The sequence below is a fragment of the Hymenobacter tenuis genome (assembly GCF_054780495.1).
In genome coordinates, this window is sequence record NZ_BAAGWF010000001.1 from 223,209 (window position 1) to 280,259 (window position 57,051).

Consider the following 57,051-nt stretch of genomic DNA (forward strand, 5'->3'; position numbering starts at 1 on the left):
AAGCTAGTACCGCACTTGCCCGCTCAGGAGCAGCAGTTCATTCAGGGGTTCAGCCGCTTTGTAACGCCCCGCAACGCCGAGCCGATGGCCCAGGAAATCAATGAGGCGCACTACCACGTGGAGCGCAATGCCAATCCGCGGATGGTATTTGTGGATATGTCGTTGCGGCTGGCTGAGCTGCTGCGGGCTGCCTGATGGCAGAAAAAATGCATCAGGAGCCTAAAAAGAGGTAAAAATGGCTTTGCTAAATTGCTATAGCTAGTGCTAAAGTAGCTATAGCAGGTTGCCGGAAAGCCAGGCGCGTATCTTTGCTGAATGTTGCTGCGTCCGGGAAGCGGCTGCTTCCGGCGGCTTATTCACTAGGTCTGCGTTGGCCGTAAACTGTCAGCGAAGGCAAAGAAAGGAATTGGCTCTCACATCATCACTAGTTGATTTCGACTTGAAAACGTCCATTCGTATAGGTACCCGCGGGAGCAAGCTGGCCTTGTGGCAAGCCCATCATGTAGCCGATAAGCTCAGCGCGGCTGGCCTCACGCCGGAAATCGTCATCATCACCACCAAAGGCGACGTCGTGCTGGACCGCTCCCTGGATAAAATCGGGGCCAAAGGCGTGTTCACGGAAGAGCTGGAAGAAGGCCTGCGCACCGGCCACGTAGATATTGCGGTGCACAGCGCCAAAGACGTGCAAAGCAGCATCCCGGCTGATCTGGAGCTGCTGGCGTTCATGGAGCGCGAACAGGTGAATGATGTCATCGTGAGTTTCGATCCGAACCTGGATTTGCAGCGCCCCGACCTGGTGCTGGGCACCAGCAGCACCCGGCGCAAGGCCATGCTGAAGCGCTTTTTGCCCCACGCTACTACTGCCGAAGCCCGCGGCAACCTCCAAACCCGCTTGCGCAAGCTGGAAGAAGGACAATACCACGGGTTGGTGCTGGCGTATGCTGGGGTACACCGCATGGAATACGACAACCTGATTCGGTTTGTGCTGCCCGAAACGCAGTATGTGCCTGCTACAGGCCAAGGCAGCGTGGCCATTGAGTGCGCCCGCAACTTGGAGCCCGAACTGAAAGCAGAGTTGCGCCGCATCCTCGACCACCCGGCCACGCACGTGTGCCTGGCGGCGGAGCGGGCGTTTCTGCGCACCATGGAAGGTGGCTGCAGCATTCCATCCTTTGCCTTAGCTACACTGGCCTCCGATGGGGAAACGGTGCAGCTGCACGGCGGCCTCATCAGCCTCGATGGGCAGCAGTTCCTTGAAGAAATACAGGTGGCACCTACTACAGCCGCCGATTCACTAGGTATTCAGGTAGCCGAAACCGTACTGGCCCGAGGCGGTAGCCGCATCCTGGCCGACATCCGTCGGGTACGGGATGAGGCCTAGCGCCCTATTACCACAAAAGTAAAAAAGGCCGTCCCGTTATCGGGACGGCCTTTTGTCTTACAATAACTGGCTACGCGAACTGTTTTTGCCTCGGCCAAACAAGGCATACAGCGCCAGCGCAAATAGTGCCCCGCTGGTATCGGCCAGCATGTCTTTTTGTGCATCCCAGATGTCGCCTTGGCTACCCAGGAACGCGGCGCCGGCGCTGCCGCCCGCTACTTCGGCGTACACCCACTCAATCAGCTCATAGCTCATGGCTACTGTGCCGATAACGCAGAGCGGAAACAGGTAGCTAATGAAGCGGCTGCGAATCAGGTCGCGCTGATCGGTGTATTCGATGAGGGCATACGCGTAAAAGCCCACCGAAAAATGCGCCACCCGGTCGTACATGTTGCGCTTAAAGCCGAACAAGTTGTTAAACCAATCGAACGGCACTTTCTCGAAGGTGTAATGGCCGCCCACCGTGTGCATGAAAATGAGCACGCTCATGAGGGCGTAGGCTAGGTTTGAAAACCGCATGCCGCGCACGTATAGCACCGTCAGGAAGCCCACAATCAGCAGAATTGGGATGTTTTCGGCCCACCAGGTGCCTCGTTCGGCCGGGCTGATTCCGAGGACAACAAACTCGATGAGGTAGATGACTAAAAGGAGCTTCGGAAACCAATGCGAGGGGAGGGGAGTAGCGGTGTTGTTCATGGAGAGTAAAAAAGTAAAGACGAGCTTGGCTGCCCATACGGCCCGCTGAGGTTTTGGCTGTGTTTCAGGTCATATTTTTGCTTCGGGGTTCATCCGCGGTTGCGTGTATAAGCGGGGCTAGGGGTTGCCTTCTTGTTTTCTGCCTTTACCTAGTCAGGAACCCACGCAGAAACCCTGTATTTTTACCTTTGTAACTTTCCGTTCCCTTCTCTTTTGCTATGAAATCTGTACTGCGCTACACTCTTTTAGTTGGTTTACTGCTGAGCATCGGCGTCCCGGTGGTGCAGGCGGCCAAAGGCCCGCGGAAAACCAAAAAGGACGAAGTAGTGACTATCAGCACCCCGCAGGGCGATATTCGCCTTATTCTGTTTGACCAAACGCCGCTGCACAAAGCCAACTTTCTGAAGTTAGCGCAAAGCGGTTTCTACACGGGTACCACGTTTCACCGCGTTATTCCGGGGTTTATGGTGCAGGGCGGCGACCCTAATTCCAAAGACTCAGACCCCGATAATGATGGGGCCGGCGCGCCGGATGAAAAGCTGATTCCGGCCGAGATTCGGCCGGAGTTCACGCACAAGCGTGGCGCCGTGGCTGCGGCTCGCTCCGGTGATTTCGTGAACCCGCAGCGCCAGAGCAGCGCCTCGCAGTTTTACATTGTGCAGAATCCGCAGGGTACGCCCCACCTCGATGGCCAGTACACCGTGTTCGGGCAGGTTATCAGCGGACAGGATGTAGTAGATAAAATTGCGCAGCAGCCCACCGCTGAGCGTAACCGCCCCGTAACCGACATCAAGATGACGGTGAAAGTAGAGAAGCTGAAAAAAAAGAAAATCACGGAGCTCTACGGCTACCAGTACTAGCCCATTTGCCTAAGCAATGCGAGGTTGCAGCCATTGGCAAGGGTAGTAACCGGAGAAAAGCACGATATGAAGCGCATGAAAATTCTGGTTACGGGCTCGAACGGACTGCTGGGGCAAAAATTGGTGGAACTACTACAGCAGCAGCCCCATGTGGAGTTGGTTGCTACCTCCCGGGGAGCAAATAAGCTGGCCGCAACGTTTCCGCAGGTGCGTTTTGTGCCGCTGGATGTCACGGATCAGGCGCAGGTGCGGCGGGTGCTAGCGCAGGAAAAGCCCACCTATCTGCTCCATACCGCCGCCATGACGAACGTCGACGAGTGTGAGCTGAACCAGGAAGCGTGCTGGCTCCAGAACGTAACGGCCGTAGAGTACCTAGTAAGCGCCTGCGAGCAGCAGCGCATCCATCTGCTCCACGTCAGTACCGATTTTATTTTCAGCGGCGAAGAAGGTCCCCTAACGGAGGAAGCCGTGCCGGGGCCCATCAATTTTTATGGGCAAAGCAAGCTGGCGGCTGAGCGCGTAGTGCAGGCTAGCAGCACGCCCTGGGCTATTCTGCGGACTGTACTTGTGTATGGCACCGCGCACGAGTACGGGCGCACCAATATCGTAGTGTGGGTGCGCGACTCCTTGCGGGCCGGCAAGCACATTAAGGTAGTCGACGACCAGTTCCGGACCCCAACGCTGGCCGAAGACTTGGCCCTAGGGTGCTGGCTGGCGGCCATGCACAATGCCACCGGTATTTACCATATCAGTGGCCGTGAGCAGCTCACGCCCTACCAAATGGCCCAGCAAGTAGCGGCGTATTTTCAGCTGGATGCTACCTTACTTGAGCGGGTAGATGCCAGCACGTTCTCTCAACCCGCCAAGCGCCCTGCCCGCACCGGATTCATTATCAGCAAAGCCGAGCAGAACCTGGGATACCGGCCCCGCAGCTTTCAGGACGGTATTGCGCTGCTCGCGCGCCAAACGGAGGCTATGTCGTAGCAGTTAGCTGCCGCCACCGGCTCAGGTAGCGCCAGCGTGTGAGGTGAGTTTGCACTAGGCCCAGAGGAGCAGCAAACCGACCAAAGGCCCTAAAACGCAAAAAACCCACAGACAATGTCTGCGGGGTTTTCACACACCTATTGCAACAACTTATAGTAGCGAAACTTATGGCGAGCAGTCGCCTCCATTTCGTACTTAATTCAAATACGTACACACTTTCTACAAACTTGTGACGCTACCTCTGTTCGGTAGTCGTGACCTCGGATGATGAGAGCCCGCGCAGAGAAGTACCTCTGTTTCGGTTCCTAAAATCGCTAGGTAAAAGTCTGCAAAGCAGGTGGCGCTACCGTTGTAGCCGTTCCACATAACAATATTAAGGCGTAGGAATAGCCCTGTAAAGGACACTTCTTCCGAAATCGTGACTTGTAGATTACCTATCTAAAATAGTTCTTAACGAATGAAGGCATGAACCGACTAGGGATATAAACAAGCTGCACTAGCTGATCGGTAAAGGCTTAGCAGCCGTGGATTGCTCCTTATTCGATTGTAAAGGTGGTATAAAAAGCCTCGTTTTGTGACATAGTGCAGTGCTTATGTACGGCTACTTTTTGACCCTCCCAAGCTATGTAGGCTCAGAATGGTCAGGGCCAGTGCGCTGCCGGGCCAGGCCACCAGCCACCACGCCGCCGGATCAAGCCGGATGGCAGCCAGCAGCCGGCCCCAGCTTGGCATATCCGTAGGCAGCCCAACGCCCAGAAACGAGAGGGTAGTTTCGAGGCCGATAAGAAAGGCCATGGTAAGCGGAAACCGAACAAGCTGCACGTGCCAGGTAGCTGGCCAGATATGGCGCCGCAGTAGCTGAAAATCGGTGAGACCAATGGCCCGAGCGGCCTCCACGTACACTTGCTCCCGGGCTTGGAGCGTAGCCGCCCGCATAATTCGGGCGGGAGTAGTCCAGCAGGTGAGGGCCATCAGTAGCACCAAGCCGCCCGCCGAAGGCCGTTGCACAGAAGCCACCACCAGCACCAGAATCAGTAACGGAATGGAGTCCAGCAACGCAAGCAGGCCGGAAACCAGCGCATCGATAGGCAAGGCCCACCGCTGCTGCCCCCAGCGGGTGCGCCGGAGCACCCATCCGACGGCCGCACTGCCCAGCAGCAGTAGGCTAAGAATAACGGCCGGCGACCGGAGCAGCTGCGCCGCAAAAACCAGGCAGCCACCACCGAGCACAGCCGCTGCTACCCCCCCGCTCGCTGCAAACCGATAGCGCGAATTATCCCAGAAACCCGCGGCGCTGCCCAGCACAGAGCCAAGCAGCAAGGTGAGAACAGTGGCCGGAAAACTGACCAGAAAGATAGTGCGAGCGCCCTGCAGCAAGGCGCGCCCCACATCCTGGCCCTGCGGATCAGTACCAAACCAATACGGCGCCTGAAACGGCGGCTGACTGGTGTGCAGTAAATCGGGGGTTACGAGGGCGCTAGGGGCTAGCAACGCCGCAACTCCTACTGCGCTCAGCCAGCCCAAAGCCAGAAGCTGTGTCCACCGCCACCGTTGCTGCACCTGCTTCATGAGGCCAGCTTAATGCGCGGATCGGCAACCTGATAGAGCACATCGGCTAGCACCTGGGCCAGCAGACGGGTGATAACCACCAGCAGCACCCCACCCAGCAGCACCGGATAGTCGTGAGTGGCAGCGGAATCGGCCAGCAGGCGGCCCATGCCAGGCAACGCAAACAAAACCTCCACCACCACCGAGCCCGCCACCAAATTCGGAAGCAGCTCCGTGAGCAGCGTGATGGTGGGAAGCAGAGCGTTGCGCAGGGCATGGTGCCAGATAACTCGCCGCCGGGAGGCACCTTTGGCGCGCGCCGTAGCTACGTACAGGCGTGTTAGCTCCTGCTGCAAGGCGCCATCCAGCTGAACTACCAAGCCCGGCACACTTACTAGTGCCAAACTGAGGATAGGAAGCGCCAGATAATACAGGCGACGCCCTGGTTGCTCCCACCAACTGGCTAGGGCATCATCGGCCCCCAACCCAAACGCCGGAAACCAAGCTAGTACATCAGGATTGGCCAGCAGCAACAGCAGCGCCACTGCTCCTAAAAACAACGGAAACCCTTGTAGCACCTGTACCGCTCCTAAAACCAACGGCCGCCAGCGCAGATGCAGGCTCATAAACGTACCCAAGGCTAGGGCGAGGCCCGCACTCAGCAAAGCTGCCAGTACGGTAAGCGGCAGCGTGTAGCGCAGTGCTTCCGATAGCAATATGGCCACTGGGGTATCGGTTCGGAAGGAGGAACCTAGGTCACCGCGAAATAGTTGGCCCGCCCAGTGGTGGTATTGGTTACGGGCTCCGTGCCACTGCCAGCCTGTATTGGGCTCCAGCGTGATATAGAACAAGGGCTTATCTAGGCCCGCGCGCTGCTGCAGTTGCTGAACCAGGCGTTCCTGCTCAACTCGCCCAATGCGGGCATCCGTCTCCCGGAGGCTTTGCACGTAGCTGGCCCGGTCGGTTACGGTACGGCTCAGCAGGAATAAGCACGACAAAATCAGCCAGGCCGCCAGCAGCGTTCTTCCCAAATAGCGTCCTGCCGCTTGTGCCCTCATGTGGTGCTAGCGGGCGGTAGCGCCTTTCAGTGGCTGAATCAAAGTCACTTCATACCCTGGCTTAAGGCCTGACACCGGAACAGTGCCGAGGGCCTGCGCCGCTGCTACTCGGTATTGTAGAAAGTAAAGCACCGTGAAAGGCCTCTCTATGGCCATCAGCCGCTGAAACTTGCGCAAAAGCCGCACTTTCTGAGTGGCATCATCAGTTGCCACAATGGCGTCAATCAAACGGTCATTGGTAGCGTTGGAAAATCCTGTGGAGTTGCCCGCACCAATGCCCTTGGAGTGCAGCAGAGGTGTAAAATCATAGGAGAACGGATTGCCCGCCAAGTTCAGGATCTGCATATCCGTTTCGCCGGCTCGGGCTTGCCGGCTCAGCACCGACTGTTCCGTAGGCCTTAACTCTACCGGAATACCTAGTGTTGCGGCTGCGGCCCTAAACTGAAGCGCTGTAGTTTCAAAGCCCGCGTCGGCGGCGCGGTAACTAACAGCCAGCTGCAAACGCTCTGGTTTGCCGGCCGCATTGCTACCCTGCCAAGCACCATCAACCTGTCGGCGCCAACCTGCCTGGCGCAACAAGTCCGCCGCTTTTTTCGGGTTAAAATCAGGTAAGGGCAAACTGTCGTTGTAGTACGCCTTGATGCGCGGGCTAATCAGGCCAGCACTTGGGTAGGCAGTGCCTTGTTGCGTGGCCTGAATTAGGGCCGGCACGTTAAATAGATGCGTGAGGGCCTGGCGCGTCAGCGGATTCCGAAGAACGGAACGACGCACGTTAAAATTGGCCGTTACGAATTCATACGAATCGGCGGTAGAAAACCGCAGCCGGGCGCGGTCAGTGGCCGATTGCTGCATACGGGCGAATTCCCGAGCCGGTACCATGGAGTACAGGTCTATTTCGCCGCGGCGCAACGCTAGCGTTGCCGTAGCTGCATCCGGAATAACCTGATAGGTGATTTGAGTTGGAAAGGCCCTGAGCTCGGGCGGCGGTGCTGGCAGGGAGTCGGCCCACCAGGAGGGTTTGCGCTGTAGCGTGAGGTAGCGCCCGCTCTGCCATGCTTTCAGCTGATAGGGGCCGCAACCAGGCAGGCGCTCCGGATGCCGGGCCAGCTCAAGTACCCTATAACGCGCGGCAAAAGCCTGCACCACAGCCGCCGGATTTTCTTGGCGGAGGCTAGGCAGCGCTACACCACGCAAGGTGCCTTTGGGGTCCAGAATGTATTCTGGAAGAATAGAAAAGTCGCCGGAGCTGCGCAGCCGGTCATCGGACTGGCCCACGCAAACCAAAGTAAAGCGTTTGGGGTCGCGGGCATCCAACCGTATGTCCCGGATGAAGCCATATGTGGCCTGCGCCATTTCAATCGGCAGCCCTGGGCAGTTCATGGCCTTCAGGGTAACGGCTACGTCGCGGGCCAGCACTGGGGTGCCATTATCCCAGGTGGCTTGTGCCCGCAACTGGTAGGTTACCAGCAGTAGCGAGTCGCCGAGGCGTTGGACGCGGGGTAAGGAGTCAGCCAGCCATGGTACAAAGCGTTGCTTCTGCTCATTGCCCTTCAGTAGGCTGCAATACAGCAGATTGGCAACTTCAAAGGCGCTGGAGTTATCCACTACCAGCGGATCCAGGTTTTCCGGGTCGCGGGCCCAGCGGATCCGGACGGTAGCAGAAGACGTGGATGGGGGAGAGGGAGGCGAACACGCCGGCAAGCTCACCCACAGCAGCAAAACCAGCCTAGTAAGAAGTTGCTTCATGAACGGATAACCGTGCGGGAGTTAGGCCGCGCAAGTTACCATGTTTTGACGCGAAGTGCGGAATAACCTGAACTATTGCTAGGGCTAGTGTCCTTCGCCCCATCCATTGGTGCCATGATCGGCGATGTGGCCTTCACCCCAGCCGTTGGTCCCGTGACCGTCAGCGGCTGTCTCGGTGGTGGAAGAGCTTGCACTTTTAGTAGCCGTCGAGGTAGAAGAGCTCGTGAGGCTGGAAAGATGCAGGATGGCGAAAAGGAGCAGCTCTAACATGGCTTAGAATGGTTTGTGGTTCAGGCGATTGACTGACACAAAGGTGGACTCCAGAACACCGGTGGGAAAGGAAAGAAAATCAGTAAATGTGACTTCTTTTCAAGAGAAAAACAGGCGCGTTCTTGGCCTATCTGGAAGCGCAATACAGGCTTCATTCCGCTTTTAGGGCAACTTATTCAAGCTCTTTTCATCGCCTTTTTTGCCTTTACTGTGACATAACTTGCCTAAAATGAGCATAGCTTCCCAACTACAAAGGAACCAGAGCCATTCTTCAGTAGAAAGGCAGAATAATCGTATTTTGTGACATGGAGTTGAAGAAGGTGTATATTGCAAACACAGTCTAAAACGCTAGAAAACGCATATTTCCTTATGGATGAATTAGCTACTTTAGTAAAAATTGTGACAGACAGGCGGCTAGCAGTACTACCGTTCCTGGATTTTTCGGCCCGCAAGGCCACAAACAAGGACCTGCAGTTGGTCCGGATGCTGGAGCAGGAGCCAGGAATTACTCAGAATAAGCTAATCAAGACGTTATATGGCAATACGGAAGCAAAAAACCAAACGGCGTTCCGGCAGCTAAAGTCACGGGTGCAGCAAAAGCTGCTCAACCACCTCTACTTTTTGGATCATACCGATATCCGCCACATGGTAGCACGGCGGCATGAGCAGCATTGCCTGGGCCTTTTGCACCAGGCCCGGATCCTGACCGGAGAGGGAGAATATAAATTGGCAGAAAAGCTCTATCGGAAGGCCTTGCTGATAGCAACAGAGGCTGAGCTAACGCAGTACGCAGTTATGTGCACCCGCATTTTGCGCAACCTCTACGCCGAGATGCGCAATCCTGCCCGCTTCAAACTAATGAACCAGCAGCTCGAACAGCTACAAGAGAAACTAGTGCTGGAGGATGAAGCAGAGCACGCGTTTTTTGAGGTAAAAATGTTTTCTATTTATCGGGTTCGATGGAGACAATCCATGATTACTCAGCTCCCGAAATATTTAACCAAGCTTGAAGAAATTCACAAAAAGGTAAAGAGCTACAATACATTCTACTACCTCTACGTGACCCGTTTATCACAGGAAGAGATGGTGGGTAATTATGAAGAAATTATAAAAATCACTTCCCAAACGGAGAAGGCTCGGAAGCTGGGTAAAATCAATGAAAAGCGGTTTGATAAGCGCTTTAATAACTACATGAGCGTGTATGCCCACCTGCGCTGCCGCAAAGCGGAAAAAGGGCTAGCGCTGGCTGAAGAGTACTTCAAGGATTTTCACTATTCTTCCGGCAACTGGTTTTACTACCTCGAAACGTATCTGCTGCTCGCTATCCACGCCAAGCAGTATGAGCAAGCGTTTGAACTGCTACAGCAGGCGCGCAAGAACCCATATTATCCCAAGCAGCGCGTAGCGGCTCAGCAGCGGTGGGAACTGTATGAGGCGTACATCCAGTTTGTGCGGCCGGAACAGTCGCCGCTGAAAATGCGCCACTTTGCGCAGTTTGTGCAAACCGTGCCCGATTACAGCCGCGACAAACAGGGCTATAACGTGGCTATCCTGATTATTCAGTTCCTGTACTTTTTGCAACGCCGTGAAATTGAAGGACTGCTGGCCCGCCTCGATGGCCTCCGGAAGTACGAGCAGCGCCACCTGCGCGACCCGGCTACGCTGCGCAGTCAGCTGTTTTTCCGGATGCTGCTGATGACCGTGAAGGAAAACTTTGTGCTGGAAGCCTGCATTAAGAAAGCGGCCCCCTTGCTGGAACGCCTGAAAGCGGCCCCGCAACCCGGCGAAGCCTTCGGCGAGATAGAAATTATTCCCTACGAAGACCTCTGGGAACTGACCCTAGGCATCCTGCGGCAGTTGGCCGCTGAACAGGTGGCCGCCGACCAAGCCGAGTGGAACCGGGTAAGATAGCCGTAAGCAAAAGCCCCTTGTCCATAACGGACAAGGGGCTTTTGCTAGGTATCAATATCGGACAAACCGTTTACTGAAGCTAGCAAAAAGAAGGAGCGGCGTTGCTTCTTTACTTCCCGATTACTTTAAACTCGGTACGGCATTTGAGCTGGAATTAAAGCTTCTACAAGCATATTATTCGGCTGTGATTTTACGAATGCGTCCGCCGAATTCAGTTATATAGAGGGCTCCCTTATTGTCGATAGTCAAACCGGAAGGAGAATTAAATTTTGATGTGCCAACCGGGCCATCAGAATAACCTCTTACCCGGCTACCGGCCAAAGTAGAAACTTCGCCAATCGGCGTGATTCTTCGGATGCAATGGTCATTAAATTCCGCTACATATAAATCGCCTTGTGCATCTAAGGCTATGCCATTAGGCATGGAAAACTGGGCGGTGTTCCCTGGACCATCGACATGACCTGAGCGACTGTCACCTGCCAATGTACTAACGGTGCCATCAGCTGTGATTTTGCGGATCATCGTATAATCGGTCACATACAAAATGCCTTGCTTATTTACTGCTAATCCTTCTATTCTTTTAAATTCAGCAGTGTTGCTAGGGCCATCTTTGTAACCAGTAGAACCGTTGCCGGCAAGGGTGCTGACCACTCCGCTCGGGGATATTTTACGTAGCCGCTGGTTACCACTGTCGGCTACATACACGTTGCCTTGCATATCTATTGCTAGACCGAGAGGCCCATTGAATTGCGCTGTAGTGCTTTTACCATCGGTATAGCCAGGCGTTCCTGTGCCAGCAAAGGTACTGACTATGCCAGCCGGTGTAATCTTGCGTATGCAATGGTTGGCATAATCGGCTACAAACAGGTTGTCTCCACTATCCAGTGCTACATCAATAGGGCCGAAGAAAAGAGCCGACGCTGCTACACCATTGGCCAACCCAATGGCATTACTTCCTGCTAGGGTAGTTACCTCGCCGGCGGGTGTAATCTTTCTGATACAGTTATTGCCAGTATCAGCTACGTAAACATTTCCCTGACTATCTACTGCAGCGTCCTCCGGGTCGACAAAACGGGCTGTTTCGCCAGGGCCATTTATTAGTCCATATAAACCATTACCAGCAAGAGTGCTTACTGTGGTAAACACCAGCGGTTTGTCAGACTGTGGGTTTTCCAAGTCCTTTTTGCAGGCAGTAATGCTGCTACTGAGAGCCAGTCCCAGTGATAGAATAATTAAGGAATGAGAATAAAAAGATTTCATAAAAAGGAACAAAATGAGCTGAGAAGAAACATTATAATTTAGCTCTTGCATAATGAGCCATATAGGTACGTCTACTTCCCGATTACCTTGAACTCGGTGCGGCGGTTAAGCTGGCGGCCACCTTTGGTGGTGTTAGGAGCTACCGGCTGCGTATCGCCGTAACCTGCAAACGTGAGGCGGCTTTGGGCAATGCCTTTGCTTACGAGGTAATCGACCACGGTTTTGGCGCGGCGCTGGCTAAGGTCTTTGTTGTAGGAGGCGTTGCCTACGTTATCGGTATGGCCAGAAATTTCGAGGCGCAGGGCCGGCGTTTCTACTAGCAGCTTCTGGAGGCGCTCTAGCTCGCCGGTGCTTTCCTTGCGCAGAGTGGCTTTATCAAAGTCAAAGAAGATGTTGTTGAGCACCACCTTCACGCCTACATCCAGCTTCTTGAGGGCAACATCTTTTACCACCTCAGAGTAGGCGGCGCCAGCCGGCACATCGAAGTTCTCGGAATGGAACAAGTAGCCTTCTTTGCGCACCACAATGCCGTAGTTCACCCCAGAAGGCAGCGACACGAGGTAACGACCCGATTGGGCGTTCGACTGGAACGAGGCAATCGTCTGGTTCAGGGAGTTGTCGATGACATCAATGGTGGCTTCCAGCGGCTGCTTGCTGGCTTCCTCCGTTACTACCCCCTTCAAAATGGTAACCTGTGCTGAGGTTATGGCTACGGCAGGGGCTAGCAATGTTTCCTTCACGGGCTGCACCCGTGAGGCCAGCAGTTGGTCTTCCTGGTTAAGCAGCGGCGGCTTTTCGGGTCCGAGAAAGGTAATCTGGTAGATGTCTTTGGAACCTAGTCCATCATCCCGGAACGAGGAGTAGTAGCCGTGGCGGCCCGAGGCGGAAATCACAAAGAATACGTCGTCGTCGGGGGTGTTAATGGGCCAGCCTAGGTTTTCGGGCGTGCTCCACTTACCGTTCTGGAATACCGACTTAAAGATGTCGTAGCCACCCATGGAGTTGTGGCCTTCTGAGGAGAAGTACATCGTTTTGCCGTCGGGATGCAGAAACACGCCTTCCTCGCCGTACTGCGTATTGATAACCGAACCCAGATTTATGGCAGGTCCGCGGCCTTCTATTTCAATTTTATAGATGTCGCGGCTGCCCAGCCCGCCTTCTTTGTCGCTGACAAAGTACAAGCTGCGGCCATCCGGCGTGTACGCCGCCGATGACTCGTGAAATTTGGAGTTGATGCGGGAGCCCAGCTTTTGGGGCTTGCGCCATTCGGCCCCGCGCAGGTTGGCTTCGTGCAGGTCGCCGCCGTTGTCTTCCATGTACACCAGCATGCGCTGGCCATCAGGAGCCAAGCCCACGGTGGCATCGTGCCCTTCGGTGTTGATGGTTTCGCCGAGGTTGCGCGCCGCCGACCACTCATCTTTGCCGCTGCGGGTGCTTTGGTAAATGTCCTCGAAGAAGCCGCCGGTTTCAGGGTCTTTGTTGTCGCCGGTTGAGCCCGCCCGCCGCGAGGTAAACAGAATCACCGATTCGTCGGCCGTAATCACGGGTCCATACTCCGGGTAAGGGGAGTTGACGCCAGGGCCGGCGTTATCAATAAACACGCGGCTGGGTTTAGCTTCGAGCTTGCGGCCGTTTTCACACTCCCGAATTTTCCGCTGGATATCCTGTGTGAAAGCGGCCGTGTTCTTGGTGCCGGTGGCGGGGGTAGCGCGCTTGTATTCAGCAATGGCCGCATCCCATTTGGCATTCAGGTGCAGCCCGCGGCCCAGCAGGTAATGGATGCGCTGGTCTACATCAGGGTTAAGCTGGTAGGCTTTCTGCAGGTACTCCAGCGCCCGGGGTTTAAAGCCTGAGTGCAGGTAGCTGTCCCCAATTTTGAGGTTGAGCTCCGCGTTATTGGCATTAAACTTCTGGGCTTCTAGGTAGTGGGGCAAGGCCTGCTCATAGCGCGGCGGGTCCATCTCATAGAACTCGTCGCCGGCTTTCATTTCTTTCAGGGCTGCCTTCAGTCCATCTTTATTATTGCCGAACTGATCTTTGCTGAACTCTACGTTCTGGGCCGAGGCAGCCGTTGCTGAGAGCAGCAGAAAGGCAAGTAAGTATTTATGCATCGGGAAAGGGTATCGGGTGAAGCGCAGCTCCGGCCCGGATAAATCAATTCAGACTAGGCAAGGAAAGAGCGCAAACCCCGCCGTACTACTGGCGCTTATTCGGCGCCGCAACCTGAGTTGGCTGCGTGGGTATTGCCCACTTCAAGGCCTAGCTCGGCGGCTTTGCGCCAATCCTGACAAGCACCGTCGGGCAGGCGCAACATTTCACGGGCGTGACCCCGGTTCAGATAGGCCTCGGCGTATTGCGCATTCAGGCTGATGGCCTTGCTGGCATCGGCATCGGCTGCTTTGTAGTTCTCCAGCTTCAGGTGCGCTGCCGCGCGGTTGTTCCAGGCAAAGGCGTAGCTGGCATCGAGCTCAATGGCCTTGCTGAAATCATCGGCAGCGCCTTTATAGTCGCCTTGCTCGAAGCGGGTGCTGCCCCGGTTGGTGTAGGCCAGCGGGTTGTCTTGCTTCTTCACCAAGTAGTCGTTGTAATCCTGCACGGCGCCTTTCAGGTCGCCGGCCCGGCGGCGCGTAGCGGCGCGGTTCAGCAGGGCCGGCAGCAGCTCTGGCTGCAGCTTCAGGGCCTGAGTGTAATCCTGAATAGCGGCGGGCAGGTTTTTGAGTTGGCGTTGCGCGCTGCCGCGGTCGTGCCAGGCGTAGGCATAGCTGGGGTCAGCTTTGATGGCCTGGTCGAAATCGGCTTTAGCGGCCTGATAGTCGGCTTTCTCGAAACGTAGGGCCCCGCGGTAGTACCAACTGGGCGCATAGTCGGTTTTCAGCTCCGCGGCTTTGCCGTAGTCCTGCTCGGCTTCGGCGGGCTGCTTGAGGGCTTCTCGGGCCTGGGCCCGGCCGAAGTAGGATCCAAACGTAGTAGGATCAAGCTTGATGGCCTGGTCGTAGTCCTGCACGGCTGGCTGGTAATCTTTCAACTCATAGCGCACCGCGGCCCGGTTGTAATAGGCCTTCGCGAAATCTGGCTTGGCGGCCAGGGCCCGGTCGAAATCCTGGAGGGCGGCGCGGTAGCTTTTCTGGTTGAATTTGGCTACACCGCTGTTGTAGAGTTTCTCCGCGAGCTGGGCCGGCGGCAGCGTAGTAGCCCGAACAGTATCTACCTGGGCTTGAGCAGCAGAGGCACCTAGCAGCAGACCAGCGGATAGTAAAAGTAACTTATGCATAACGTCCCACGGGTTTTATCAGCGTGGGATAAATGTAATTTTAATTGCGCAAAAGGCAGCAAATCAACACACTAAATATGTTTAAATTGTCTTTTTATAAGATTTAATAGTCTATAAAGCAAAAACCTTCCTAGGTGCTTTAGGCAGCTGAACTCCTGAAAATGGCTTGGCCGGACTAGGCCTTGCGGGAGCATGAACCCTAGTAAAATAGTAGCGCGCTTACTGAGGCAGCTGGGTCCGAACCAAGTCTTCCCATTCGCGGCGCAATGAGCCGTGGCCCACGGGCCGGCTTGCGCGGCGGTACCAGTAGGCCGCATTGCCGGTGTCGCCTTCCTGGCGGTGCAAAAAGGCGTGCAGCCAATTGTGCAGCGGGTCGTGCTCATTATCCTGAGCAATATTGTGGGCCAGGTGCCACTCGTCGCGGCCGGCATACCACAGGGCTACCAGCAGCGGCGATAAGCCGGATGGCGGCTCGTGCTGTGTTTGGGAAGCAAGAAAGTCAGCGTACATCATACCTGAGCGAAGCGACAAGAGTGGGAAACTTTTTAGGAGCAAATGTGTCCGAAAGCAAACTTCCGGCTCGGAGTTAAGGTTCTATACGCCAACCGCGGTGGTCCGGTGGCAGTTGTGTAATTTTGCAGCGCCGCCGGCTTATAGGCCGTCGGAATATTTAACCTAAAGCCTAGCTTTCACCTATGGCCACGTATCCCGAATACATGGTAGCTCCCATCCGCCAAGACCTCGTAGAGGCCGGATTTGAGCAACTGATGACCCCCGAAGAAGTTGATGCTGCCCTCACCGAGCAGAGCGGTACCGTACTGGTTGCCGTAAACTCCGTGTGTGGCTGCGCCGCTGCTAAAGCCCGTCCGGCCCTCAAAATGGCCGTTTCCAGCTCCGATAAGAAGCCAGCCAAACTGGTAACCGTTTTCGCCGGTATGGAGACGGATGCCGTGGCTAAAGCGCGCGAGCACATGCTCCCGTATCCGCCTAGCAGCCCCTGCATTGCCTTGTTTAAAGATGGCGAGCTGGTGCACATGATTGAGCGCTACCACATTGAAGGCAACGATTTGATGCGCATTGTAAACAACCTGCAAGGCGCTTTCGAAGAGTATTGCTAAGCATAATTGGCTTCTCTGGCCTAATGCAACCTGAAAAGCCCGCGGCCTTGTGCTGCGGGCTTTTTCATTTTTACCTTGCTGCTCTATGCGTAACGCAATACAACCACTTTCCTGGGACACTGACTTCCTTGGCTTTCCGGTGGGGCAGATCCGGCAGGAGAGCAGTGCGGGGTTGCTGCCGGTGCAGGAGCTAGTGCAGCAGGCCCGGCAGCAAGGGTTTCGGTTACTGTACTGGTTTGTGGCCCCCGAGGACCTAGTGACGAGTGAGGCTCTCTTAGCCGAAGGCGGCGTGTTGGCTGATCGGAAAATCAGAATTGCGCTACCCCTCCAAGCGGGGCAAACCCAGCAGTTGCCGTTGGGTATCCATGCTGTCACCAGCTTTAGCCCGGCGCTGCAGGCGTTGGCCGTGCAGGCCGGTGAGCATTCCCGTTTCCGCACCGATACCCGGTTCGCGCCTGAGGTTTCCGGCCGGCTGTACACGGAGTGGCTGCGTAAATCCTTGCTCGGCGAACTGGCCCGCGAAGTGCTGTTGTACCAGCCGAACCCGGCGGTGCCGGCGTCCGGCCTGCTGATTTTGGGCGATAAAAACCACCGCTTCGAAATGGTTCTGATGGCGGTAGAAGCGGCGCAGCGGGGCCAGGGCATTGGGGCCGCCTTTATTGAGGCCGCGCGGTGCCGGGCCGCGGCCTGGGGGCACCGCACCGTGCAGCTGGTTACGCAAGCTACCAACCCGGCCATGCGGCTTTATACGCGTGAGGGCTTTGTGCTGGAGCACGAAGAGCACGTGTATCATCTGTGGCTCTAGCGCAGGGGCTTTACACGCGCAAGCAGGCTAGTAGCCCAGGTGGCATTGGCGGTTCTTGACTGAAATACTGCACCTTTGCCCCGCAGGATGTTATCCAATTCCTTTATGCCTGAGTATTCGGTGGTGGTGCCTGTGTATCAGGGCCAGGACACACTGCGGCCCCTGACCGCGCAGCTGTCCGAGTTTTTTACCAGCAGTGGCCGCACGTTCGAAATCGTATTCGTGTACGACTGCGGGCCCGATAACTCCTGGGCTGTTATTAAAGCATTGCAGTTGGAGCTGGGGCCGGGCCTAGTAAAGGCCGTGCATTTGTCCCGCAATTTTGGACAGCATAATGCGCTGCTGTGTGGGTTCACGGAAGCCAGTGGCCGCTTTATCATCACGATGGATGAGGACCTGCAGCACAGCCCCGCCGATATTGAGCGCCTCATTCAGCGGCAGCAGGAAGGTGACTTCGACGTGGTGTACGGCCGGCATGAAACCCTGGAGCACTCCTTTTTTCGCAACATCACGTCAAGGGCCATGCGCCAGCTGCTGCGGGCTGGTATTCCCGATCTGCACCCCGACTATTCTGCCTTTCGGCTCATCAAGGCCGAGGTAGCCCGTTACTGCCTCCAGATGCGGAACTCCTATTCTTTTCTGGATGGCTACCTCACCTGGGTTACTACCCACATGGCCAGCACGCCAGTAGGGCATCATAAGCGCGCGGCCGGTCAGAGCTCGTACACGGTAGGCAAGCTAGTGGCCTATTCCATCAATATTTTCGCAACGTTCTCCAACCTGCCCATCCGGCTGCTCTCGTTCACCTCGGTGTTCGTGTTCCTGATAACGACCAGTTATTCGGTGTATGTACTGATTCGGAAGCTGGTGTACAACGACTTCCTGCTGGGGTTTCCCTCCCTGATTATCTCCATCGGGTTTGGCGTTGGGCTGATTCTGCTGGGCTTGGGCACGCTAGGCGAGTACATCCACCGCATCAACGTCAAAACCACGAGGCGCCCCAACTTCGTGAAGCGCCAGATGCCCGACTAGCCCTGTTAACTGGCCAAACTGCTTGTAACACAAGGCCCCACCCAAGCTAGCTTGGGTGGGGCCTTGTGTTTTGTGAGGCGCCTAGGGTTGTTGCTGAGCGGAACCCTAGTTGGCTACCTCGCTCAGGAACTTGATGCGCATCAGGCGCAGGTCCTCTTCCGTGAAGTCATCGGTGCCAAGCTCCTTCAGGGCCACCGCAATGTTGTCGGTCTGCGAGGTCATGAAGTAATCATAGATTTCATCCTGGCGGTCCTGGTCCAGCACCCCATTGATGTAGTAATCGAGGTTGAGCTTGGTGCCCGCGTAGCAGATGTGCTCAATTTCCTCCATCAGCTCCCGCATGTCAATGCCCTTGGAAGACGCAATTTCTTCCAGGTCCATTTTCTTATCAATCTGCTGAATGATGTAGATCTTGATTTTCGACTTGTTAACGGCCGACTTCACCACCACATCCGCGGCCGTAATGATGTCGTTTTCGTCAACGTATTTCTGTATCAGGGCCAGGAAAGGCGCGCCAAACTTCACCGCTTTGCCTTGTCCTACCCCCGAAACGTGGGCCAAGTCTTCCATCTTGGTAGGAAAGGTGGTAGCCATTTCCTTTAGTGATGGGTCTTGAAACAGCACGTACGGCGGCAGGTTTTTCTGCTGGGCCACCTTTTTGCGTAGCGCCTTCAGCATATCAAACAGGGCCTCATCATGCCCGGCGGCCTGCTGAACTTCCTCTTGTTCCTGTTCTTCTTTCACCTCTTCCTCGTAGTTATGGTCCTTGGTGAGCTTGATTGAATGCGGATTCTCGATGAAGTTGATGCCTTTGGCGGCAATCTTCACCACGCCGAAGTTCTCAATATCTTTTTCCAGGTAGCCACTCAGCAGGGTCTGGCGCAACAGCGAGTGCCAGAATTGGGCATCATGGTCTTTGCCTAGTCCATATACGGGTAATTTGTCGTGGCCGTAGCTTTCCACGTGCGGATTATTCATGCCCATCAGCACAGTGCCAATGTGGTCTAGCCCAAACCGCTCATCTGTCTGCACCACGGCCTTCAGGGCCATCAGTACTTCGTTTTTGGCTTCGAAACGCTCTTTCGGGTGCTTGCAGTTATCACAGAAGCCACAGTCCTTCTCGAAATGCTCGCCGAAGTAATGTAACAGCTGCTTGCGGCGGCACACCGCTGAGTCAGCGTAGTTGGCCATTTCCTGGAGCAGCAGCTTGGAGTTGTCGCGCTCAGTTACGGGCTTGTCTTTGTTGAACTTCTCCAGCTTCACGATGTCGTCGTAGCTGTAGAACATCAGGCAGTCGCCTTCCAGGCCGTCGCGGCCGCCACGACCGGTTTCCTGATAGTAGCCTTCAATGCTCTTGGGCGTGTCGTAGTGAATCACGAAGCGCACATCGGGCTTATCAATACCCATACCGAACGCAATGGTAGCCACAATTACGTCGCACTCCTCGTTCAGGAAAGCATCCTGGTTGGCCATGCGCACATGGGGGTCGAGGCCGGCGTGGTAGGGCAGGGCGCGCACGTCGTTCACGCGCAGCAGTTCCGCAATTTCCTCTACCTTTTTGCGGCTCAGGCAGTATACAATGCCCGCCAGGCCTTTGCGCTGCTTTACGTACTGAATCAGCTGCTTTTTGGTGTTGTGCTTGGGCCGAACTTCGTAGTACAGGTTGGTGCGGTTAAACGACGTCTTGAACACCGAGGCGTCGTCCATCTGCAGGTTTTTCTGGATATCGAGCTGCACCTTGGGGGTAGCCGTAGCCGTGAGGGCAATTACGGGTACCTGCACGCCCAACCCGTCAATAATGCTGCGGATTTTGCGGTACTCCGGCCGGAAGTCATGGCCCCATTCCGAGATACAGTGCGCCTCATCAATGGCCACAAACGAAATGGTGGCCTTATTCAGAAACTCAATGGTATCCTCTTTGGTCAAGGACTCGGGGGCCACATACAGCAGCTTCACCTCGCCACTGATTACGTCCTTTTTTACCCGGTTCATCTCTGACTTCGAGAGCGTCGAGTTCAGAAACTGTGCATTTACCCCGAAGGCGTTGAGCTGGTCCACCTGATTTTTCATCAGGGCAATAAGCGGCGAAATAACAATGGCTGTGCCGGGCAGCACGAGCGCCGGAAGCTGATAGCACAGGCTTTTGCCGGCGCCGGTAGGCATAATCACAAAGGTGTTGTTGCCGGCTATTACATTCTGGATGATGTCTTCCTGCACACCCCGGAACTGACCGTACCCAAAAACTTCCTTTAACTTGCCTTTCAAATCAGCCTCTTGCGGCACTTGTTGTTTCACGGCTGGCATGGACATCCTCACTTACTCAATTGGGTGGTAGATTGGAGTAGCAGCACAACAGTGTTGCCTACTCAATCTAAGAATTTTATGGTATTCGGCACCACATTGTTGAGGTACAGAATTAGGTTCTTGCTGTAATGTATTTCTCCCGACGGGCTTCCGATACGCAATACCAAATTTAGATTGAAACCACAGAACGAACTCAACTTACTTGCAAAAAAAGTGCTTCAACAAGAAGCTGAGGCAATTCAGGGGGTGGCCGATGCCATTGCCCTGACCCCTGATTTTGCACAATGCATAGAAGCCATACTCTCTTTACGAGGAAGGGTAGTGGTAACCGGCATCGGGAAAAGCGCGCACATTGCCGGTAAGATGGTGGCTACGCTCAACTCTACGGGCACGCCAGCGCTGTTTATGCACGCCGCCGACGCCATCCACGGCGACTTGGGCATGATTCAGCCCGAAGATTTCGTCATTGCCATCAGCAAATCTGGCGATACGCCGGAAATTAAAGTGCTGGTGCCCCTGCTTAAGCGCAAAGGCGTACCACTGGCGGCACTGGTCAGCAACGCCGATTCCTACCTAGGTGTGCAGGCTGATTACGTGCTGCACGCTCCCGTAGAGCGCGAGGCCTGCCCGCATAACTTGGCCCCTACCACCAGCACCACGGCGGCCCTAGCCCTCGGCGATGCCCTAGCCGTGTGCTTGTTGGAAAGCCGGGAATTTTCGCGCCAGGATTTTGCCCGGTTGCACCCCGGCGGCATGCTAGGCAAGCAGCTTTACCTAAAGGTAGGCGACCTGAGCCGGCAGAACCAGCAGCCGCAGGTAGCTGATACGGCACCACTCAAAGACATCATCCTGGAAATATCGGGCAAGCGCCTGGGTGCTACGGCCGTTATTGATAAGGATGGTAAGCTGGTAGGCATTATTACGGATGGTGACCTACGCCGCATGCTCTCCACCTTTGCCGGTCGCCTAGATGCTGTGCGCGCCCTCGATATCCTGACGCCAGCTCCCGTAACCATCGAAGTTGATGACTTTGCTGCGGAAGCCCTCACCCGCATGCAGCAGCGCAACATCACCCAGCTAGTTGTTACGGAGCAGGGCCGTTTCAACGGGTTCATCCATCTACACGACTTGTTAAGGGAAGGATTTGTGTAACTTATGTCGCCCGGAGAATACAGAGCCACAGCTACTTACCTGTTAGCTGGCGGGTAAACTGTGTTTGTTGATATAATTAAATATTTTACAGAAATTATTATATATAAAATATATCGCTATACTTGCCTGATGGGTTAATAGGAGAGTTTTGCTCTTTGCGCTGGAATAGCCACGTTTGCAGAGGTGAAGTCTTTCTTGATTAGGCCTGTTAGGCATTTTCATTTTCCTAAACGCGGGCGTTACGTCCGGCTTCAATGGAACAGCATACATACCTAGTTGTGATGGCGGGCGGCATTGGTAGCCGCTTCTGGCCTTTCAGCCGCACTCATCATCCCAAGCAGTTTCATGATGTACTAGGGCTAGGGCGCTCTATGCTTCAGCTTACAGTTGATAGATTTAAAGGCATCTGCCCCGCCGAAAACGTGTTTGTGGTAACTAACCGCGACTACACCGAACTGGTGCAGCAACACCTGCCCGACTTGCCGGCGGATCAGATCCTGGGCGAGCCTATTGGCCGCAACACGGCTCCATGCATTGCCTACGCCAGCTACCGTATTGCCCAGCGCGACCCGGAGGCCGTGATTGTGGTGACTCCTTCTGACCATGCTGTCATGCACGAGGAGAATTTCCGCGAGGCCATCCGGACGGCCATTGACGGTGCCCGCACCCATAACGTGCTCATTACCTTGGGTATTCAGCCCTCCCGCCCCGATACTGGCTACGGCTACATTCAGTTTATTGATGCTGAAGTGCGCCCGCAGGACGTGAAAACGGCTCCCGGTCACGAGGATGGCGTGTTCCCCAGTGGCCTGCGCAAGGTGAAGACCTTCACCGAAAAACCGAATCTGGAACTGGCCAAGATGTTCGTGTCAAGCGGCGAGTTTCTCTGGAACTCGGGCCTGTTTGTGTGGCGTGCCGATGCCATTATCCAAGCCTTTCATCACTACCTCAGTGATATTGCCGAAGTGTTCGACGAAGGTCGCCATGAGCTGGGAACCGACCACGAAGAACGCTTCATTACCAAAGCCTATACCCGCTGCCGCAACATCAGTATTGATTATGGCGTGATGGAAAAGGCCGACAACGTGTATGTGTTGCCCGCTGATTTCGGCTGGAGCGACCTGGGTACCTGGGACTCACTACACCGCATGGGCCAGCACGACGCCGACGAAAACGTGGTTGATGGCAACGCCCTGCTCTATGACACCAAGGAGTGCGTCATTAAAACTCCCAACGAGCGGTTGGTGGTGGTACAGGGCCTAGAAGGCTACATTGTGGCCGAGTACGACAACGTACTGCTCATCTGCAAGCGCACCGAGGAACAACGCGTGAAAGAGTTTGTAGCCGACGTAAAATCGAAAAAAGGAGTGGGTTACAACTAAGCCAGCACCTAGTAAAAGCAGCGGCCCCGCAATCAGAGTATATCCTGATTGCGGGGCCGCTGCTTTTACTAGGGTCAGATTACTGCTTAGCCAAGCGCTGGCGGAGCACTTCGTAGAGCATGATGCCACTGGCTACCGAAACGTTGAGCGAGCTGATTTGGCCCGCCATTGGAATGCGCAGGCGGTGGTCGGCCAGCTGCAGATACTCGGGGCTGATGCCGTCTTCCTCGCTACCCATCAAAATGGCCAGAGGTGCCGTAAGGTCAACTTTTTCGGCTTCGAGACTGGAGTCGGCCTTTTCGGTACACGCCACAATCTGCACACCGGAGTCGCGCAGGAAATTGAGCGTATCCCGCAGGTTAGGCTCCCGGCACACCGGAATCAGGTTCAGGGCACCGGCAGACGTCTTTAGCGCGTCGCCGTTGACCTGGGCGGCTCCTCTACTAGGTACGACAATGGCATGAACCCCCAAGCACTCTGCATTCCGGGCAATGGAGCCGAAGTTGCGCACGTCGGTGATGCGGTCCAGCACCAGCAGCAGTGGCGTTTTGCCTTCCTCATACAGCCCGGCCAGAATATTGTCCAGCGGCATGTAATCGATGGGCGACACGTAGGCTACGGCACCTTGGTGGTTTTTCTTCGTGATGCCATCCAGCTTCTCCACGGGCACCATCGATACCGGAATGCTGGCCGTTTTGGCCATCTCCAGAATGTCCTGCGTCATGGAATTTTTGGTGCCGCGCAGCAAGAAAATCTTGTCCAGGGTGCGGCCGGCGTTCATGGCTTCCAGGATGGGGCGCAACCCGAAAATCATGTCGATGCTGCGGTCCTGAGCGGGCTTGTGCGGGTAGAATGGCTTGTCGGGCCGATCATGGCCCGAGCGGCCTTCATCCTCACGGGAGGCCGGCCGCCGGTTAGGTACCGGGCGGTTCTCAGAATCAAAAAATTGGCGGCGCTCAGTTAGCGGCCGGGGCGGGCGGTTCGTCCTTTTCTCCATTGCTCCACGGCGGCATACCAGAGTTGTTCGTACTCGGGGCGGCGCACCAGTTCATAGTTATTAAGTGCAAAGGTACTGGGTTTGGCGCGGAACACGAACGTGCCGCCCATGCTCTGGTCGGCGCGATAGATCCACCGCTCCTCATTGCCCTCCCGATACACGCTTTCTGGCGGTCCTAGCACCAGATAAAGCAGGCCCCGGTCGGTGAGCCAGCCCGCTTTATGGGCCGAAAAAAGTTCGTTGGCTTCCTGCACCCGGCCATAATACGTGCGGATAAGTTGCTTGGCAATGGGTTGGTTATCGGCCGCTACGGTAAGCCAAAACTGGTCTACTGCCTTTTTAGGGTCAGGCGCATCAAACAATTTTTTACGCTCCTCAGAGGTGGTCATATAAATCAGCGGCGCAATCAGCTCGTCGGCAGAGGTTAGCTCCGGGAAATTATTGTCTTCTACCAAAACTCCGCTCCGAAGGCTAGCATTACCGGCCCGCAGCAGGTAAAGCCCGGAGCGCAACTGCAGAAAACTTCCGGCCTGAAACATGGCCGAATCCAGCGCACTCAGGGTGCGTGGCTGCGGAGGCAGCGCGCCAGGACCCGACATGGGCGGGGCCGCAGCCAGTGAGCTTAACGGATAACGATAGGCGCGCACTGGCTCATCAAGGCCGTAGCTATCTACTCCGAAGGCTTCTCCCACGTGCACGTAGCGGCGCAGCAAGGGGTAACCTAGGGAGTCAGTAAGCACGAAGGGGCGGGACAGGTGTTCGGGAGCCAGCTGAAACCAAGCGGCATCGCCAGAAGCAGCTTCATCGGCTGGACCGGCAGCCATGCTGATCACTTGTCCTACCCGCAGTCTAGAAAGAGGCAGACAGAAATCAATGCGGGCAGCCTCCCCATCGGGGCGGAGCCGTTGGGCAAAACGGCGCACTGTATCCTGCCAAAGCGGCCGCTTCGCATCATAATCGAGCCAGGCCACCACGTGCAGCGGAAAGCCCCGCCGAATGCTGGCTCGGGTTGGAAAACGCAGGTAAATGCGGAGGCTGTCACCTTCCCGCCGGGTGTCCACCATAATGCGCCGACCAGGCCGGTACTGGCTGGCAAAGTCGCGCCGGGGAGCGGCGGTTAGGCCAAGCGCCGTGCCAAGGGAAAGCAGGAGCAGAAGTAACAAACCAGATGTTTTCACGACAGTACGAGCAGATGGTGGGCAGCAAGGTAGGCTTTCTACGAAAAAAGCCGGCTTCCTTTTCAGGAGCCGGCTTTTCAGAGGGCGCGAGGCCTAGTGTTTACTGCTTGTAGTACTGCTGCAACAGCCCAATGGCTTTGGAAGCCCGCTGCTGGTCGCCAATCTCCTCGGCGGCGCGGCCCACGCTGTTCAGCGTCATCAGGTACGTCTGGAATTCCTGATCGAAGAGGCCACTGTTGTGGGTGCTGTAGTAGGCTAGCGCCCGTTCGGCCCGGCCGGTCATGGTATCCATAATCTCGTTGGCACGCTCTTTTTCGCCCACTGCTACCAAGGCCGGAATAAATTCGGGCACATAGTAATCGTACGGAATTGCCTTGTCGGGCATTACTTCAAAGCACTTGTCCAGCACTTGCTTGGCGCGTGCTTTGTCGCCGTTGGCAAGCAGTGTGTTGGCCAGGCGCGCAAACTTGTCGCGGTAATTAGCCGGGAAACGCAGGTTGTTCTCGTCGTAGAAAATGTTCGGATTATTCAGCCCGCGGTAGGCGAACGTCTTCATCAGGTTATTGTACATCAGGTCCGTGGCCACATAGCCTTCGTCACGGCTGGTGGGCTCGTAACTAGGGTCTTTGGCGGGCAGAATACGGTAGGCCATGCCTTCCAGCTGGAAGTACGGCTGCAGCCCCATAAAGTCACGGGAGTCAACGGTGCTGGAGAAGTATACCGGGCGTTGCCAGTTGTTGGTAGCCAGAATGTCCAGAATCACGAGGCTTTTCTTCTCGATGGCGCTCTTGCCTACTTCCCACTCCATGCGCGGCACCAGCTGCTTGCGGCGCCCGGCCGGAATGATGCCCATTTTGTCTACGGCAGCAGTGTCGATAGGCAGGTAGAACTTGCGGGCCGGGAAGGAAAGCAGCGTGCGCGAACCGTCGCCGTAGCTTACCTGCAGCAAGGGGCTGTTCTGCTCCACTAGCTGCATAAACTGCCGAACGTCCATCTCCTTTACGGCCGGGTTTTCGGCGTAGGGCAGGTAGTCGTTGGTGCCTTGCTTGTAGTTCTCATTCTTCATCGAGATGGGCAACGGCTGCGACTTGTAGGCGCGGCGCTTCATCTGGTCGATGTACCAGTCAGTATTCAGGTAGCTAAGCACGGCCACGCGCACGTCGGTACGTACGCCTTCTACTTCTTGGGCGTACCAGAGCGGGAAGGTGTCGTTGTCGCCGTTCGTGAACAGCACCGCGTTCGGAGCCAGCGAGTTCAGCAGGTTTTTGGCTGAATCAACGGAGTTATAGCGGTCGGAGCGGTCGTGGTCGTCCCAGCCCTGCGCCACCATGATTCCGGGCACTACAAGGCCTAGCAGCGTTACCACGCCAGCACGTGCCGTTTCTGACTTCACAACTGCCTGCAGCAACTCCGCCAGGGCCAGTACGCCAAGGCCAATCCAGATGGCAAAGGCAAACGTGGCGCCAGCAAAGGTGTAATCCCGCTCACGGGGCTCAATAGGCGGCTGGTTCAGGTAAATAACGATGGCTAGACCTGTGAACAAGAACAGCAAGCCTACAATGAAGGCGTTGCGACCGTCGCGGCGCACATGGTAGAAAAAGCCTAGCAGCCCCAGAATAAGCGGCAACGCAAAGAAGGCGTTGCGGGCGGGGCTGTCGGCGATACGCTCAGGCAAACCGGCTCCGGCGTGGCTTCCCCACAGAATACCGGCTTGCTGTATGTCACTTTCGCGGCCCACATAGTTCCACATGAAGTAGCGCCAGAACATGTGACCCATTTGGTATTTGAACAGGAACGTCAGGTTTTGGCCCATGGTGGGCTTCACGCCTTCCTGAATATCAACCCACTTCTTATAGTTGTAGAGGTGCAGCGGATCATTGCTGTACAGGCGGGGCAGCAGCATTTTGTCGCTGGCTTCATACTCTAGCACCGGGCGGTATTCGGCCACCACGTATTTATCGCCCTGGCGTACGTAGCGCGGGGCGCCCTCCGTCTGGGCAATGGGCTGGGCGTTGAACTGTGGCCCATAGAGCAACGGCCGGTCGCCGTACTGTTCGCGCTTCAGGTAGCTCACGAAGGACAGGACATCCTCCGGGGCGTTTTCATTGATGGTGGGGTGGTAGCTGCTGCGGATCGGGACGATGAGGTAAGACGAGTATCCAATCAGGATAAACACGAAGCTCAGCATCACGGTGTTCAGCAGGCGGCTGCGGCGCTTGAACGACTGGCGAAAGCCAAACCAGATCAGAGCCACGAACAGCACCAGGAAAATCACTAGGCCGGAGCTGAAGGGCAACCCAAACGTATTGACAAAGAACACCTCGAAGGCGCCGGCCAGCGTGGGCAAGCCCGGGATAATGCCGGCCAGAATCAGGCCCACAATTACGCCGCTCACTACTAGGGTGATAAAACCACCCAAGGTGGTAGGGCTCTGGCTACGGCGGTAGTAGTAGATAAAGCCTAGGGCCGGAATTGCCAGCAAGTTCAGCAAGTGAACCCCAATGCTGAGGCCGATAACATAGGCAATGAGCACCAGCCACCGGTCAGAGTCGGCCTCGTGGGCGCGGTTGTCCCACTTCAGCATCAGCCATACCACAGCCGCCGTGCACAACGACGACATGGCGTACACCTCAGCCTCGACGGCGTTAAACCAAAACGAGTCAGAGAAGGCATAGGCCAGGGCTCCGACGGCGCCAGCACCTAGTATCAGCAAGGTTTGGCCGGAGGTGGGCTCGAAGCCGCGCTCATCAAACTGCGTAGGACGGTTCAGCACCATCTTCTTCGCGAGCATGGTAATGATCCAGAACAGGAACAGCACCGTAAAGGAAGAGCTCAGGGCCGACAGCATGTTTACCAGCACCGATACTTTGGTAACATCGCCGAAGGAAAACAGCGAGAACAGGCGGCCCAGCAGCAGGAACGTAGGGGCTCCGGGAGGGTGCGGAACCAGCAACTTGTATGAGCAGGCGATAAACTCGCCGCAGTCCCAGAACGACGCTGTGGGCTCCAGCGTGAGCATGTACGTAATGGTGGCAATGGCAAACACCAGCCAGCCCACTAGATTATTCAGGCTTTTGTAACTCCGCATAGGTAGGTAAAAGAGACCGGAAAGAACCGATCCACGGCTGAACGACGGGGGTAAGGTCCGAAATAGAATCAGTGAAAGACCAAAAGTAGAGAATAAGTAGCGAGAGGCGTGAACGAGGTTGCGTGCACGAAGCCAGTTTTTGCTCTTAATTCCGATACGGCACAAAAAAAGCAGCCCGGTTTCAGGCTGCTTTTTTTGTGCTAATAGAAACGCTAGCTAGTTCTGCAGCATCAAGCGCTTCGTAGAAAGCACCTTGTCGTTCTGCACGAGGCTGTAGAAATACATACCCGCCGGCAAATCAGAAAGGTTGAGGCTCATGCCGCCATCGGCCGCCTCGGGGCGCAGCAGTACGGTGCGCACCTCACGGCCAATGATATTGCTCAAACGAAGCTTGTAGTCGGCCCAGGGAAGCTTTTGCGCCACCGATACCGTGATAAGACCCCGCGAAGGATTAGGGTATACCGACAACGAAGGTGAAAGCGCTTTAGCCGCTACTGAGGCGCTAGCCGGAGTAGCCTGAGCTGTATGCCAAGGGGCGGGCGTTTTGGCGCGTACTGCCAACGGATGAAAGCGGTGACCGGTGTTGCCTGAGCCCAACGTGACTGAGGCCGCCAGCATAGGCAGCTGCCAGAGCACTAGCAGCAACACGGGGAAAAAGCGAGTAGAAATTTTCATGGCATTCAGTCAGTATCAAAACGCAACGGCCTAGGCCCGCGCTGAAGTCAAAGTGTAAAATTATGCCCGGCCGGGACAAAGAGACAGTCCAAGGGGGCGTCAGGCACTTAAGGCAAGTACCGTGCCTTGGAATTTCAGAGTCATTGCCAGCCAGATGCTACTTTAGAACCAATAGTTGCATCTGGGTTTAATCAAATGTACGACAAATCATCGTAAATAGTTGAATTATAATATAATAACAGTTATATACATGCGCTGTTTAACCTGTTTTAGCAGTAAACCAGGCGAAAAGCTAAAATCATATACATAGAGTTGGCTATTTTTCAGAGCTAGTATCTGTTCTGGGGTTCACCGGATTTTTATAGGTAGCGAATTTCCTTTAAATCGAAGTAGCGCAACTGCCCCTGTACAGCCAGCGCTAGGCGGCCTGCTTCATCAACTCCCATAATCTGGCCTCTGAGCCGCTGGTTGCCGGTTTCGTACTCGTGCTCTTCCTGATACCGATACAGTACCCGCAAGTATTCCGTCCGGAGGCTGCCAATGCGGCCAGCGCGCAGCTGCAGGTAGCGGCGCTCTAGGCTTTCGAGCAGCCGGGCAGCTAGTAGCGGCAAATGGTACGCTCGGTTAGTTAAACATGCCAGCGAAGTGGCCGTAACAACGTCAAATTCACGTTGATTAATATTTATCCCTATTCCAACCACGCTATGCTGAATCTTCGAGCCACTAAGTGTGTTCTCAATCAGAATACCTCCTAGCTTTTGACTCCCGAAAAGCAAATCGTTCGGCCACTTGACGCGCAACGCCGGGTCGGGGCCGAGCAAGGAGCTTAGCCAATCGTGCACGGCTAGTGCTACGGCTTGGCTAAGCAAAAACTGGTCGGCGGCGGGCAAAAAGCCCGGGTGCCACACCACCGACAGCGTCAGGTTTTCGCCCGGCGCTGCTTCCCACTGGTTGCCACGTTGGCCCCGGCCGGCGGTCTGTTTGTCGGTAATGACGCAGCAGCCATCCGTGGCCCGGTTTTGGCCTGCCAGTAGCTGTGCCTCAGTGTTTGTTGAGGCGCATTCGGGCAACCAGACAAGCTGTTGGCCCGTGAAGAGAGTTTGGGGGGATATAGCGTCCACCTGATTTTCGTACTTTGTGACGTTCAAACCTAATAATACCCCATGAAAAGTACCCTGGTTCGGCAGGATTCGGACAAGTTGGCAGATGTAGTAGTACGCGGCATGCAAGAGAAGAAAGCAGCCGATATCGTGGTGCTTAATCTAAAAGACCTTAAAAATGCCGTAGCCGATTATTTTATAATCTGCTCGGCTTCTTCAGATACTCAAATTGACGCTATTGCCCGCTCCGTAGAGGAGGAAGTAGAAAAGCTTACCGGTCAGAACCCTTGGCAAACCGAAGGGCGCATGAATCGCGAGTGGGTGCTTCTCGACTACGTGGACGTGGTGGTGCACGTGTTTCTGCGCGACCGTCGGCAGTTCTATGCCTTGGAAGAACTGTGGGGCGATGCGGACATTACGTATGTAGAAGAAGAAACGTCGGCAGCGGTAAAGTAAAACCACGCCAACTGCGTCTTCCAGAATGCGGGCGGGCGCGCCAACAAACGCACGGTTGGCGTGTTCCGCCTTTGTTTTTGTCTTAGCAAACTCAATACATGTCTGATACAACGCCCAAAAAGAAAAAAAATATGCTGCCTACCCCCGCACCGCGGCCGGGTATGCAGCTCTGGGTGCTGACGGGACTAGTGGTGCTCATCCTCGGGATGGTGTACTTGTCTCAAAGCAATCCGCTGGTTGAAATCAAGCAGCGTGACTTCGAACAAATGCTGGTGGCCGGCGACGTTGCAGATGTAACGCTGAAGAACGACCGGCATGTGGAGGTTACCCTAAAGCCTGCTTCCATCAAGAAGCCGGAATATGCCAAGCGCCTCGTTCGTCGGGGCCCGCTCACGGCTACCGGGGGGGCTGGTCCGCAGTTCAACTTCCGGGTAGTCGATGGTAAAACCTTTAAGGAAGATTTCGACAAAATTCAGGCTACCCTGCCCGCTGACCGGCAGGTAGGCCTGAAAATCACGGAAGACCGGGGCTACGGTGACTTTATCACCACCTGGGGCTTCATGATTGTTATTTTCGTGGGCTTCTGGTTCCTGATGCGCCGCATGAGCGGAGCAGGTGGGCCCGGCGGTCAGATCTTCAACATTGGTAAGTCGCGCGCGGCGTTGTTTGAAGGCGGCGACAAAGTAAAAATCACCTTTAAGGATGTTGCCGGCCTAGAAGAAGCCAAGGAAGAGGTTCAGGAAATCGTAGAGTTCTTGAAGAATCCTTCCAAGTTTACTGTCCTAGGTGGCAAAATCCCGAAAGGTGCACTGCTGGTAGGTCCTCCTGGTACGGGTAAAACCCTGATGGCGAAAGCTGTAGCTGGTGAGGCCGATGTGCCGTTCTTCTCGCTTTCGGGCTCCGATTTCGTGGAGATGTTCGTGGGCGTAGGTGCGGCCCGAGTACGTGACTTGTTCAAGCAAGCCAAAGCCAAGGCGCCCTGCATCATCTTTATTGATGAGATTGATGCCATCGGACGGAGCCGCTCACGCGGTAACATGCCCGGCGGCAACGATGAGCGCGAAAACACGCTGAACTCCCTGCTAGTAGAAATGGATGGTTTCGGTACCGACTCCGGGGTTATTATCCTGGCCGCTACCAACCGTCCTGATACACTAGACTCAGCTTTGCTGCGCCCCGGTCGTTTCGACCGCCAGATCAGCATTGATAAGCCCGACATCAATGGCCGCACCCAGATCTTCAATGTACACCTGAAGCCCCTGACCTTGGGCCCCGATGTAGAAGCGAAGAAGCTGGCGGCGCAAACACCTGGTTTTGCTGGTGCTGAAATTGCCAACGTCTGCAACGAAGCTGCCCTGATTGCCGCGCGCCGCGATAAGAAGATGGTAACGATGCAGGACTTCACTGATGCCGTTGACCGCGTGATTGGTGGCCTGGAGAAGAAAAACAAAATCATCAGCCCCGGTGAGAAAAAGGTAGTAGCCTACCACGAAGCTGGCCACGCCATTGCGGGCTGGTTCCTGGAGCACGCTGATCCGTTGGTGAAGGTGAGCATTGTGCCCCGTGGTGTGGCTGCATTGGGTTACGCCCAATACCTGCCCCGCGAACAGTTCCTCTACAACACCGAGCAGCTCATGGACGAAATGTGCATGACGTTGGGTGGCCGGGCCGCCGAGGAAATTGTGTTCAACAAGATTTCGACTGGTGCTCTTTCTGACCTGGAGCGCATCACGAAAACGGCCTATAGCATCGTGACGATGTACGGCATGAATGCCAAGCTCGGCAACGTATCGTTCTACGACTCAAAAGGGCAGAACGAGTATGGCTTCAGTAAGCCGTATTCGGAAGCTACCTCGCAGATGATCGACGAAGAAGTTCGCACGATTATCGAGCAGGCCTACATCCGGACCAAAGAACTGCTGACTGAGCGTCGGCATGAACTGGAGGTAGTGGCGAAAGAGCTGCTGGAGAAAGAAATTCTGTTGCAGGATGACTTGGTTCGTTTGGTTGGTCCTCGTCCTTTCGACAGTCAGACCACCTACCAGGCGCACATGGCTGGCACCGACCGCAGCGAAACGCTTAGCGAGCGGAAGCAGGAGCACCCCGGCGTTCCGCTGGGCAACGACCTGCCCGACTTGAACCTGCCTGGCCTAAACAATGACCAGAACGGCACTCCTGGTTCTACCACCGAACCGAGCGGCAACGCCGTCAGCCCGGTGTAACCAGAAAGTTGTACGTGAAAAAGCCAGCCCGAAAGGGCTGGCTTTTTTTGTGTGTTGGTTGTGGGCCAGGGACTACTCAAGGCCTTTTATATTCACGTACTGCTTCTGGTTGCGACGCCCCACGCGGCCGATGCTGCGCTCAAAATCTTTGGGGTCGTTAATCGTTTTGTAAAACTCGTCTAAGAATCGAGTGGCGAACGTTTTCTCTTCCTCACTGATGTATGGGCACTTGAGGTATACGTTGTAAAAATCGGTGCGACGGGCGTTGAAAAGGGTGCGGGTTTCGGCGTATATCTCCTCTGGAAAGCTGTAGCCCCGGAAAAGCCGCTGCCGCACCGATGTAATGCCTAACTGCTGCGGCGGAACGGCATACGGCGTCATCACCAGGCCCGAGTAATCGAAATCATACGGAACCGGATAGGAGGGAGTGCTTTTATCCAGGGACAGCAGCCGGATGTTGTGCCGGTAGGGCACCGACCAATCGGTGTTGCCAATCATGAATTGAAAGAAAGCCAGCATGGCCATCGTCTTCTGATGGGTGTGCTGCATGCCAATAGCGAGTGGTTTCGGAACGATGGTGGCGTTGTTGCGCTGGGCAAGGCTAGTAGCTTCTTCCAGCAGAAAGGCGTGATGGACCGAGGGTTTGCGCTTGTTGTTGCTGTCCTGATACGTGACCCGACACAGACGGGCGCGGAAGCTAATGGTAGTCAGAAGGTTGTAGAGCTTGTACACTAGGTACTCGCGCACCACAAAGTGGTCGGCCTGGCAGTGCGTGGTGAGTTTCAGCTCCTTTACCTTTCCGAAGGGCGTAGCCTCGACTTCGGCCTGCGGAAACCGGATAAGCAGGGGCGGAAAGTCGCAAACCGTGGGGTCTTTGCGCCTGTTGCCGCGCACCCTGACTTGCACAATCAGTGTTCTAGAGTGGCCAGCTGCATCCTGATACAGAAGGGTGGCCGCGTGCAGAGTTGGCGTGGGGCCTCGGTCTTTCAGAATGGCTTCCAGCGGCAGCAACAGCGTAAAGGGTAGTGCTTCGTCTGTAGTGAAAAGAGGGTTCTCGTAGGGGTTCGCCTGAAGTTGGAGGCTAGTACCGTACACGCGTTCCGGGCCAGCCAGCGCCAGGGGGTGCTGCCAAAGCAGCCAGCTTATACTGACTGCTAGGTAAAGCAGTGAAAACATGACTTTGGGAATGAAGCAGACCTAGTAGTCTGTCTACCTGAAAAGCAACCAGCAGCAGCAGCACGTACTCAGTTTCTCCGCCTTCTCGGGGCGCGAGGGCAAGTTCCTAGCGTTTCAATAAGTTCTGCATCACCTGGCCTTGGCCTTGCTCGAAGGGAAAGCCTAGCAAATACGCCACCGTCGAGGGTATATCGACCAGTGTGTGTTGTTCTGTGAGAGTCCGGCCTACCCTGAAATCGGGACCTAGGGCCAGCAGACTGATGTGGCGGCAGCCTTCGCAGTTGTCGCCGTGGTCGACATAGCCTGTGCTGATGCCGTTGAGATGGCGCCCGTGGTCGTTGGTGATAAGCAGGGTAGTGTTGTTGCGGTACGTTTTACTAGCCCTTAGAAAGTTGTAAAGCTGCCATACGTACCGGTCGTCGCGGGCAATGCCACGCAGGTAATAGGGCCAGTTGGCCGCGTGGGCGTAGCCATCGGGCTCCATGAAATTGATGAGCACCAGGTTGGGCTTGTGCTCCGTGAGAATGCGCTTGGCCGCTACCAGCGTCAGTGAGTCGGCACGGTAGCCGCTGCCGGGGCCGTTTATGCCGCAGTCTAGGGAGGGCTGATACTGATCTTTCCACTCCGGATTTTGGGTGTTAGCCAGAATATGTAGCTTGTCTTTGCTGGTGATAAGCCAAGCTGCCGTGGCGGGCTTGCCGGTGGCTTTGCGCCAGATCTGAAAAATGGAAGGTTGCTGCGGCAACTCCGCCTCAAAGTTATCGATGGGCTGGTTGATGCCCGTGGTAATGGCCGTGTGCCCGGAGTTGGTATAGGTAAAACCGTTGTTGAAGAACTGAGAGAAAAACACGCCTTTGGGCCGCAGCCGCGTGGCCATATTCGGAATTAGGGTGGTGCTGTCCCAGGTTTCGGAGTACCGCGGGCCATCAATCACTACAATGATGACGTTGCGGGTTTTAAGACGTTTTTTGGCCGGCTCAGGTGGGCCGGGTGCAAACGAAAAAAGCAAAAGCAACCATACCCCCCAGACATATTTCAGCCTACCCATGCCCGCCCACAGGCGGTGCTGATACCAACGGCTCACTGAAAAATTCATGCGGCTGGAAGGAATGGAAAGCAGGGCTTGCTTTCAACGCACTAGGGTAGCAACTTGGCTAAAGGCAAGCGGCTTTGAAATCCATATATAAGATAACGAATATTTTTTTGACCTGCTACTCCCTGCATGGTGCGTGGCCCTACTCTGTTACCTTTGCTGTATGTCTCAGAACTCCCGTGATATAATTCTGCGCCGCATTCGCGAGGCATTGCAGCAACCAGCGGAGCAGCCGGCCCGGCCCGATTTCACGTCGCCCTTGCATCCGCGCCCAGCCGCCACCGACGATTTGGCGGTAGCGTTTGCCCAAAGCTTTGTGCGGGTAGGCGGCGTGTTTTACTACTGCGAGTCGGTGGAGCACTTCTATGATCAGCTGTTTACTTACAAAAAGGAGAAAGCGCTGGAGCACCTGTATGTGTGGGAGCCCGAGCTGAAAAAGCTGCTGCACGATGGCAACATTGTGTTTCAGGGCGATGAAGCCGATTTCCGGACCCAGGCCGATGCCGGCCTTACCAGCTGCGAGGCCCTAGTAGCCCGCACCGGTAGCGTGCTGGTAGCCGCAGGTACTGCTAGCGGCCGCCGCCTCAGCATCTACCCCGATCAGCACTTGGTGCTGGCCCGCACCTCGCAGGTCGTAACCGATATCGGCGACGCCCTGAAGCTAATGCAGCAGAAGTACGGCCCCGACAAGCTGCCCTCCATGATTTCCCTCACCACCGGGCCTAGTCGCACGGCGGATATTGAAAAAACGCTGGTGCTCGGTGCTCATGGCCCGCGCAGCATCGTGTTGTTTTTATTGGATGACGCGCCCGCCGCAACTACCTGACCTCGCGCTGCCTGCTGGCCGCCGCGTATACTTTGCTTCTGATTTTCACCTGGGCGCCCCTGATGCCGCCCGCTCTCTGGAGCGGGAGCGGCGCATTGTGCGCTGGCTGGATATGGCTGCGCAAGATGCCGCGGCTATCTACCTGCTCGGTGATATTTTCGACTTTTGGTTTGAGTATCGGCATGCTATTCCGCGGGGGTTTATCCGGCTGCAGGGCAAGCTGGCCGAGCTGACCGATGCGGGCATTCCCGTCACGTTTTTCACCGGCAACCACGATATGTGGATGTTTGACTACTTCACCAAGGAGCTCAACATCCCAATACTGCGAAACCCGGTAAGCCAGCGCATTGGGGGGCACCAGTTCCATATTGGCCACGGCGACGGCCTCGGTCCCGGCGACCACACCTACAAGTTGCTGAAGCGCGTGTTCACCTCGCCCGTGGCCCAGTGGCTATTTGCACGCCTGCATCCTAACCTGGGCATTGGCATTGCCAACCGCTGGAGCCGCCACAGTCGCCTGCAGAATGGCGCCGCCGATGAGCAGTATTTCGGGGACGATGAGTGGCTGCTGACCTACTGCCGCGAGGTAGAAAAGCAGTTTCCGCACGAGTACTACGTGTTCGGGCACCGCCACTTGCCGCTCGATGTGGAGGTAGCGCCCGGTAGCCGCTACGTAAACCTCGGCGAATGGGTCAATTATTGCTCCTACGGCGTGTATGATGGGAACCAGCTGGCATTGCGGCATTTTGAGCAGGAGTAGAGGCGCACACCTACTGCTGGTTAGCGGCCTTGTGCTGCTCAGCGGCCTAGGTGCCCACGGCCAGACAACTGCGCCGGCTGCCGGCTCCGTAGCGCCCGCGGCCCAGGCTGCTCCCGTGGTTACGGTGCCGATTGATACCAAACCGGCCCCTAGTGGCTGGGCGTTGGTGCGCACCATCAAGCTGGCCCAGCCCGGCCCAGCTTCCCTGGATCGGCGCGGCAACCTGTACGTGACGGATTCGCAGAACAACCTGCACCAATACGGCCCCGATGGGCAACCGCTGAACACCTACTCGCCACCCTTGCCTGGCCACACCGCGCAGGTAGAAGCGTGGAATACGGCCAAAGTGCTGGTCTTTTACGACGACCGACAGCAAGTAATGCTGCTCGACCGGTTTCTGGCGCCCATCATCGAGCTGCGCTGGCAAGACTACCTCGATGGCCAGGCCCGCACCGTTACGCTGGCCCCCGACGACCGCTACTGGGTGCTGAATGAGTCGGACCTGACGCTGCGCCAGTTTGATGCCATCCAGAAGCGCTTTACCATCACTACTCCCCTTGATTTGCTTATTGGGCGCACCCGGCCTGATTTCCGGTTTCTGCGCGAGTACCAGAACAACCTGTACCTAGTAGACCGCACCAGCGGCGTGTATGTGTTCGATAACCTGGGCAACTACCGGAAAAAGCTGCCCCTAACTGGCCTGAGCTACGTCGGATTTCGCAGCGACGAGCTGTACTACCTAGCCCCGGATGGGCTTCGATTTTTCCACCTCTACAACCTAACGGAGCGCACTGTAGCCCTGCCCATAGCCGGGGTCCAGCAAGTGCTGGTAAGCGAGCAATATGCGTATCTGTTGACGGCGGCTGGCATCCAGGTGTATAAAATGTAGCCAGTTATAGCAGAGCCCAGCATCTGGGTTAGCTACCGGAAGTAGGTTTGTGGGCAGCAGAGGCCTAGTGTGCAAGTAGCTGAACAGCGAGAAACGCCAAGTCCGGTTCATGCTACCCAGCAACCGAATAGGCTACCTCGCGGTAGGTTTACTGAGCGTAAGCTCAAAGCTGCCTTTAGGGCCAGATACGCGCATTTCTGCCTACATTTGGAAAGAGCGACTCTGGTTGCTCCTTTCGCCGTTCTGCCTCTGCCACAACCAATTCCCTGCTATGTCTGCTGCTTTCAATTGCCGCGCTGGTTTACGTTTTTTCCTCGTATTACTCAGCAGTAGCGTGGGCATGGCAGTGAGTTGGGGCCAAAGCAAGCCGGCCCCGCTCAAAGCACGCTTAGCTCCGGGCCTGGAGCTGGCCCGGGCCGCCCGCACCTTGCGCGTAAGTGTGCGCGACCAAGCCGCATTCCGGCAATGGCTGGCCCAAAAATATCCGCAGGCAACGGTAGTGGCAGAACCCGGGCACCCGAACCTGCTCCGCGTACAAGGCGCCACCGCCAGCGCGTTGGCGGCTTGCCCCACCGTAACGTTTGTAGAGGCCGCCGACCGAGTAGCACAGCCTGAGCGCCAACTTAACGGCGCCGACCTCACCTTGAATAAGGTATCGACCACGCACGCCCGCTACCCCCAGCTCACGGGCAAAGGCCTAACCGTCTCGGTAAAGGAAGACCCTTTTGATATTGAGGATATCGACTTTAAAGGCCGCCTGGTTAACCCTGATCCGCAGGCCAAGCTGCTAAACTCCCACGCTACGATGATGGCCACCCTGATTGCGGGCGGCGGCAACTCCTCGCCGAATGGCAAAGGCGGCGCGTGGCAGGCCCGCATTGCCCAGTCCAGCTACGATAACCTCTTGCCCGACGATGGTGCTACCCTGGCGGCGCAAGGCGTATCGGTGCAAAACCACTCGTATGGCGTGAGTGTTGAGAACTTCTACGGCCTCGAGGCCCGTGCCTACGACCAGCAGGTGCGCCAGTACCCGGCGTTGCTGCACGTATTTTCGTCGGGTAATTCCGGCACTCAGCCAGCCGCCGCCGGACCGTATGCGGCCCTGAGCGGGGTAGCCAACCTAACCGGGCAGTTTAAAAACTCGAAAAACACGCTGAGTGTGGGCGCTACTGATGCCCTAGGGCAGGTAGTGCCGCTAAGCTCCCGCGGCCCCGCCGCCGATGGCCGCGTGAAGCCGGAACTGGTAGCCTTCGGCGACGGCGGCACATCCGATGCGGCCGCCCTGGTTTCGGGCATCAGCCTATTAGTGCAGCAGGCTTACCGCGACCAGCGGGGTACCGTGCCATCAGCATCTTTGGTGAAAGCTGCGCTGCTGAATGCAGCTGATGATACCGGGCGCCCGAACGTAGATTTTGTGGCCGGATATGGCCAGGCGGATGCACTTGGAGCCGTGCAGGCCATTCTAGAAAACCGCTACGCCGAAGCCACCGCCACGCAGAACCAGGAGCGAGTGTTCATGATTACTGTGCCCGCCGGTACGCACCGCCTGAAAGCCACTCTGGCCTGGACCGATCCAGAAGCCGCGCCCGATGCCAGCCCGACCCTCATCAACGACCTCGACCTCAAGCTGACCAATACCGCCACCAATCAGCAGTGGCTGCCCTGGACGCTTAGCACCTTCCCACACCTCGATTCGCTGGCATTGCCGGCCCGTCGCCGCCCTAACCACCTCGATAACACGGAGCAAATCACCCTGGATCTGCCCGCTGCCGGTACCTATGAGCTGCGGGTGCGAGGTTTTGAGGTGCCGCAGGGGCCGCAAGCATTTAGTCTGGTGTATGAGTTCGAGTCGGGCCTGACGTGGGTGCACCCCTCGGAGGCCCGAAACGTGCGGGCAGCGGAGTCGGCCTGGCTGCGCTGGCAGTGGGACGGGCCGGCCACGGCCGCTCGACTAGAATACCGGCTCGTAAACCAAGCTACCTGGACTACCCTTAGCCCATCCGTAAACCTTCAGGAGCAAAGTTTCCGCTGGGCCGTGCCGGAAGCAGTAGAAGGTATGGCACAGGTGCGGCTGCTTACCGGTGCCGGCGCCGTAGCGTCCGATACATTTTTCATAGCCCGCCCCCTAGCCCTAAATGTGGCCTATACCTGCCCTGATGAAACCTTACTAACCTGGGCCAAAGTACCCGGCGCTACGCAGTACCAAGTGTATGTGCTCGGTGCCACGCACCTGCAGCCGTTCCGCCTGCTCCCTGATACCGCCTTGTTTCTGACGGCGGCTGAGGCGGCCGCCCAGTATTATGCGGTTGCGCCGGTAAGTGGGGGTAGGGTAGGAGAGCGGGGCAGCGTCAGCAACGTCACGCAGGAAGCCTACGGCTGTTATATCCGCTCTTTCCTGCCCCAGCAGCTTGTAACCGACACGGTGCGCTTTAACCTGACTTTGGGCACTACCTACCAGCTTAGGGCCGTGGTGCTGGAGCGGCGTAATGCGGATGGCTCTTTTCAGCCGGTGCAAACCCAACGGTTAATTGCTGGCACCAGCCTAGTACTTACTGATCCGGCCCCGGTACCCGGCCGCTCCGAATACCGCGCTAGCGTGGTGCTGGCCAGCAACCGTACCTTCTATAGCCAGATTGAAGAAGTGTACTTTATTCGCAACACCGCCGATGTGCAGGTGTATCCGGTGCCCGTAACCAGTGGTGAGCCGCTGAACTTGGTTGGCCCCCGCGACCAGCCCCTGCACGTGCGCCTGTTTGACATGACTGGCCGCCTGCAGCGCGATGTACTCACTGAAATCGGAACCATTCAGCCGTTGGATACGCACGGGCTCCAGCCCGGAACATACTTGCTGCGCATAAGCACTCCGGGCGGCCGTGAGGTTACGCGCCGGGTAGTAATCCTGTAAGTATAGGCGTAGAGGAGGCTTCTGGATGGTTTGTAGTAGAAACCACCCTAGGCGAAACCATGCCTGTACTCCCTTGGCGCTTATTTTCGGTTAGCTTTCTGCAAGCCGAGTTCAGTAGCTTTCGTACTTATATAGCTAAGTCGAAGGCCGCGCCCAGTTATAGATAGTGAAGCATGTGATGCAGTGTGAACAGCTGGTGTAAAGAGCGTACTGCTTGATCTAGCGTCCGCGCAGTCGCAGCATCTCGCGTGCTGATGTTGTCAAACCAACCGTCCTGCTGAGCTTGCCCAAGCATCTCTACCGCTTCGTTGCAAATGGCCTAGGCCTGTTGATTAGTCGGAGGGAGAGATGCTTCGGCAAGCTCAGCAGGACGGTTGGTTTCGCCTCCAAGCAATGACCAATTCGGCTTCACTTCTACTAGGTGCCGTAGGCGGTCAAACCTCCCAAACTCGACAAAACAAAAAGCCCCGGCTCTGGGAAGAGCCGGGGCTTGGTTTGCGACTAGCGGAGAGCTAGTACACGTAGTTCAGGGCAGTTACGTCGTTCGTGTTGAACGGACGGTTAGCACCGGAGCCGATGCAAGCCAGCATCCAAGAGTTCGGATCTGGGCCCGATGGCGTGCCGGGGATGTAGATAGCGCCTACCGTGCTGGCACCCTCGTTTACCGCTGAACCACCGCAGCTATACTGACGGCTCATGTAGTCGGTGTGACGGAAGCCGATGCAGTGACCCACTTCGTGCGCCAGAATGGTAGCAATGTAGGTAGAGGCGTTGGCCGTGCCGATAGCGCCTACGTTCACCGAAACCGAGCCGTAAGGATTACCACCCGACGGGAAGCCAGCCGAAGCCAAGTAGCTAGAACCGGAAGGAGCAGCAGTCATCACAATGTTGCCACCCGAAGTAACACGAGCAAAGCGTACCCGCAGGTTCTGCGCGTTGTAGCGGCGGATCAGCTCATCAGTAGCCGTGATGTAAGCCGAAGGCAGGCTAGTGGAAACACGGATGGTGAGGGTGCGGGGCAGGCCGCCAACCAGGTTCGTGGTGCGGTACTGCTCGGCGTCACCTACGCGCAGCATTTTGTAGTCGGGGGTGCTAGCCAACATTTCGTTGGTCAGAACGATGTCGCCTTCAACCAGCACACCGCCTTCAACCAACTTAGCGCCTTCTGCGGTAAAGCCCAGGGCTTTAATCTGGCCGATGGTCTTTTCCGAAACTTCATTCTTTACCTGAACACCGGCTTCTTCTTGGCACGAAGACAGGGAAAGGGTGGTGGCTGCGAGCAGCGCAAGGGGGGCGAGGAATCTGAGTGTTTTCATTAGGGTTTGGTTGTGGAGTAGTAAAAGAACGAGGTAAACTTAGGGTATTATTGATGATATTTCAAAATTGAGCCTGTATAATTATCATAATTATATACAACGGCCTGTATCGTTACTTTATTCCTAAAACTGGAAAAAGCACTGGCTTGCCTCCTTTTTGCACCTGAAGAATGCAGGAGTAGCTGCTAGCTTATCGGTAGGAAACCATGTAAAAACGGCTTTGGTTAAGGGGGTGCCCAGTATTGCGCTGGAGTTCTCATTTTAGGAAAAAGCGCGTTTATGGCTCAGTTCTGCCACTTCAGCATACCTGATCCTGGGCCGCTCTATTTTCCTATCTTTGTCCATAACCGTTTTCACGCAAAGGCATCGCCTTCGCTTTACCTATAGATCTTTCAAGCCGTGGCTTGCACATCCTGCTCCTCCTCCGGCGGGGGCTGCTCCACTACTTCTGCTCAGGGCTGCGGCTCTAAAGGCAGTTGTAGCAGCGGCTGTACCCGCCTTAATGTATTCGACTGGCTCCAGGACCTGGATATGCCCAGTGATTTTAAAGAATTTGACCTTGTGGAAATCCGCTTCAAAGGCGGCCGCAAGGATTTTTACCGCAACAAAAGCCGCTTACCCCTTATTACCGGCGACGCCGTTGTGATTGAAGCCGCCGGCAATGGCTGGCACTTGGGGCACGTGTCGCTGAAAGGCGAGCTGGTGCGCCTCCAGATGAAAAAGAAGAAGGTGCCCGAAGACTCCAAGGACATCCGCAACATTCTGCGGGTAGCTACGGAGCAGGATGCCGATCGTTGGCAGGCCGTCCGCGACCTAGAAACCGGCACCATGTTCAAGGCCCGGGCCGTGGTAGATGAGCTGCGCCTGAAAATGAAACTCTCGGATGTAGAGTACCAGGCCGACCGTACCCGCGCTACGTTCTTCTACTCTGCCGATGACCGGGTTGACTTCCGCGACCTGATTAAGCGCCTGGCCGATGAGTTTCGGGTGCGGGTAGAAATGCGTCAGATTTCGTTGCGCCACGAAGCTGGCCGCCTCGGCGGTATTGGCTCCTGTGGCCGCGAACTGTGCTGCTCTACCTGGCTCACCGACTTTAAGAGCGTGAGCACCACCGCGGCTCGCTACCAGAACCTGAGCCTGAATCCGGCTAAGCTTTCGGGCCAGTGCGGGCGCCTCAAGTGCTGCCTCAACTATGAGCTGGACACGTACCTCGATGCCCTGAAGGACATTCCGCAGGTGCAGCGCCCACTACTCACGGAAAAAGGCGAATACACGCTTCAGAAGACCGATATCTTTAAAAAGAAGATGTGGTTTGCCGTGCGTGGCGACAATAACTGGGTGGTAGTGCCCACGGAGCGCGTGCGCGAAGTACTGGAACTGAACAAGCGCGGCGAAAAGCCCGAAAGCCTGTTGCAGCCCGTGCGGGAAGAAGAGAAAGCGCCCGAGGTTACGGCCATTGTAGAAGGCTCCCTAGAGCGCCTCGATGACAAAATTAAGGCCTCGAAGCGCAGCAAACGCGGCAAAAAGAAGAAAGAGCCGGAAGCTGCTGCCCCCACCGGCGAGCGGGTTTCGCGCTCGGGCCGCGGTACCAGCACACGTGCGGCCGCCGTGGAGGTGGTTTCTCCTGACCCTTCTGTAAGCAATGATGCCGATGCTCCTGCCAACAGCGAAGAACGAGCTCGTCCGCGGGGCGCGGCGGCCCGGCCGCTGAACCGCCGGGGCCGCGGCCGTGGGGAAGGCAAGCGCTCTGATGCTGCCCGCGCTGCTGATGGAACCGCTCCGGCTTCGGATGCTCCGCGCCCGCCGCGTGGCGACTCAGGCCGCGCTGCTCGCAATGCTTCTGATACGCCCGATGCGGCTGGCAACCGGCCCGCCGGCGAGGGTGGCCGTAGCCGCTCGGGCCGCCGGGGGGCACGCCCTTCGCGGGGCGGAAGCGCTGATGCTACACCTCCAACGGCCTCTTAAGTAATGCTGAGTATGCGCGCACTCCCTCGCCTGCTGCCGGCCTTACTAGGCCTTGCCTTGCTGACAACCGCCTGCGACCCCAACCAGGTATATGAGAAAAATATTGATCTGAAGTCGCCGAGCGGCGAGCCTTATGTGTGGGCCGTGCAGGAAAAGCCCACGTTTGAGTTTGATATTCCGGACACCACGCAGCGCTACGATATTTACTTCAATATCCGCAACGCCGCCGACTACGAGTATTATAACCTCTACGTGAAGCACACGCTCACGGGCCCCGATGGCAAACCTGTGTCGAGGCTGCTGCACCAAATGCTGCTGTTGGATCCGCAAACCGGTGAGCCCCGCGGCCACGGCACCGGCGACATCTACGACCATCAGATTCTGGCCCTGCCCAACCAGCAGTTTCGCCAAACCGGCACGTATAAGATCATGCTGGAGCAGTATATGCGCCAGGATCAGCTCCGGGGAATTATGGCCGTGGGTGTGCGGGTAGCCAAAGACGCGCCCGGCAAGTAACGTAGCCTAGCTCGGTTCCCGATAAACGCAAAAAGCCTCATCAGATGCATCTGATGAGGCTTTTTCAGTAGGTGCTATCTGCGCTAGATGCGCTCAACCTTCACGGCGTTCTGACCTTTTTTGCCGTCGATAACATCAAACGATACCCGATCATTCTCGCGAATTTCGTGCACAAGGCCGGTCTGGTGTACGAAGATTTCTTGGCCATTTTCATCCTGAACGATGAAGCCATAGCCTTTCGATTCGTTGAAAAACTTCACTTTGCCGGTTTTCATAGCGGGGGGTAAGCGGTTGTGGGGTGAAAGAATGGCGGTAAATCTACATGGTTTTCCAGATTGACAAAACCCCTGAGCTCGGAACGTGTGCTCAACGGTTGCGTATGAAAGCCTAATTGTACGCATCCCTACTACACTACTGCCATGGCTGATACCCCGAATTCCACCGACAATACACCCACTACCCCTGCTTCCGGCACCAACCCACCGGCGGCTTCCGCTGCCGGCACACCTGTGCAGAACAAAGCAACGGCCCAACCCGGCGAGCCGGAAAACCAGGAACCCACGCTGCCTGAGTGGCAGGCGCCAGCCAATACAGTAGGGCAGCAACCTTTCGCTCACGACCCCAACCATTACCAAAATGAAGTAGCCGGGGCCAGCCGCGGTGAGTTTGGCCGGCAATCAGACCTAGGCACTACCCAGGGCGGTTACGGCAATGAGCTAAGCCGCGGCAGCGCTACCTACGCTGGCTCCCTTGATACGCCGGCCGCTACCACCGGCTACATCGGCGAGCGGGAGCAGCGCCCGGGCGGGTTCCCCGATGCTGGCAACGGGAGCTTTGGTACGCAGCCGGTTGGAGCTGTCATGCCAGCTAGCTCGGCCGTAGGCCCGGAATTCGCGAACGATAATGCTGCCCCTAAAGGCCCCGACTCAGGCTATGCTGATTCGTATGGTACCTCTTCCTTAGGCGGCGGTACTACCCCTGGCGCGCAGCCCAACTCTACGCACCGCAACCAGCAGGAAGATTATTTGCCAAACCGCCCAGAAGGTGGGCCGCAGGGCCAGCAGACCGGGGTAGCGCCTTCCAACAGTAGCCAGGGCACCCAAGAGGCCGATGCCACGCCTACTTCCGGCTCTCGGAGCGGCTACGATGCCGCCCCCGGCACCAGCGCTCAGGGCAGCGAAGAAAGCGGCTTCGGCACCAAAGGCGGCTCCTACAACGACGAATACGACTCGGCTACCCCCAATGATACTGCCGATGGCTCGCCCTCCCGCGGTGACTACAACCAACAGGATGCCGCCCAAAACTACGGCGGTGCTTCTGACGACCGCACTGGAAAAGACAAAGGCGCAGACTATGGCCCCATGCCGGGCCGCACCAGCACCCCCGACTAGGTTCTCATCGGCCTCAAACCCTGCCGCCCGGCTACGTACGTTGCGTAGCCGGGCGGTTTGGGTTAGGGCTTACGGGCAGCCGAGAACAGCTTGCCTTTTTCGTTGCTGAAAATAAAATCCTGGTCATTCACGAAAACCAGGGCTTCGGCTTGCCCGGAACTGGGCAGGTTCAAGCAGGTTTTCAGGCCATCGAAAAGCCGCCGGCCGGGTAGCCGCTCAAACAGATATGCATGGCCGTAGCCCAGCAGCGCCACACGCTTGCCATCGGGGCTGATGTCGGCGGAGGTTACCCAACTGGTGAGTTCTAGGCTGTCGGTGAGGCGAGCCGTGTGGCGGCCGGGCCGGGCGGGTAGCACGTACTGCTTTACCCATTGGCCCTCGCCCCGGTTTTTGGTGAACAGGTACAGGCTGTCTTGATAGTAATAAAAGGCTTCGCAGTCGAAGTTGCGGTTGGGCTTGCGGGGCGGAAATGCCCGCTGATCGGAGTAGCTGAACTGAATGGTATCTACCTGATCTAGCTTGGGGCCACTGAGCCGGTAAATGCACAGGTTGCGGCGCTTGTTCTGGTTGTTGCCAAAGTCGCCGACGTAAATCCGGCGCTCATCGTCTTGGGTCAGGTCTTCCCAATCAATATTCGGAAGCGGCGCTAGGTCAACGGATTGCAGCAAGTCGCCTTGCCGCGTTACCTTGTACAGCCGCGAGGAGTTTCCACCGTCGGCATTGGTCCATAAGTCGCCTTCGGGGCTGGCAATTTCAATGCCCGAACTCTCGGCCACTTTTTCTTTGTCAAGCCGCCCGAGCTCCTCCACAGTATACTGGTCCGTGACGGTGGCAAACTCGCCTCGGCCCTGGTCGCGAGAGCATCCACATAGCACCGAGTGCAAAAAAACGAACACCGGAAACAGCTTATCGCGCAGTAGATAGAGCATAGGGAAAGGCAAAGGTTAGCCAGAAAACAACCCAAAAGTAGGCTGCTTACGCAGAGCAAGCTGAAGCAGTCGGCAAAGAGTACGGTTTCCTCCGGGTTCGGGCTACACTGCACTCTTGAAGGCAGGGTTTACCCGATGCACGGGCCTAGTACTTGTGTAGAGGCTAGTGTTTGAAAAAATCAAAGGCCGAGTTATGTATGCTTTGGTTTTTCCCGATTGGCATCTGGGCGCTGCAACCACGCATCAAATACCTGTTTTTAGATGCAGGAGCGGAGCAGCAGTTTTAGCCGATTTCCTAGGCCACACTGCAGCGTAAAGCGTTTTGGAAGCTACGAGAGAAGTGGTGTACAGGGGCTTAATTGAGCACAAGGTAAGGCCGGAGCTTTTCAAATGTGGCTTCATCCAAGATGCGAATTTGCCGTAAGTCGGTAGGTTGCCGGAAGGGGCCGTGCTGCTGTCGGAACGCAACTAGCACCCTGGCCAGCCGTTTGCCCACGTACGGGTGCGCTTGCAACACCTCAAACGAGGCGTTGTTGACATCAACCAGCCGGGGCGTGAAGCCTGTGGCCACAAACGTGTATTTGCGCAGGCTGTCCACGAGGTCGGGTGCGTCGCGCAGGGAGTAGATTTCCGCTACCTGCTCTTCGCGCAGAAAGCCACCCAGGCGCTGCCGGTATTCTACTACCCGCCGCGCATAGCCGCGCCCAATGCCCCTAATCTGCATCAGTTGCGTGGTATCCGCCGAGTTCAGGTCAAAGGCAGTCAGGTGCGCAGGCTTGCGCGGAAAGCGGTCGGGCTTCTGCTCAAACGGTTGCCGCTCCGGGTAGGGGCTATGGCGAGAACCAACGTAGGAGCGGGCTTCGCGCGGCGGAAGCTGGTCGGGGAGCAGAATGTAAGGCGCCAACCGAGTGTATATGGAATCCTCGAGGCCATACGTGCGGCGTATTTGTTCCTTAGCCCGGAATCCGCCAATGACTTTACCATACTTCACGATGCGCTGGGCTACGTAGTGGGGCAGGCCCCGGGCTTCCCAGTCGGTTTCCGTGAGCAGGTTGGGGTTGAAGGGTGTCAGCGCTACCCGGTGCACCGTGGGCCGGCGGGAGTAGCGGCTGGCGTAGGTAGGGCGAGCCGTGCGCCGGGCGGCAAGTTCCGCCGCCCACTGGTCGAGCTGCCGCTGGTCAGAAGCCGGATTGTACTTCGGCAGACTTGGCCGCAACAACTGGGGTAGCGCCAACCAGAGCACCATAAGCGTCAGAAGTACTACTAATCCCGAGGTTTCGCGCCTCGAAAAGCCAAAGTAACGCCGCACTGCCCGGTACAGAACCGAAGCCGACGTTCGACGGGCAGTTGGAGCTGGCTTAGGCGGCGCAGCCGGGCGCGGAGCTGACATAGCGAATACGAAATAGGTAACTAATAGTGCGGCGCATGGCACGCGACGTAGCCAGTGTTACAGCGGCGCTTTCCTCAAAATGCGGGCTTGAGAATAGCAGGAAATCAGGAGGCACACAAGCTCAACTACTAGCCCCTGCTGGCAGCCAAACCCGACTATATAGTGCTCAGCAGGTGTTCAGGGGCCGTTTTAAGCACTTGGTGAATGCGCAGAAAAGCGGGCGTTTCGGTACTGAAAATCTAGTTGAGCGGAGCCGGAAAGCAACAGAAGCAATAGCCGCTGGAGTGAGGCGTTTGGCCAAGCATAGGCCCGCGGTTTTTGCGCTAATCAGGCCTCAAACTACCCGAACCGTTGCTGAAACGGTCTGCAGCCCGTATCATTACAGCTGTTTCCTGCCTACTTGCCCGGTACTACTATGAGCGTTTCCCCCCGCCGCACCACTGATTTTCTGGATTCGCTGGCTGCAGATCTGCAACAGGTTCGGGAAATTACCACCCGCCGCTTCCGGCCGCTTACCGATGACCAGCTGAACCGCGGGCCCGGGCCCGGCAAGTGGAGCGTGGGCCAATGCCTGGAGCACCTCAACATTGTGGGCGGGTTGTATCTGCCCATTATGAGTCGCAAAATAAAGGCCGCGCGGGAACGAGGCTCCAAACCCAGCGAGATGGTAGCGCACGGGTTTTTTGGCAAGAAAATGACCGATGCCATGCGGGTGCCGGCCAGCGAAAAAGCCATGAAGTCGCCGCAGCAGTATGCCCCCAGCGGCTCGCGGCTGCCGCGTACCGTGATAGAGGTATTTAGCCGCCAGCTGGATGAGCTGGAAAACCTGATTGAGCAGACCCGCGGCGTGAATGCCAATGCCATCCGCATCCCGAATCCTATTGTGCCGTTGCTGTTACCCCGCCTGACCGATGCCCTGGAGCTACTGGTGGAGCACACCAAGCGCCATGTGCAGCAGGCAGAGCGGGTGCTGGACGCCCGCTAGGTATTCCAAACGGATATAGCCTATTCCAAATTGCCGTTTGCGAACGGAATAGGAGGAGGGGAGTTTTGCGTTCATCCTGACGCTATGACTACTCTCCTCGCTACTACCTCGCGCCTCCACGAACTGCATTGCGCCGCCTGCCACGCGCCGCATTCGGCTTTTACATTGCAGCGTGTTTCTGACTGCTGCGCGCAACCCTTGCTAGCTTCCTATGACCTAGGCGAGCCGCTGTCCCGCACCGCCGGCATCCGAACGGCCGAAAACTCCATGTGGCGGTACGGCGCCCTGCTACCCCTGCTCGATGAGCGTAACCGGGTAACCTTGGGCGAAGGCTGGACGCCGCTACTACCTCTGCCGCGCCTGGCCGCCCATTACGGCTTTGCCGACTTGCTGCTCAAAGATGAAGGCCAAAACCCCACTGGCTCGTTTAAAGCGCGGGGCCTTGGTATGGCCATATCCAAAGCCAAAGAGCTGGGCGTATCGGGCTGCATTATTCCCACAGCGGGCAACGCCGGGGTAGCCATGGCCGCTTATTGTGCCCGGGCCGGCTTGCGGGCGGTAGTAGTGATGCCTCGGCACACGCCCCAGGCATTTCGGGAGGAGTGCTACTGGTATGGGGCCGAAGTACACCTAGTAGATGGTTTAATCAATGACTGCGCTGCCCGTGTCCGCGAACTGAATGCGGCCGGTGAACTGCTCGATGTATCAACCCTGAAGGAGCCGTACCGCTTGGAGGGAAAGAAAACCATGGGCTATGAAATTGCTGAGCAGCTAAACTGGCAACTGCCCGATGTATTGCTATATCCGGCCGGGGGCGGAACGGGCCTCATCGGCATCTGGAAGGCGTTGCGCGAGATGCAGACCTTGGGCTGGTTGCCGGCCCACGCCAAGTTGCCCCGGATGGTGGCTGTGCAGGCGGCTTCCTGCTGCCCCTTGGTTGCAACCGTATCGGGCCAACAGGCGAATTGCCACAACTACGTAGGGCAGCCAACTATTGCCAATGGACTGGCGGTGCCACGCCCCCTCGGTGAGCCGCTGATGTTGGAGGTACTTCAGCAATCAAAAGGCATGGCCTTAGCCATCACCGACGCACAAATGCTGGAAGGCCTGCGGGAACTAGGCAAAGAGGAGGGACTATTCGTGGCGCCAGAAGGAGCCGCCGTCTGGATGGCCGCCCGACACCTGCTGCAGACCGGCTGGCTGCGTCCTGAGGAACAGGTGCTGCTGCTCAATACCGGCTCGGCCCAGAAGTACTTGGAGAATATCGTCGGTCAGGCTTAATCTGCCTTCTGACTTAGTAACGTAGAGTAAGCAGTGCACTTACATAAACGCCTGCCTCCGCTGACATGGCCTTGCTGTCAGCAGAAGCAGGCGTTTACGTTGGGTATGGGGTTGCTTGTGCTCATCATGATGGGCACCTACATAAGCCCAGATTTTCACAAGAACCATAAATGATGAACTGAGCTAACGACAAGAGTGAGCAAGAGAAAATGTGGGGTAAAACAAGGTTGAGATGTTGAATAGAGGTAGTGAGAAGGTAAAAACAGTATATATAGAATATGGACCTATTTTTTAGGGGTATGAGCAGGAATATTGTATAACATATGGCAAGAGTGAGTTTGGATATAAGGGTGTATTTGTAAAATGTACATAGTTTTTAAGTAGATTGCCCTTGTAAAAGAAGGCTGTTACTTAAAAACGATAGTATGACACCGAAAGTCGCCCCTTTTCGCCCAGGCATTAGTCTGTTCATGCTGGGCACACTCTTGGTATTAGCGCTGGTGGCTGCTTTGGTGCACGTGCCTCACCCCGCCGCCGTCCCCGGCTCACTCAACGGTGCCGATGTAGCCTGGATGCTGACCGCTACAGCTTTCGTCTTGATCATGACGCCGGGCTTATCGTTCTTCTACGGCGGCATGGTGCGCCCCAAAAACGTTATTAGCACCATGCTACAGAGTTTTGTAGCACTAGGTGTCATTACCGTGGTATTCTACTTTGTGGGATTTTCGCTGTGCTACGGCGACTCTTGGTATGGCCTCATCGGCGACCCACGTACGTTTATTTTGCTGCGTAATGTGGGCACGGCGCCGCACCCACTGCTTTCGCCTACCATCCCGTTTATCCTGTTTTTTGCCTTTCAGCTCAAGTTTGCCATTATCACGCCGGCCCTCATCACCGGCTCATTTGCTGAACGGGTCCGGTTTAAAGGGTATCTGGCTTTCATGGTGCTGTTCAGCCTGTTCATCTATTGCCCGCTGGCCCACTGGACCTGGCACCCCGAGGGATTCCTGCGCAAATGGGGCGTGCTGGATTTTGCGGGCGGTACGGTGGTGCATATCTCGGCGGGCGTAGCGGCGCTGGCGGGCGCCATGGTGCTCGGGCGCCGCTCGGCCAGCCTGCGCAGCTCCTCTTTCTCCACACCTAATGTGCCGTATGTGCTGCTCGGAACCGGCTTGCTGTGGTTTGGCTGGTTTGGGTTTAATGCTGGTTCGGCCCTAGGCGCCAACGAGGTAGCGGCCCTGGCCTTCGTGAATACCAACTTGGCTTCAGCCGCCGCTCTTATTGCTTGGCTGCTGGTGGAGATTGTCCGGGGCGGTAAGCCCACTGCAGTTGGGGCGTGCACCGGCGCGGTGGTGGGCCTGGTGGCTATTACGCCGGCTGCTGGCTACGTCGATTACGGCCAAAGCATTTTATTTGGGGTGCTGGCTGCCCTAATCAGCCACGCGGCGGTGCATTGGCAGAACTCGCGCACTACCATCGATGATACCTTGGATGTGTTTCCGTGCCACGGGCTGGGCGGTATTGTGGGTATGCTGCTGACGGGGGTATTCGCTGATAAAGTGGGCCTGATTCATGGCACCTTCACCACCTTTGGCTACCACCTGCTAGGGCTGCTGATTGTGGTAACGTATTCGTTTGTGGGAGGCTGGGTGCTGCTGAAAATCACGGACCGCATTTTTGGGTTGCGTGTGAAGCTACAGGAAGAAGAGCTTGGCCTCGACCTAAGCCAGCACGAAGAGTCCACCTACCACATCGACGAAGACTTTGAACGCACCTACCGCCGGGAACTAGCCCCCGAAAATGCGTAAACCACCTTTCTCTTGCAGTAGCAACACCTGAGGTCGGAAGAACTACTAGCCCCTGATCCAGCATAAACCTACCTGACGAGATGTTGGGTAGGTTTATGCTGGATCAGGGGCTAGTAACTTTTGAGAGGCTAGGAAGGCCGCAGGGCCATCGTCCAGGTATACACCACCAGCACCAGAAGCAACAACCCTAGTACCACGGTGTACGCGCTAGCGCCGGGAGCCCACAAGCTGATGGCCGAGCCCAGCAGCCCGAGGCCCACCAGCACTACCACTGTAGTAATAGCCCAGTTGCGAGGACGTGCCGCGATACGCGGCCGCAGCGCTACTACCAACGGAAACAGGCTGCCCAGCAGCCCCCAGCCCGTAGCATCAAGCCACCCGATTGACCAGATAGCAGAAACCGCCAGTAGCCCCAGCGCATTAACCAATACTACTGCAAACGCCAGGGCCTGCCGCCGCTGCGCCTCCGAAAGTGCGTGTCGGCCATAGGTGTTCAGCAGGAGCAAGCCGTTGAACATGGGGTCAGCGAACCAGCTCATGAACACCAGCAGCAGATACAACGGCAACAGCACCGGCATAAAGCGCACCAGCACATACAGCCCGATAAACAGCAGCTGCTGCTTGCCGCCACTTAGCTTTTCCGTCCAGACGGTGAAGCGCAGAAACGCGCGGTACACCCAATACCGCGCCTTTAGTGATTCTACTAAGCCTTCGCGGGCGTAGTTGGAGGTGGGTTGGCGGCGCAACGCGTCGCGGAAGTGCTCCAGGGCCTGGCGGTGGCGGCCCGCTTCCAGCGCTACCCAGCCGGCATCGGCGTGGGTGCCGGCGTCGTCGGGATCATAGCGGAGGGCTGTTTGCAAGGAGTCGGCGGCATCCTGGGCGTGGCCGAGGCGGGCCAGGCAGCGGCCACGCAGCCCCAGGCAGTCTACGTGCTCGGGGTCGTAGGCCAGGCCCATTTCGGCGGCTCGCAACGCACCTTCCCACTGGCCCCGCTGAAACCGAATCAGGCCCAGGGTGTGGTGATAGTTAGAGTCAGTAGGGTCGAGGGCCAAGGCCTGCTCAATGGCCTGTTGAGCCTCCGAAAGCCGGTGCTGGCGCTGGTGGGCTAGGCTGAGGAGATAGTACGCAAAGTCAAACTCTGGTGATAAGCCAATGCTTGTTTCGATGTGCTGCTGGCCTTCTGTTAGCTGATTCTGATCCAGCAACGCCATGCCCAGCCACGCGTGCGCCAGGGCATCGTTGGGCTCGTTGTGCAGAATGCGGCGTAGCTCCTGCTCTGCCTGCGCTGCCCGGCCCTGGCGCAACAGCAGCAAAATGCGTTCAGACCAGTTGGTTTGTTCCATGGGGGTAGGCAGTGGCAGAGAAAGTGAAACGCATTAATCGTTGAAGGGGAGCTGAGGAGTTTCCTTTTTAGAAAACCAAACCACAATGGAAATTATAAAGGCCAGGGCGAGGAATAGAACCGCAATATCCTCCCTTGATTGGGTATCTAACCAAAGTCGAAACCCAATAATCAGAGCCAGGCATCCTAGCCCCACCAATATCACCAAGAGTACTCGCCAAGCGAGCAGCAAGGGAGAGACGTATAGGTCCAGCATCCGCACATCGGGGTGCCGGCGCCACTGCACGGCGGCAAATGCATGCAGCAGAATTAGTGGGATACAACCGAAGGCAATAATGGGGCATAGCACTAGGAGCAACCGAAGCCATCCTTTGAGTTGGCGCTGCCGGGCTTGCTCTTGTATGGCTTCGGCCCAATCATCGAAGCGAAGTAATTGCCGCTTGAGCCAGAATGAGCGCTTAGCTAGCTGCTCTATGCCCTGCCGTGCTTCCGGATAAGTGGGTTCCAGATGCCAGGCCTGCAGAAAGTGAGCACGTGCCTGCCCAAGCTCACCTCCAGCCTGAGCCTGCTGCCCAAGCCGAATCAGCAGAGGGAGTAGCTTTTTTTTGGCTCTGTCATCGGTGGGATCAAGCCGCATGGCTTCCCGAAAGCGCGCTTCGGCGGCATTCAGGTTGGAGTGGCTTAGCTCTTCTTCGCCCTGCAAATAATGCGCAAGCGCTAACGTGGGGTGCCAGTACAGGAGTTGCTTAATGGTTAAGGCCGCTTCCTCTGGCTGGTGCAAGTTGCGTAGAGCCCTGATGCGCTGAAACAAGCACTCTTTGTGGCCGGGGTTGCTATACAAGCCGAGCTTCGTAGCGGCCAATGCTTCCTCATGGCGGGTGAGCGTGTTCAGGATAACTGCCTTATGCCCAAAAAGCGAAGCGCTACGCGGATTAAGCCGCAACGCCTCCTCGATGGCACGCAGCGCCTCATACGGTTGCTCGTTGCGCAGCAGCGCAACGCTATGAAAATAGTGGGCGTCAGGTTGCTGTGGGTCGAGGGCAATGGCTTGCCGAACGGCCGTTAACGCCTCCGCATGGCGGCCGGGCTGGTGGAGCAGCACCAGCGCCAGCAACTCATGCGCGGCGGCTTCCTCCGGATGGGATGCCAGGCGCCGCCGCACGAGCTGCTCCGCTTGCTCGGGGCGGTGTACGGCCAGCAAGTGCTGCACCGCTTCCTGCCACCGGCTGTTCTCTACGAATTCCATGCGCTTTGGCCCTGCAAACTACCTAGGGTTTTTTGATGCCCAGGTACACCAGAATATCGTCGTAGATGCCGCCTTCGTTGGAGTACAGCGCGTAGTTTTTGGCAGTAGCAAACCACTCGCGGGTACTAGGCTTCACTTTACCGGCAGCCTCCAGCAAGGTGCTTTGCTCCAGCGGCAAGGGCTTACCAGCTTTCATCGACTCCCGCAGGCGGCTTTCTACGGCCACGTCTACCACCGCTTGCAGGTCGGCGCCGGAGTAGCCCGCGGTTTGGGCCGCCAGCTTGCGCAGATTTACAGTCGAGGCCACGGGCTTGCCTTGCAGCAGCACCTCTAGTACGGCTTCACGGGCGGGCTCATCGGGAGGCGTAACCAGCAGAATCCGGTCGAAGCGGCCGGGGCGGCGGAAGGCGGAGTCGAGTTGCCAGGGCGCGTTGGTAGCCGCCAGAATCAGCACACCATCGTTGGAGCGGGTGGCCCCATCCAGCTCCGAAAGAAACTGGTTGATGACGGTGCGGCCGGCGCTCTGGCGCAAATCGTGGCGGTTGGCGGCCAGGGCATCTACCTCATCAAAAAACAGCACGCACGGCGCCTGCAAGCGGGCCTGCTCGAAAATCTGGTGCAGGTTTCGTTCACTGCTGCCCAGCCACATATCCAGAATATCGTTAATACCCACGTGGATAAAGCTGGCTTGCACCTCGCCAGCCGTGGCGCGGGCCAGGTGGGTTTTGCCGCATCCGGGCGGGCCATACAGCAGCAGTCCGCCACCGGCCGCTTTGCCGTAGGCTTTGTACAGATCGGGAAACTGCAGCGGATGAATGATTTTCAGCCGGATTTCCTCCTTGATGGCCTCCATGCCGCCCACGTCCGCAAACGTGATTTTGGGTCGATCGAGCCCGCTGAACAGCGTGTGCTCGATGCTGAATTCTTCATCACCAGAGCTGGCGGGCGCCTCCTGGCCTGAAAAAGCAATGGGCGCACCGCCGTGCGCCGGCTGGGCCGTGCCGGCGCTGCCCCGCAGGCGCGCCATAAGGTCGGCGTCCTCGAGGGTGGGGTTGAAGTGCAGTGCGGTTTGGTAGGCCTCGCGGGCCGCGGCCGCCTGGTTGGTTTCGAGCAGCAAACGGGCGTGCAGCAAGTGAGCGCGCGCGTGTTCGGGGCGCGCCGCCAACAGCTCCTCCACCACTACAAAAGCCGCCGACGTTTTGCTTAGTCCCGCGTAGGTAGTGGCCAGCCCAAGCTGAAGGTCCGCATCATCGGGGGCTTGGCGCAGGCCGGCGCGGTATAGGTCTTCGGCCTCGGTTAACCGGCCCGACTGACCTAGTAAATCGGCGACGTGCTTGCGCAGGGCCAGATTATCGGGCGAGAAAGCCAGGGCTTCTAGTAGGGGTTGAATAGCAGATGAATCAGGCATAGGTAGCAAAACAAACAGTAGCTGCAAGCTACGGAATGTAGGGCGAAGGCTAGTTCCGAGGCTCGAATTCAAGCGCCTGTCAGCCCAAAGCAGAACAGGATGACGGTGCCTAGCTGCCGAGCTTACTCAGTACGAACGACGCCAAGAAGCCCAGCACCGTGATGAGACCCGTGAAGTTATGCGCGGCCTCAAAGGCTTCCGGAATCATGGTGTCGGCAATCATGGCCAGCACGGCGCCAGCCGCCACTGCCATGGTGGCTGCTACTATTTCGGGCGGAAAGCCGCTAAAGAGGGTGTAGCCCGCCAGCGAAGCTAGGCCTGATATTATGGCAATGCCACTCCAAAGCAATAGAACATAGCGAGCGGAACGGCCCGCCCGGCGCATGCCCGAGGCGCTGCTTAGGCCTTCAGGAAGATTACTCAGGAAAATGGCCACCACCGCTACCATGCTCACGCTACCGCCCGCCAGCATACTCAGCCCGATAACGATGCTTTCCGGAATGCCATCGAGCAGGGCGCCAACTGCCAGCGCCATGCTATTGTCGTCCCCGGCTTCAGTGCCTTCTTTCTCTCCTTTTTTCACCGCTTGCCGTTCGTGCGCTTGGTGCCGGCCCGAGCGTTTGCGGTGTTTGGCACCGTAGCGGGCCAGCAGCCAGTTGGCTACCGTGTAGGCGGTTGCGCCTCCCAGAAAGCCTAGGGCCGTAGCCAGAAAGCCGCCGGTTTTGTAGGCTTCCTCCATGAGCTCCAGGGAGAGAGTTGAAATCAGCACGCCGCTGCCAAACGCCATAATGGCGGCAATAAGCCGCTGGGGCACGCGCGCAAAATAGCCTAGGGCCGCACCCAGCAGCAAAGCTGAACCTGACACTAGGCCCCAAAAGCCAGCCAAGGCCCAGGTAGGAAAATGCATCATAAAAGGAGGGGAGAGGAGCGGGCGCGGCAAGCGCCGCAGTACAGGTATTGCTTCAACGCAAACCTTCGGTGAAGGATACACCCTCGCTACCCCCTACACCACCCGAAACCGCTCCAGCACCACTCGGATCTGCTCGTCGCTGAGGCCCGCCACTTCTACTTTCTTGAAGGGCGCCGTATGGCCGCTAAGCAGCGTAACGCTGGATTTGCTGACCCCGAATACCTCTGCCAGATAGCCCAACAGGCACACATTGGCCTTACCATCTTGGGCTGGTGCGTTCAGCCGAACGGTTACAGTGCCATTGGGGGCTAGCTCCAGCAGGTTGCGGCGGGTGTTGGGTTTGGCTTTCAGGTGCAGAACGGGCACAACTTAAGCGGGGTCGTTGTAGGCATCATATACGTTCCAGGCCCACAGTACAAAG

General features: G+C 56.8%; 48 protein-coding genes (2 of these 48 running past the window's edge). 22 read left to right on the top strand and 26 right to left on the bottom strand.

What is annotated here, in order from left to right:
• Both ACYVGU_RS01050 and hemC read left to right on the top strand, forming a co-directional pair.
• Positions 1-195: the 3' end of a DNA polymerase III subunit gene (locus tag ACYVGU_RS01050; RefSeq protein ID WP_460620538.1), read on the top strand. 942 nt of this gene lie to the left of the window's left edge; 195 of the gene's 1,137 nt are visible here — the last part of the coding sequence; its start codon lies off the left edge, out of view; it ends in the stop codon at positions 193-195.
• Positions 196-439: 244 nt separating this feature from the next.
• Complete coding sequence (hemC, locus tag ACYVGU_RS01055; RefSeq protein WP_460620539.1) at positions 440-1,381, top strand: hydroxymethylbilane synthase; 942 nt, start codon at positions 440-442, stop codon at positions 1,379-1,381.
• Positions 1,382-1,438: 57 nt separating this feature from the next.
• On the opposite strand, the gene ACYVGU_RS01060 is transcribed toward hemC, so the two are convergent.
• Complete coding sequence (locus ACYVGU_RS01060) at positions 1,439-2,077, bottom strand: DUF2238 domain-containing protein (RefSeq protein WP_460620540.1); 639 nt, start codon at positions 2,075-2,077, stop codon at positions 1,439-1,441.
• A 218-nt stretch (positions 2,078-2,295) separates the two neighbouring features.
• Between ACYVGU_RS01060 and ACYVGU_RS01065 the strand changes: the two genes are divergently transcribed.
• Together ACYVGU_RS01065 and ACYVGU_RS01070 are read left to right on the top strand one after the other, a co-directional pair.
• Positions 2,296-2,937 carry a peptidylprolyl isomerase gene (locus ACYVGU_RS01065; protein ID WP_460612916.1) on the top strand — a complete coding sequence of 214 codons (642 nt, stop codon included), beginning with the start codon at positions 2,296-2,298 and terminating at the stop codon, positions 2,935-2,937.
• Positions 2,938-3,012: 75 nt separating this feature from the next.
• The gene (locus ACYVGU_RS01070) at positions 3,013-3,921 is read left to right on the top strand and encodes an SDR family oxidoreductase (protein WP_460621983.1); all 909 of its coding nucleotides are present in this window, start codon (positions 3,013-3,015) and stop codon (positions 3,919-3,921) included.
• A gap of 591 nt (positions 3,922-4,512) precedes the next feature.
• Here ACYVGU_RS01070 and ACYVGU_RS01075 read toward each other — a convergent pair.
• Genes ACYVGU_RS01075 through ACYVGU_RS01085 form a run of 3 tightly spaced genes read right to left on the bottom strand, consistent with a single transcriptional unit; the run spans position 4,513 to position 8,273 of the window.
• Positions 4,513-5,490 (bottom strand): ABC transporter permease, encoded by a 978-nt coding sequence (locus ACYVGU_RS01075; RefSeq protein ID WP_460620541.1) that lies wholly within the window; start codon positions 5,488-5,490, stop codon positions 4,513-4,515.
• Entirely contained in the window at positions 5,487-6,527 is a 1,041-nt protein-coding gene (locus ACYVGU_RS01080) for an ABC transporter permease (protein ID WP_460620542.1), read from the bottom strand. The genes ACYVGU_RS01075 and ACYVGU_RS01080 overlap by 4 nt, the downstream gene beginning before the upstream one ends.
• Before the next feature lie 6 nt (positions 6,528-6,533).
• On the bottom strand, positions 6,534-8,273 hold the full coding sequence (locus tag ACYVGU_RS01085; RefSeq protein WP_460620543.1) for an ABC transporter substrate-binding protein: 1,740 nt from the start codon (positions 8,271-8,273) through the stop codon (positions 6,534-6,536).
• Positions 8,274-8,912: 639 nt separating this feature from the next.
• Here ACYVGU_RS01085 and ACYVGU_RS01090 point away from each other — a divergent pair.
• A complete protein-coding gene (locus ACYVGU_RS01090; RefSeq protein WP_460620544.1) occupies positions 8,913-10,454 on the top strand; it encodes a hypothetical protein in 1,542 nt (513 codons plus the stop codon).
• A 174-nt stretch (positions 10,455-10,628) separates the two neighbouring features.
• On the opposite strand, the gene ACYVGU_RS01095 is transcribed toward ACYVGU_RS01090, so the two are convergent.
• From ACYVGU_RS01095 to ACYVGU_RS01110, 4 genes are all read right to left on the bottom strand, one after another.
• A complete protein-coding gene (locus ACYVGU_RS01095; RefSeq protein WP_460620545.1) occupies positions 10,629-11,765 on the bottom strand; it encodes an NHL repeat-containing protein in 1,137 nt (378 codons plus the stop codon).
• Positions 11,766-11,785: 20 nt separating this feature from the next.
• The gene (locus tag ACYVGU_RS01100) at positions 11,786-13,825 is read right to left on the bottom strand and encodes an OmpA family protein (protein ID WP_460620546.1); all 2,040 of its coding nucleotides are present in this window, start codon (positions 13,823-13,825) and stop codon (positions 11,786-11,788) included.
• A gap of 95 nt (positions 13,826-13,920) precedes the next feature.
• Entirely contained in the window at positions 13,921-14,985 is a 1,065-nt protein-coding gene (locus ACYVGU_RS01105) for a tetratricopeptide repeat protein (RefSeq protein WP_460620547.1), read from the bottom strand.
• Positions 14,986-15,204: 219 nt separating this feature from the next.
• Complete coding sequence (locus ACYVGU_RS01110) at positions 15,205-15,498, bottom strand: hypothetical protein (RefSeq protein WP_460620548.1); 294 nt, start codon at positions 15,496-15,498, stop codon at positions 15,205-15,207.
• Between the two features lie 182 nt (positions 15,499-15,680).
• Here ACYVGU_RS01110 and ACYVGU_RS01115 point away from each other — a divergent pair, with 182 nt between their 5' ends.
• The 3 genes from ACYVGU_RS01115 to ACYVGU_RS01125 all read left to right on the top strand — a co-directional run bounded on the left by ACYVGU_RS01115 (position 15,681) and on the right by ACYVGU_RS01125 (position 17,940).
• Positions 15,681-16,103 carry a BrxA/BrxB family bacilliredoxin gene (locus tag ACYVGU_RS01115; RefSeq protein ID WP_460620549.1) on the top strand — a complete coding sequence of 141 codons (423 nt, stop codon included), beginning with the start codon at positions 15,681-15,683 and terminating at the stop codon, positions 16,101-16,103.
• An 85-nt stretch (positions 16,104-16,188) separates the two neighbouring features.
• Entirely contained in the window at positions 16,189-16,908 is a 720-nt protein-coding gene (locus tag ACYVGU_RS01120; protein ID WP_460620550.1) for a GNAT family protein, read from the top strand.
• A 105-nt stretch (positions 16,909-17,013) separates the two neighbouring features.
• Entirely contained in the window at positions 17,014-17,940 is a 927-nt protein-coding gene (locus tag ACYVGU_RS01125) for a glycosyltransferase family 2 protein (RefSeq protein ID WP_460620551.1), read from the top strand.
• A 105-nt stretch (positions 17,941-18,045) separates the two neighbouring features.
• On the opposite strand, the gene recQ is transcribed toward ACYVGU_RS01125, so the two are convergent.
• Entirely contained in the window at positions 18,046-20,244 is a 2,199-nt protein-coding gene (gene recQ, locus ACYVGU_RS01130; protein ID WP_460620552.1) for a RecQ family ATP-dependent DNA helicase, read from the bottom strand.
• Between the two features lie 174 nt (positions 20,245-20,418).
• Between recQ and ACYVGU_RS01135 the strand changes: the two genes are divergently transcribed.
• Together ACYVGU_RS01135 and ACYVGU_RS01140 are read left to right on the top strand one after the other, a co-directional pair.
• Entirely contained in the window at positions 20,419-21,396 is a 978-nt protein-coding gene (locus ACYVGU_RS01135; RefSeq protein ID WP_460612903.1) for a KpsF/GutQ family sugar-phosphate isomerase, read from the top strand.
• A gap of 254 nt (positions 21,397-21,650) precedes the next feature.
• Positions 21,651-22,778: a mannose-1-phosphate guanylyltransferase gene (locus ACYVGU_RS01140; RefSeq protein WP_460620553.1), complete on the top strand. Its 1,128-nt coding sequence runs from the start codon at positions 21,651-21,653 to the stop codon at positions 22,776-22,778.
• A 79-nt stretch (positions 22,779-22,857) separates the two neighbouring features.
• Here the strand turns inward: ACYVGU_RS01140 and rlmB are convergent, their stop codons facing one another.
• From rlmB to ACYVGU_RS01165, 5 genes are all read right to left on the bottom strand, one after another.
• Positions 22,858-23,775: a TrmH family RNA methyltransferase gene (rlmB, locus tag ACYVGU_RS01145; RefSeq protein ID WP_460612901.1), complete on the bottom strand. Its 918-nt coding sequence runs from the start codon at positions 23,773-23,775 to the stop codon at positions 22,858-22,860.
• Positions 23,739-24,953 carry a GWxTD domain-containing protein gene (locus ACYVGU_RS01150; RefSeq protein WP_460620554.1) on the bottom strand — a complete coding sequence of 405 codons (1,215 nt, stop codon included), beginning with the start codon at positions 24,951-24,953 and terminating at the stop codon, positions 23,739-23,741. Before ACYVGU_RS01150 ends, rlmB begins: the two co-directional genes overlap by 37 nt.
• Before the next feature lie 100 nt (positions 24,954-25,053).
• Complete coding sequence (locus ACYVGU_RS01155) at positions 25,054-28,041, bottom strand: glycosyltransferase family 117 protein (RefSeq protein ID WP_460620555.1); 2,988 nt, start codon at positions 28,039-28,041, stop codon at positions 25,054-25,056.
• 216 nt (positions 28,042-28,257) lie between these two features.
• Complete coding sequence (locus tag ACYVGU_RS01160; RefSeq protein WP_460620556.1) at positions 28,258-28,716, bottom strand: T9SS type A sorting domain-containing protein; 459 nt, start codon at positions 28,714-28,716, stop codon at positions 28,258-28,260.
• 359 nt (positions 28,717-29,075) lie between these two features.
• Positions 29,076-29,864 carry a biotin--[acetyl-CoA-carboxylase] ligase gene (locus tag ACYVGU_RS01165; RefSeq protein ID WP_460612897.1) on the bottom strand — a complete coding sequence of 263 codons (789 nt, stop codon included), beginning with the start codon at positions 29,862-29,864 and terminating at the stop codon, positions 29,076-29,078.
• Positions 29,865-29,879: 15 nt separating this feature from the next.
• Between ACYVGU_RS01165 and rsfS the strand changes: the two genes are divergently transcribed.
• A complete protein-coding gene (gene rsfS / locus ACYVGU_RS01170; protein WP_460612896.1) occupies positions 29,880-30,272 on the top strand; it encodes an RsfS/YbeB/iojap family protein in 393 nt (130 codons plus the stop codon).
• A 98-nt stretch (positions 30,273-30,370) separates the two neighbouring features.
• Positions 30,371-32,494 (top strand): ATP-dependent metallopeptidase FtsH/Yme1/Tma family protein, encoded by a 2,124-nt coding sequence (ftsH, locus tag ACYVGU_RS01175; protein ID WP_460620557.1) that lies wholly within the window; start codon positions 30,371-30,373, stop codon positions 32,492-32,494.
• Between the two features lie 72 nt (positions 32,495-32,566).
• Here the strand turns inward: ftsH and ACYVGU_RS01180 are convergent, their stop codons facing one another.
• Both ACYVGU_RS01180 and ACYVGU_RS01185 read right to left on the bottom strand, forming a co-directional pair.
• Positions 32,567-33,670, bottom strand: coding sequence for a hypothetical protein (locus ACYVGU_RS01180; RefSeq protein WP_460620558.1), 1,104 nt, complete (start codon positions 33,668-33,670; stop codon positions 32,567-32,569).
• Between the two features lie 106 nt (positions 33,671-33,776).
• Entirely contained in the window at positions 33,777-34,766 is a 990-nt protein-coding gene (locus tag ACYVGU_RS01185) for an alkaline phosphatase family protein (RefSeq protein WP_460620559.1), read from the bottom strand.
• Positions 34,767-34,926: 160 nt separating this feature from the next.
• Here ACYVGU_RS01185 and ACYVGU_RS01190 point away from each other — a divergent pair, with 160 nt between their 5' ends.
• The 4 genes from ACYVGU_RS01190 (at position 34,927) to ACYVGU_RS01205 (ending at position 40,143) form a co-directional block, all read left to right on the top strand.
• The gene (locus ACYVGU_RS01190) at positions 34,927-35,589 is read left to right on the top strand and encodes a LutC/YkgG family protein (RefSeq protein WP_460620560.1); all 663 of its coding nucleotides are present in this window, start codon (positions 34,927-34,929) and stop codon (positions 35,587-35,589) included.
• Positions 35,564-36,349 carry a UDP-2,3-diacylglucosamine diphosphatase gene (locus ACYVGU_RS01195; protein ID WP_460612891.1) on the top strand — a complete coding sequence of 262 codons (786 nt, stop codon included), beginning with the start codon at positions 35,564-35,566 and terminating at the stop codon, positions 36,347-36,349. The genes ACYVGU_RS01190 and ACYVGU_RS01195 overlap by 26 nt, the downstream gene beginning before the upstream one ends.
• A complete protein-coding gene (locus ACYVGU_RS01200) occupies positions 36,306-37,238 on the top strand; it encodes an NHL repeat-containing protein (protein ID WP_460620561.1) in 933 nt (310 codons plus the stop codon). Before ACYVGU_RS01195 ends, ACYVGU_RS01200 begins: the two co-directional genes overlap by 44 nt.
• Before the next feature lie 271 nt (positions 37,239-37,509).
• Positions 37,510-40,143 carry a S8 family serine peptidase gene (locus tag ACYVGU_RS01205; RefSeq protein ID WP_460620563.1) on the top strand — a complete coding sequence of 878 codons (2,634 nt, stop codon included), beginning with the start codon at positions 37,510-37,512 and terminating at the stop codon, positions 40,141-40,143.
• Positions 40,144-40,655: 512 nt separating this feature from the next.
• On the opposite strand, the gene ACYVGU_RS01210 is transcribed toward ACYVGU_RS01205, so the two are convergent.
• On the bottom strand, positions 40,656-41,459 hold the full coding sequence (locus tag ACYVGU_RS01210; RefSeq protein WP_460612888.1) for a zinc metalloprotease: 804 nt from the start codon (positions 41,457-41,459) through the stop codon (positions 40,656-40,658).
• A 399-nt stretch (positions 41,460-41,858) separates the two neighbouring features.
• Here ACYVGU_RS01210 and ACYVGU_RS01215 point away from each other — a divergent pair, with 399 nt between their 5' ends.
• Positions 41,859-43,424 carry a PSP1 domain-containing protein gene (locus tag ACYVGU_RS01215; protein ID WP_460620564.1) on the top strand — a complete coding sequence of 522 codons (1,566 nt, stop codon included), beginning with the start codon at positions 41,859-41,861 and terminating at the stop codon, positions 43,422-43,424.
• 12 nt (positions 43,425-43,436) lie between these two features.
• Positions 43,437-43,940, top strand: coding sequence for a gliding motility lipoprotein GldH (locus tag ACYVGU_RS01220; RefSeq protein ID WP_460620565.1), 504 nt, complete (start codon positions 43,437-43,439; stop codon positions 43,938-43,940).
• An 83-nt stretch (positions 43,941-44,023) separates the two neighbouring features.
• Here ACYVGU_RS01220 and ACYVGU_RS01225 read toward each other — a convergent pair whose 3' ends face one another.
• Positions 44,024-44,215, bottom strand: coding sequence for a cold-shock protein (locus tag ACYVGU_RS01225; protein WP_045688855.1), 192 nt, complete (start codon positions 44,213-44,215; stop codon positions 44,024-44,026).
• Between the two features lie 144 nt (positions 44,216-44,359).
• Here ACYVGU_RS01225 and ACYVGU_RS01230 point away from each other — a divergent pair, with 144 nt between their 5' ends.
• Positions 44,360-45,331 carry a hypothetical protein gene (locus tag ACYVGU_RS01230; RefSeq protein WP_460620566.1) on the top strand — a complete coding sequence of 324 codons (972 nt, stop codon included), beginning with the start codon at positions 44,360-44,362 and terminating at the stop codon, positions 45,329-45,331.
• 62 nt (positions 45,332-45,393) lie between these two features.
• Here the strand turns inward: ACYVGU_RS01230 and ACYVGU_RS01235 are convergent, their stop codons facing one another.
• Both ACYVGU_RS01235 and ACYVGU_RS01240 read right to left on the bottom strand, forming a co-directional pair.
• The gene (locus tag ACYVGU_RS01235; RefSeq protein WP_460620567.1) at positions 45,394-46,260 is read right to left on the bottom strand and encodes a hypothetical protein; all 867 of its coding nucleotides are present in this window, start codon (positions 46,258-46,260) and stop codon (positions 45,394-45,396) included.
• 355 nt (positions 46,261-46,615) lie between these two features.
• On the bottom strand, positions 46,616-47,650 hold the full coding sequence (locus tag ACYVGU_RS01240) for a ComEA family DNA-binding protein (protein ID WP_460620568.1): 1,035 nt from the start codon (positions 47,648-47,650) through the stop codon (positions 46,616-46,618).
• A gap of 415 nt (positions 47,651-48,065) precedes the next feature.
• Here ACYVGU_RS01240 and ACYVGU_RS01245 point away from each other — a divergent pair, with 415 nt between their 5' ends.
• From ACYVGU_RS01245 to ACYVGU_RS01255, 3 genes are all read left to right on the top strand, one after another.
• Positions 48,066-48,635 (top strand): DinB family protein, encoded by a 570-nt coding sequence (locus ACYVGU_RS01245; protein ID WP_460620569.1) that lies wholly within the window; start codon positions 48,066-48,068, stop codon positions 48,633-48,635.
• An 84-nt stretch (positions 48,636-48,719) separates the two neighbouring features.
• Positions 48,720-49,916, top strand: a complete 1,197-nt coding sequence (locus ACYVGU_RS01250) for a threonine synthase (RefSeq protein ID WP_460620570.1) — start codon at positions 48,720-48,722, stop codon at positions 49,914-49,916.
• A 425-nt stretch (positions 49,917-50,341) separates the two neighbouring features.
• On the top strand, positions 50,342-51,724 hold the full coding sequence (locus ACYVGU_RS01255; RefSeq protein ID WP_460620571.1) for an ammonium transporter: 1,383 nt from the start codon (positions 50,342-50,344) through the stop codon (positions 51,722-51,724).
• Between the two features lie 128 nt (positions 51,725-51,852).
• Here ACYVGU_RS01255 and ACYVGU_RS01260 read toward each other — a convergent pair whose 3' ends face one another.
• From ACYVGU_RS01260 to ACYVGU_RS01285, 6 genes are all read right to left on the bottom strand, one after another.
• The gene (locus ACYVGU_RS01260) at positions 51,853-53,067 is read right to left on the bottom strand and encodes a tetratricopeptide repeat protein (protein ID WP_460620572.1); all 1,215 of its coding nucleotides are present in this window, start codon (positions 53,065-53,067) and stop codon (positions 51,853-51,855) included.
• Positions 53,068-53,100: 33 nt separating this feature from the next.
• Positions 53,101-54,312, bottom strand: a complete 1,212-nt coding sequence (locus ACYVGU_RS01265) for a tetratricopeptide repeat protein (RefSeq protein WP_460620573.1) — start codon at positions 54,310-54,312, stop codon at positions 53,101-53,103.
• Positions 54,313-54,334: 22 nt separating this feature from the next.
• A complete protein-coding gene (locus ACYVGU_RS01270) occupies positions 54,335-55,720 on the bottom strand; it encodes an ATP-binding protein (protein ID WP_460620574.1) in 1,386 nt (461 codons plus the stop codon).
• Between the two features lie 109 nt (positions 55,721-55,829).
• Positions 55,830-56,630 (bottom strand): ZIP family metal transporter, encoded by an 801-nt coding sequence (locus ACYVGU_RS01275; RefSeq protein WP_460620575.1) that lies wholly within the window; start codon positions 56,628-56,630, stop codon positions 55,830-55,832.
• Positions 56,631-56,723: 93 nt separating this feature from the next.
• Positions 56,724-56,996 carry a DUF167 domain-containing protein gene (locus ACYVGU_RS01280; RefSeq protein ID WP_460620576.1) on the bottom strand — a complete coding sequence of 91 codons (273 nt, stop codon included), beginning with the start codon at positions 56,994-56,996 and terminating at the stop codon, positions 56,724-56,726.
• Positions 56,997-56,999: 3 nt separating this feature from the next.
• On the bottom strand, positions 57,000-57,051 hold the 3' portion of the coding sequence (locus ACYVGU_RS01285) for a hypothetical protein (protein WP_460612872.1). Its footprint extends 149 nt past the window's final position; only the last 52 of its 201 coding nucleotides appear in the window; its start codon lies off the right edge, out of view; its stop codon occupies positions 57,000-57,002.

Excerpts from the sequence above, each read along its gene's own strand:
- ACYVGU_RS01090 (WP_460620544.1), top strand. The coding sequence starts at position 8,913 with ATGGATGAATTAGCTACTTTAGTAAAAATTGTGACAGACAGGCGGCTA.
- ACYVGU_RS01200 (WP_460620561.1), top strand. The coding sequence starts at position 36,306 with ATGATGGGAACCAGCTGGCATTGCGGCATTTTGAGCAGGAGTAGAGGC.
- ftsH (WP_460620557.1), top strand. The coding sequence starts at position 30,371 with ATGTCTGATACAACGCCCAAAAAGAAAAAAAATATGCTGCCTACCCCC.
- ACYVGU_RS01265 (WP_460620573.1), bottom strand. The coding sequence starts at position 54,312 with ATGGAATTCGTAGAGAACAGCCGGTGGCAGGAAGCGGTGCAGCACTTG.
- ACYVGU_RS01110 (WP_460620548.1), bottom strand. The coding sequence starts at position 15,498 with ATGATGTACGCTGACTTTCTTGCTTCCCAAACACAGCACGAGCCGCCA.
- ACYVGU_RS01235 (WP_460620567.1), bottom strand. The coding sequence starts at position 46,260 with ATGCTCTATCTACTGCGCGATAAGCTGTTTCCGGTGTTCGTTTTTTTG.
- ACYVGU_RS01155 (WP_460620555.1), bottom strand. The coding sequence starts at position 28,041 with ATGCGGAGTTACAAAAGCCTGAATAATCTAGTGGGCTGGCTGGTGTTT.
- ACYVGU_RS01140 (WP_460620553.1), top strand. The coding sequence starts at position 21,651 with ATGGAACAGCATACATACCTAGTTGTGATGGCGGGCGGCATTGGTAGC.
- ACYVGU_RS01160 (WP_460620556.1), bottom strand. The coding sequence starts at position 28,716 with ATGAAAATTTCTACTCGCTTTTTCCCCGTGTTGCTGCTAGTGCTCTGG.
- ACYVGU_RS01260 (WP_460620572.1), bottom strand. The coding sequence starts at position 53,067 with ATGGAACAAACCAACTGGTCTGAACGCATTTTGCTGCTGTTGCGCCAG.
- ACYVGU_RS01065 (WP_460612916.1), top strand. The coding sequence starts at position 2,296 with ATGAAATCTGTACTGCGCTACACTCTTTTAGTTGGTTTACTGCTGAGC.
- rsfS (WP_460612896.1), top strand. The coding sequence starts at position 29,880 with ATGAAAAGTACCCTGGTTCGGCAGGATTCGGACAAGTTGGCAGATGTA.
- ACYVGU_RS01085 (WP_460620543.1), bottom strand. The coding sequence starts at position 8,273 with ATGAAGCAACTTCTTACTAGGCTGGTTTTGCTGCTGTGGGTGAGCTTG.
- ACYVGU_RS01095 (WP_460620545.1), bottom strand. The coding sequence starts at position 11,765 with ATGCAAGAGCTAAATTATAATGTTTCTTCTCAGCTCATTTTGTTCCTT.
- ACYVGU_RS01270 (WP_460620574.1), bottom strand. The coding sequence starts at position 55,720 with ATGCCTGATTCATCTGCTATTCAACCCCTACTAGAAGCCCTGGCTTTC.
- ACYVGU_RS01190 (WP_460620560.1), top strand. The coding sequence starts at position 34,927 with ATGTCTCAGAACTCCCGTGATATAATTCTGCGCCGCATTCGCGAGGCA.
- ACYVGU_RS01185 (WP_460620559.1), bottom strand. The coding sequence starts at position 34,766 with ATGAATTTTTCAGTGAGCCGTTGGTATCAGCACCGCCTGTGGGCGGGC.
- ACYVGU_RS01070 (WP_460621983.1), top strand. The coding sequence starts at position 3,013 with ATGAAAATTCTGGTTACGGGCTCGAACGGACTGCTGGGGCAAAAATTG.
- recQ (WP_460620552.1), bottom strand. The coding sequence starts at position 20,244 with ATGCCAGCCGTGAAACAACAAGTGCCGCAAGAGGCTGATTTGAAAGGC.
- ACYVGU_RS01230 (WP_460620566.1), top strand. The coding sequence starts at position 44,360 with ATGGCTGATACCCCGAATTCCACCGACAATACACCCACTACCCCTGCT.
- ACYVGU_RS01255 (WP_460620571.1), top strand. The coding sequence starts at position 50,342 with ATGACACCGAAAGTCGCCCCTTTTCGCCCAGGCATTAGTCTGTTCATG.
- ACYVGU_RS01115 (WP_460620549.1), top strand. The coding sequence starts at position 15,681 with ATGGCCACGTATCCCGAATACATGGTAGCTCCCATCCGCCAAGACCTC.
- ACYVGU_RS01120 (WP_460620550.1), top strand. The coding sequence starts at position 16,189 with ATGCGTAACGCAATACAACCACTTTCCTGGGACACTGACTTCCTTGGC.
- ACYVGU_RS01075 (WP_460620541.1), bottom strand. The coding sequence starts at position 5,490 with ATGAAGCAGGTGCAGCAACGGTGGCGGTGGACACAGCTTCTGGCTTTG.
- ACYVGU_RS01195 (WP_460612891.1), top strand. The coding sequence starts at position 35,564 with ATGACGCGCCCGCCGCAACTACCTGACCTCGCGCTGCCTGCTGGCCGC.
- ACYVGU_RS01210 (WP_460612888.1), bottom strand. The coding sequence starts at position 41,459 with ATGAAAACACTCAGATTCCTCGCCCCCCTTGCGCTGCTCGCAGCCACC.
- ACYVGU_RS01240 (WP_460620568.1), bottom strand. The coding sequence starts at position 47,650 with ATGTCAGCTCCGCGCCCGGCTGCGCCGCCTAAGCCAGCTCCAACTGCC.
- ACYVGU_RS01275 (WP_460620575.1), bottom strand. The coding sequence starts at position 56,630 with ATGATGCATTTTCCTACCTGGGCCTTGGCTGGCTTTTGGGGCCTAGTG.
- ACYVGU_RS01220 (WP_460620565.1), top strand. The coding sequence starts at position 43,437 with ATGCGCGCACTCCCTCGCCTGCTGCCGGCCTTACTAGGCCTTGCCTTG.
- ACYVGU_RS01225 (WP_045688855.1), bottom strand. The coding sequence starts at position 44,215 with ATGAAAACCGGCAAAGTGAAGTTTTTCAACGAATCGAAAGGCTATGGC.
- ACYVGU_RS01125 (WP_460620551.1), top strand. The coding sequence starts at position 17,014 with ATGCCTGAGTATTCGGTGGTGGTGCCTGTGTATCAGGGCCAGGACACA.
- ACYVGU_RS01105 (WP_460620547.1), bottom strand. The coding sequence starts at position 14,985 with ATGCATAAGTTACTTTTACTATCCGCTGGTCTGCTGCTAGGTGCCTCT.
- rlmB (WP_460612901.1), bottom strand. The coding sequence starts at position 23,775 with ATGGAGAAAAGGACGAACCGCCCGCCCCGGCCGCTAACTGAGCGCCGC.
- ACYVGU_RS01180 (WP_460620558.1), bottom strand. The coding sequence starts at position 33,670 with ATGTTTTCACTGCTTTACCTAGCAGTCAGTATAAGCTGGCTGCTTTGG.
- ACYVGU_RS01080 (WP_460620542.1), bottom strand. The coding sequence starts at position 6,527 with ATGAGGGCACAAGCGGCAGGACGCTATTTGGGAAGAACGCTGCTGGCG.
- ACYVGU_RS01250 (WP_460620570.1), top strand. The coding sequence starts at position 48,720 with ATGACTACTCTCCTCGCTACTACCTCGCGCCTCCACGAACTGCATTGC.
- ACYVGU_RS01060 (WP_460620540.1), bottom strand. The coding sequence starts at position 2,077 with ATGAACAACACCGCTACTCCCCTCCCCTCGCATTGGTTTCCGAAGCTC.
- ACYVGU_RS01245 (WP_460620569.1), top strand. The coding sequence starts at position 48,066 with ATGAGCGTTTCCCCCCGCCGCACCACTGATTTTCTGGATTCGCTGGCT.
- ACYVGU_RS01205 (WP_460620563.1), top strand. The coding sequence starts at position 37,510 with ATGTCTGCTGCTTTCAATTGCCGCGCTGGTTTACGTTTTTTCCTCGTA.
- ACYVGU_RS01100 (WP_460620546.1), bottom strand. The coding sequence starts at position 13,825 with ATGCATAAATACTTACTTGCCTTTCTGCTGCTCTCAGCAACGGCTGCC.